Origin of the sequence: Bifidobacterium scardovii JCM 12489 = DSM 13734 (genome assembly GCF_001042635.1) — a bacterium.
GTDB lineage: Bacteria > Actinomycetota > Actinomycetes > Actinomycetales > Bifidobacteriaceae > Bifidobacterium > Bifidobacterium scardovii.
In genome coordinates this window covers 1-57671 of the sequence record NZ_AP012331.1, presented here as the reverse complement: position 1 = coordinate 57671, position 57671 = coordinate 1, and the positions used below count along the sequence as shown (strand labels likewise).

Sequence of the window (57671 nt, the reverse complement as noted above, 5' to 3'; positions counted from 1 at the left end):
CGGCAGAATCGTTGTTTTGCTATTGAGTACTGCTGGCGATCAGACGCTTACGCGCCGATCAGCGTGAGCATCTGAGGGATGCTCTTCTTGCCGAATTCGACCTGCTGGGTGCCGTCGGCGTGCGTGACGACGATGCACGGCACGCTCATCGCGCCGTACTGGTCCTTGAGTTCGGGGAAATGCGAGACGTCGTAGGCTTCGGCGCGCACGGCCGGGCTCAGGGAGGCGATGCGCTGGGAGGCGAGCACGGTCTCCGGGCACATCGTGCAGGTGAGCGAGACGAGGATCATGATGTTCAGCGGGTCCGTGATGGCCTTCGCCCGAGCCGACAGATCGTCGTCCAGCGGCTGACCGGGGCCGGCCGCGTTATACAGGCCGAGCACGAAGGAGTTGAACTCATGGCCGGAGGGCACGCCGTGGAAGGCGAGTCCGGTGAAGACCAGCTTGCCGGCACCGGCCGACCCATCCTCACCGGGCACGCAGATGCGCACGGCCGGGCGCGCGACCGGCAGGACGCCGGCGACATCGAATTCGGCACGGCCGGAATCATCCAGCGAACCATAAGTGGGTAGCTCGGTGCCATCCGACAAAACGACCGCCAGCGGCTCGCCGACCACCAGCGAAGTCGGCGCATCGGAGCCGTCCACGGCCGTGATCAGCCCCGCGGCATCGACCGCGACCGAGTTCAGCTTGCCATTGGACAGGGCGACCATTTCGCCGATGAATCCCTGCAATTCCGCCGAAAGCGGCGTATCGTCCAACTCGAGGGCCAGTGTGACAGGCTGGGTCATGCGGCCGAACACCACGCCAAGCTGCTGCTTGATGGCGGCGGAGAACAGCTCGCCGGGCTTCTTGGCGGCGCCGGCCGCGGCCGCGGCATCGGCGCTGCGCTTGACGGGAGCCGGGGCGGGAGTAGTACCGGCGGCCGAGGCGGCTGAGTTCGCGGCAGCGGCGGCCTCGGACTCCTCGTAGGCGGAGGCGGTCGGGCGCGGCGGCACCAATCCGGTTTTCTCGCTCAGCTGCTTGGCGTAGCGCTCCAGTTCCACGGCGGCGATCGCGCCGTCGGCCGTGGCGGTGACCACCTGGCGCAGGTTCTTCACGCGCAGATCGCCGGCCGCGTACACACCCGGCACCGAGGTTTCGAGATAGCCGTGCGTAACCACGTAGCCGTGGTCATCCAGCTCCACCACCCCACGCACCAGATCGGTGGCGGGCACGTAGCCGGCGAATACGAAGACGCCGAAGGTACCGGCGTCGGCCGGCTTCCACGTTTCGGTTTGACCCGTGGCCAGGTTCAGGATCGAGGCCTCGCGCAGGCCGCCTTGCCCGGCGGTGACGCCCTTGAGCTCGACCCGATAGCGCACGTCGATCTTGGGATTGTTCTTGGCTTCGGCCGCCACGGCGGCGTCGCAGGTGAAGTCCTCCTCGCGCACGAGCAGCGTGACCTTGGAGGCGTACTTGGTCAGGAACACCGATTCCTCGGCCGCGGCGAATCCGCCGCCGATCACCAGCACCTCCTTGCCGGTGAAGAATTCGCCGTCGCAGGTGGCGCAATAGGCCACGCCGCGGCCGGCGTACTCGGCCTCGCCCTCGAAGCCCAGTTTGCGCGGGCTGGCGCCGGTAGCGATGAGAATGCCGAAGGTCTTGAGGTCGCCTCGCGAGGTGTGCACGGTTTTGATGTCGCCTTCGACATCGAGACCGGTCGCTTCGGCGGACAGGAATTCGGCGCCGAAGTCCTTGGCCTGCTGGCGCATGGTCTGCGTGAGCGCGCGCCCCGAGGTGCGACCCACGCCGGGGTAGTTGACGACCTCGTTGGTGATGGTGATCTGCCCGCCGAAATCATCCTTCTCGAGAATCAGCACGCGGTAGCGCGCACGGGCCAGGTACAGGCCCGCGGTGAGCCCCGCCGGACCGCCGCCGATGACGACGACGTCATACAGGTCATTGTTGGTCTGGGTCATAGAAACTCCTTGCATATACAGAGGCTCCCCTCCCTGAGGGGAGCTGTCGCCGAAAGCGACTGAGGGGAGTATCGCGAGTCAATCAATTCGCTGGGCTCCCCTCAGTCTCACTCCGTTCGACAGCTCCCCTCATAGAGGGGAGCCAAGGTACCGTCCGTCAAACGCCAATCACAGCTGGCCGACCAGATCGAGGCTCGGCTCGATGGTCTCCTCGCCCGGGGTCCACTTGGCCGGGCACACCTGATCGCCGTGCTCGTAGACGAACTGGGAGGCCTGCACGCGGCGCAGCAGCTCGTCGGCGTTGCGGCCGACGTTGGAGGAGATGACCTCGTAGGCCACGACCTTGCCTTCGGGGTTCACGATGAAGTCGCCGCGCTCGGCCACGCCATCGGCCTCGTTGTAGGTGTCAAGATCCTTGGCGAGCAGTGCGGTCGGATCGGCCAGCATCGGGTACTGGATCTTAGCGATCTTCTCGTTGGCGTCGTGCCAGGCCTTGTGCACGAAGTGGGTGTCGCAGGAGACGGAGTAGATCTCGCAGCCGATCTTCTTGAAGTCCTCGTACTTGTCGGCAAGGTCCTCGAGCTCAGTCGGGCACACGAAGGTGAAATCGGCGGGGTAGAAGAAGAACACGGACCAGTGGCCGAGCACATCGCTCTTGGTCACCTCGCGGAAGGCGTTGTTCTGGAAGGCCTGCACCTTGAAATCGGTCAATTCGTGCTGCAGAAGAGTCATCATCGTTCCTTTCGGGATTCCTCTGGGTTACTTTCTCATCGTAACGACATCGGCCGCGCCGCGGGCCGGCCCGCGTATGAGACTCGTCACACCGATGCCAAACCCTTGCGCGCGTAGGCGCGGCGTCCATCCACAAGCGCACGTCGCACCGCAGTGAACGCTCTCATTACGCTTAGAGCTGAGTAAGCGATCCATCCCCGTGACTGCTACGCCGATTCACCCCGCTAGTATGGAAGTCAGCAGTCAGCTGACAACGGAGGTTTTCATGGCACAGGCGGACTTCGAGAAGGAATCGACGGCGAACGCGACATGGAGCCGTCTGCTGGCGGGCAATCGCCGTTTCGCCGAAGGCAAGAACGAGCATCCGTGGCAGGACCCGCAGACCCGCGAATCGCTGATCGACCGGCAGAATCCGGACGCCGCGGTGCTGTCGTGCTCCGATTCGCGCGTCCCTCCCGAAATCGTCTTCGACGCCGGTCTGGGCGACCTGTTCACGATTCGCACGGCCGGGCAGGTCATCGACGACGCGGTGCTCGCCTCGCTGGAATATGCCGTCGACTCACTTCACGTCAGCCTGTTGATCGTGATGGGCCATGAGGGATGCGGCGCGATCGATCTGGCGACGCACGAACTCGACTCGATGATCGACGCGGCCACCACCGATCCCGCCAGCTCGCTGGAGGCGGCCGACGCGATGGACGATCTCGACGAACGCATCGCCGAATCCGAGTCGATCATCCTGCGCTCGGTCGGCATGTCGATCTGGCAGGCGCGCGAGGCCGAGGTCGACGACCCGGCGGACATCGAGCGGGTGCATGTCGCACACACCATCGAGGATCTGGTCTCCCGTTCGGAAGTGATCCAGAACGCCCTGGCCCACGACCGCCTGATGATCGTCGGCGCACGCTACCAGCTCAGCAACGGCAAGGTCGAGGTGCTGAGCTTCTGAGCGACCGGCGGCCGGCGCCTCGGCCTGCAGACCGGCGGCCGCTCACCGTGCCGCCAGCACCGGGTAGAACACGATCGCATCCGCATTCGGCGCCACGCCCCAGGAGACCGCACCCCGGCCGGTGCCGACCGGATCCCAATTGTCCAGTACCAGCGCCGAGCCGTCCGTGGTCAGGACCATGGAACGATTCATGAAATACTGGTCGGTATAGGCGTATCGGAATGATCCGCGGGCGATCTCCGCGCCATGGCCGGACCCCGTACGCACCTGCAGCCCCAGATCCGCGACCTGCGGGTTGTAGGAATGCTGCCCGATGAACGCGTTGTTGGAAAAGCTCACGGACATGACGTACGTACCGGCCGGCACGGTTCCCTTGGGAATCGTCATCGTGCCGCGGTTCTGCGAGCGCACGACCGGCACATGATGCTCATCGGCCACGGCGCGAGTCCTGTCGCCATAGCCCTCGGCGCCGTGCTCCGCGGTTTCGAACCGACAGCCCAGCCCGGTGACGAAATGGCCGTTCCCGGCATTCGACGAGGGGCCGGCGGCCTGTACCGCCGCTTCGCCGCCCAGCACCAGGCTCTCGGCTTCGAGACGAATCACCGAAGGGTCCTCTTACCGTCATACCGCAGCGCCGCGTGACCATGGAGGCGGAAATCCACTGCCGGATACGTCACACGGTCCGCCGCGCCGGCGTCACCGGAAACCTGATACAGCAGTATTTTGTCGCACGCATTATCCGCACCGGACGCCTCAATGGTGATGTCGTGCTCTCCGGCGGTCATTCCATCGATCACCAGTTCCGCGCTGCCACGGTATTTCCATTTTGCGGTGTCCTTCAGCGCCAGCTCGGCAGGCACGCGGAGCGTGCCGACGCACTCGCCGTCAAGGATCACCCGGTTGGTGCCGGGTTGGCCGGGGGCCGCCGTAATGAGCTGCAGTCGATACGAACCGCTGGACGGAACGGCCACACGCCAGGTGAGGAACGCGCCGGTCCTGAAATCGACGACATCGGCATTGCCGGAGAACATGAAGTCTCCCCACGATCCGGTGTCGTCGCCGTGCAGCTGGATGTTCGCCCCGCCGCCGATCACCGTGTCCTCGGCCTCGACGGCGAGCAGCGCACGGCCGGTCGTCACCCCGTCGGCTCCGATGGGGTTGTCGGTGCACGGCGTGGACACCAGACGGTACCCCGCATAACGGTCCGCGCTGGGGACGGTGATCTCGACCGTTCCGTCCGTCACTGTCACGGCATGCCTCGCAGCCACCACACGCGGCGAGGCCGCCACGCCATCCGGACCCGTATACACGGTCTCCCATACGGCGATGTCCAGCATGTCGCCGAACAGGCCCCGGTCGATGCCGTGTATGCGTACCGCAACCGGAATGCCCGCTCCAATGCGCGTATCGTCGTTCGCCCCGCCATACACGTCGCCGGTCACGATGCCGCAGTCGACGTCCAGCGACTGGACCGGCTTGCCGCCCGGCGTCGATGCGCCCGCCGGCGATCCCCTTGCTGAAGCTGTAGTCCCGGAACGCCAGCTGGATGCCCCACATCGGGCCGTATGAGAAGATCGCCACGATGACCATCGCGGGTATGATCATCGCGTACAGCTGCCATGTGCGCTTGAGATACGCCCCGAACGGCAGCGTGCTCCTGTGCGCCGCGGACCGTTTGGCACCGGCGGTCTTTGACGGTTTCGCCGCGCCCCGACTCGCGTCATGCGTGACGCCGGAGGGCGCCACAGCGGATTTGTCTGATATTGCTTCACTCATAACATCCAGCCTCTGCCTGGCGTACATTCGATAATTCATGCGGAGGGGACGTGATGCCGCCGCAGGGGTGCAGTGCCCCTTGCGGCGGCATCATGCCCGTCACTTGTAGAAGTCGTCGTACGACTTCTGGTAGATCTTGACGTTGTCGTTGATGCCGGCCTTGTCAAGCGTGTCCACGTAGGACTTCCACTCGGCATCCACGCCGCCCTTGGTGATCCACGACGAGAACTTGGTCATCGCCGTGTTCAGGATGTTGGTGTTGTTCATCGAGAGCGTGTCCTGATCCTCCGGGGTGAATTTCAGCGAACGCGGGATGATGTCCTTCTTCACGTCCATCTGGCTGAGCACCGGCTCCAGCACCTTCTCCTGCTCCTGCACCTCGATGAGGTCGGACGGCAGCTTGATGTCCAGATCAGGGCGAATCCAGTACGGGGAGTCGTCGGCCAGCGTCTCGGTCCACTTCCAGGTGCCCGGGTCCTTGGAGGAGTCGGCCGGAGGCAGCACCTCATAGGACTTGTCGCCGGTCTTCTTGGTGTCGATGCCCAGATCGCCCCACAGCACCTCGATGGAGGTGTCCTGGTCGTAGAACTGGTTGGCGATCTTCAGGCACTGATCCAGATACTTGGTGTTCGCGGAATGGCCAATGCGCTCTGCGAGTAGACGGTACGGTCGTTCGCGTAATCGTAGTACAGCTTCTCCGTCTGGTTGGCGTCGTGCTTGATCTGCCCCATCGACACGTACTGGTCCGCCAGCTTGACGCCGAAGCGGTCCGATGCGGAATATCCCCAGGTGAACCCGACCTTGGCGGTGTCGCCGTCGCCGCGGGTCGTGGCCTGGGACTGCGAGTAGTCGTGGGTGAACGCTTCCTTGTTGATCAGACCGTCGGACCACAGCTTATTCAGGAACTCGACCAGGGTCTTGTACCGGTCGTCGGTCAGGAAGGTGCCGACCTTGCCGTCCTGCACGTAGTATCCGGACCCGCCGTAGCCGTCCGAGGTGGTGTAGGACAGACCCAGGCTGCCGAGCAGGATCACCGGCTGGAAGTCGCCGAAACCGCCGGTCCCGGGGGAAATGAAGTCCATCGGGATCTCATCGGCCTGACCGTTGCCGTTCGGGTCCTGCGTCTTGAAGGCCTTGAGCACGTTGTACAGCTCGTCCCAGTTCGTGGGGACGCTCAGGCCCAGCTTGTCCAGCCACTGTTTGTTGATGTACATGCGGGAGACGGTCTTGGGCCAATATCCCTTCTTGTCGGAGGGCAGCACTTGGATCTTGTCGATATCGTCGGTGAGGTCCTCGAACAGGGAGCCATAGGTGGCCATATCGTTCAGGTACACGCCCTTGAGGATCATGTCGGGGATCTCGCCGGCGGTGAACATGGCCTGCTTCTTCTGATCCCAGTCCGAGCTGACCTCCTGCCACTCGATGGTGCAGTCGCAGGCGGCCTCCAACTCCTTGGGCCACTTCATCTCGGACATCTTCTTGGTCAGGGAGTGCTTGGACACGGCGATTTTGACGATCGGCTTTCCGTTGGCGTCCTTGGCACCGGAATCGCCGTTCTGCCCGCATGCCACCAGCGGCAGCACCATGGAGCACGCGGCGACCGCGACCAGCAACTTCTTAATCGATAACCTCATTGTTATTCCTCACGAAAGGTATAGGCAAATGGTGGTGGAATGCCGGCGCGAACCGATCATCGCGGAACGCGCCGGGTGGGTTGATGAATGATGCCTGACGATTCTCCCTTCTGCATGGATGCCAGATCACGATGCGCTATCGTTCGCAGTCCCCGGGAACCTCCGGGACTCCCGGATCGCTGAGGATCTGCACGGCCGATGCCGGTCCGAGGACGTCCCAGTCGTATACGCTCCAGACCACCTCTTTGTCGGGGGTGACCTCCAACAGCTGCGGGGCGCGGCCTCCATCGCCGCGGGAGCACAGGACCGTGTTCCCGTTGCGCAGGCGCACGCAGCTTTGGCTGTCGGCCAGCCGGTACGGCTCGGGGATCTCGTCGAGCGTGCATTGCCATACGATGTTTCCCTTGCGGTCGACTTCGACGGTGCGTCGTTCCGCTTCGGCGGTGATGAGCGTATTGCCGTTGCGCAGACGGATCGCAGCCCATGGGCCGCCGATCTCATACCGCCATATCAGCCGTTTGGTCGGGGTGACCATGCCGGCCCAGCTCTGGCGGGAGAAGACGATATTGCCGTCGGAGAGCACCCAGATGTCGTCGTATTCCCAGCCTTCGCCGGTGGAGTACGACCAGATGACCTTCCCCTGGTTCAGCAGGAACATGGTGTTGCATCCCTCGCCGATATACAGCATGGGATATCTGGACAGGCCGCCGCCGGGTCTGGTCGCCCGAAGCGCCCGCTCGTCAAGGACCGGCTCGAAGCGCGGTGACGGGATCTCCTCGGGACCGGTGCAGGGAACATCATCCGCGGTAAACAACGGAAGCAACGACTCCAATGTGCCGCTCATTGCACTTCCTCCTCACGATAGAACTTCATCGTCCGATTCCCGGCGTGCGCCGGGAGCCTCGCATTCGACGGAGAGGCATGAGGCGCGAACCGCTGCGCCCTAGTGGGCCTTCTCTCTGTGCGCTGATTGAGATTCAGCACGAGTAGATACATTTTGAAAAACGGCGTGTCGCCCGAGCGTACACTATGCAATATCTTCATGAAATACTACTATTCCAACGTTTTTATACCCACAACACCTTCACCGCAACTAGTGAAACCAGAATGAAGCATCTTGTAATCAACCCCGTTGATTCATTCGAGTAGATCTATGCTACAGTTGGTGTACGATTCATAGACATGGACAAGGAAGTCATCTTCCACACATACCGGGAGAATGCTGACATGGATACTTTCAGGAACAAGCGGGAGCGCGCCACCCGCGCCGACGTCGCCCGGCTGGCGAACGTCTCCACCGCGGTCGTAAGTTACGTGTTCAACAACGGCCCTCGGAACGTGGCGCCCGAGACCGCCGAACGGGTGCGGGACGCGGCGCAGAAACTCAATTACCGCCCGAATTCAATGGCCAAGGCGCTGCGCACCGGATCGTCGAAAACCATCGGCATCATCGTGCCGGACCTGTCCAACCCGTTCTTTTCCGACGTGTACAACGCTTTGGAGAATATCGCGACCAGCCGCGGATACTCCGCCATGTTCGTAGCCTCCCACCAAAATCCGGAAAGGGAGATGGACGGCGTCAGCAAGCTCATCGCGCGTGACGTCGACGCCATCCTCATCGCATCGGCGCAACCGACATCGGCGCTGGCCAGCGTGCCGAGAAAGGAATGCCCGTTCGTCTTTCTCGATCAGACCCAGGCTATCCCCGGGGCAAAATGCGTATCGACGGATTTCCGAGCAGCCGTGCAGACCGCCGTGCAGCACCTTATCGACCATGGACGCACGAACATCGCCATGCTGTCCGGCAAGGCCGACGAGGGGCTCGGCGACAAGCGCATCCAGGGATGGTATCAGGCGTTCGACAACAGCACGCTTCCCATCGGCCCGATCAAGCAGGCCCATTTCACCCGGGCCGGAGGCTACGAGGCCATGATGGCGCTCCTCAACAGCGGCAAGCAGCTGGACGCCATCTTCGTCGATTCCGACCTGGAAGCCATCGGAGCGCTGCGGGCGCTGCACGAACGCCAAGTGCGGGTGCCGGAAGACATAGCGATCGTCTCGTTCGATGGCACTATCGATTCCCAGTACACCTGGCCATCGCTCACCGTCGTGCAGCAAAACGCCCAGACCATCGGCACATGCCTGTTCCACGCGGCGATAGACTCCGAAAACACCCCTGATCTTCAACTCGTCCGGGCCTCGCTGATACCGAGGGAATCGTGCGGGTGCCTCACCAGCACCGTCTACGCCTGATCACGGTAGTCGCAGCCGCTTCATCGGCGTCAATGCGCACTATGACACGAATGCGTACCAATGTGTACCGTTACGTACCCCTAACGCGGATTGACGTGCCACTCCCCTAAAGTGGGGGTTATGTCACTTGGTTTGAACATCCTCCTGATTTTCGTGTTCCTTGTACTCGGATCCATATTCTCCGGCACCGAATTGGCCTTGGTCTCCCTGCGCGGATCGCAGATCGACCAAATGGAGCAGGAGGATGCGCGCGGCGCGCGCGTAGCGAAGATCGCGCGCGATCCGAACACCTTCCTGTCCACCGTACAGATCGGCGTGACCCTGTCCGGCTTCCTGTCCGCGTCGTTCGGCGAATCGTCGATTGCGCCGTATCTCGTGCCGGTGGTGAAGAGCTGGGGTGTCCCGGCGCATATCGCCGCGCCGCTGACCACCATCTCCCTGACGCTGATCATCTCCTACTGCTCGATCGTGATCTCCGAAATGGTGCCCAAGCGCATCGCCATGCAGCGCACCGAACAGATCGCCCGGGCCGTGGTGCCGGCGATCGACATCTTCGCGAAGATCTGCCGTCCGATCATCTGGCTGATCGGCAAGAACACGAACGGCATCGTGCGTCTGCTCGGCTTTGACCCGAATGAGACCGAAAGCGAAGTGTCCGATGATGAGCTGCGCATGCTGGTCACCACGAACCCGTCGTTGAGCAAGGACGAACGCACGATTCTGGACGACGTGTTCGACGCTTCGGAGACGATCGTCGCCGAAGTGATGCGCCCGCGCGCCGACGTGGTGTTCCTAGACGGCTCGCAGACCATCGCCGAGGCCGCCGCCTACGTGCGCGAGATGCCGTACTCCCGTTACCCGGTGACCGGCAAGGATTTCGACGACGTGCTCGGCTTCGTGCACGTGCGCGACCTGCTCGACGTGCGCGACCCCAAGGCGGAGACCGTGGCCGACGTGACCCGCGAAGGCATTTCGCTCCCCGGCACCTCGAAGCTGCTGCCGAGCCTGGAGCTGCTGCGCAAGCGCGGCATCCACCTGGCCGTGGTGATCGACGAGTACGGCGGCACCGACGGCATCGTCACGCTCGAGGACATGACCGAGGAGCTGGTCGGCGACATCCGCGACGAGTACGACCTGCCCGACGAGCCCGGCGGGGCGCGCCAGCAGCGCACCGCGTTCGTCAACGGCGTGGCCACCATCGACGGCGGCATGACCATCGAGGACTTCGACGATCTGACCGGCATCGAGCTGGAGGACGGCCCGTACGAGACGGTCGCCGGGTATTTCCTCGCGAAGACCGGCAAAATGGGCGAGGTCGGCGACGTGCTGCACTCCGACGACGGCTATGACATGGTGGTGACCAAGGTCGACGGCCGGCGCATAGAGACCCTCGAGGTGCGCAAGGCCGAAGCCTGACCGTTGCGGTGCCGGCGTTCGCCGGCCGGCGGCGGCAACGACGGGGAAAGAACGGGGGAACATCGAGCTGAATTCTAAGCCTACGGTGGAATGCGGAAGCCCTGCCGAGCCGTAATATTGGTCATACCAATCCAATGAGGAAGGATGTCACCATGTCACTTGCCTTTATTGTCCCGGGTCTGGATGAAGCCGCCTCCGAGAAGGCCATCGCCATTCTGCAGAACCGCCTGAGCCAGGAGCAGGAAGCCGCTCTGGTGCTCAAGCACGCCCACTGGAACGTGACCGGCACGAATTTCATCGCCGTGCACGAGATGCTCGATCCCGAGGTCGAAGCCGTGCTGGCTCAGGCCGATGAGACCGCCGAACGCATCGCCACGCTGGGCGGCACCCCGGACGGCCGCGCCGACGCGATCACCCGCAACCGCACCTGGAAGCAGTTCGACGTCGAGGGCCGCCAGTCCACCGAGAAGTATCTCGAGGCGCTGATCGAGTACTACGACGCGTTCATCGCCGACGACCGCAAGGCCATCGCCGAGCTGGACGAGCTGGACGTCGTCAGCTCCAACATCATCCAGGACCACGTTCAGGAGCTCGAAAAGTTCCAGTGGTTCATGCGTAGCCACCTTGCGTAGCGTGGCATAAGCCACATATGCGTATGGCTCCCCTCTGTGAGGGGAGCCATACGCGAAGCTGACTGAGGGGAGCCCCCAGCGTTTTCCGCCGGTGGCTCCCCTCAGTCGTCTGCGACGACATCTTCCTTCATAGAAAGGAATCGCAGTTACCGATTATCAGTCATACATGGCTTGCTGCACATCGGCGTCATCAATGTTGCTCGCATCGTACCAGAAGCAGCCAGAGTCGATGGACTTATCGACCTTCTCACCCTTGAGACTCTTCACGGCGACCTCGATGGTCTTATAGCCAATTTGGTATGGATTCTGAGAAACCGAACCGGCGATCACTCCATCACGAATGTACTGCTGCTGCGCCTTACCCGAGTCAACGCCGACAAGCACCACGTCATGACCGGACTTCTTCGCGGATTCCACCGGCGTCGCGGCACCCACAACAGTCGCCTCATTGGTGGTGAAAATACCGTCCAGATCAGGGTTCGCCTGCAGAATGGCGCTGGCAATATCCTGAGCCTTGGCCTGATCGGCGTTGCTGTACTGCACATCGCCAACCATTTCCATGTCGGGCGCATTTTCCTTCATATAGTCGAGGAATCCATCACGACGCTCAGTGGAAGTGGCATCGGTCTGGCTGTGTGCGATAACCGCATACTTGCCCTTGCCTCCGAGCAGTTTGATGAAGTTCTCGGCAGCAACCTTGCCGACCTCCGTGTTGCTGGTCTTCACCGAGGCGGTGATGAGATCCGCGTTCTTATCGAAAGCGGTGTCGAAGGCGAACAACGGAATGTTCGCGCTCTTGGCGCTCTGCAGAGCCGGAGTGAGCGCAGCCTCGTCCAGTGGAGCGACCGCCACCGCATCAGGGGACTTGTTAATCGCGTTCTGCACCATTTCGGCCTGCTTATCGACCTGGCTATCGTTGTCGGGGCCGTTGAACGTGACCGTGGCGCCATACTTCGAGGCGGCGTCATCGGCCCCCTTGTGGACAGACACCCAGAAGCTCTGGCTAAAGCCCTTGGCCACCATGGCGATCTCATATCCGCCGGCACCGGAACCAGATCCGCATGCGGCGAGCGGCATAAGCGACAGTGCGGCAACAGCGATGGCAGCGAATGCCTTATTCTTCTTCATCATTGAAGTTTCCTTTCAAGAAGGGATGTAATGGTTGGTATCAGCAGCGCAATGCCACTGAACCATATGTAGTTATGGATATGCAGTTATGAACTCAAGTCATGAAACAGCCCGTGAAACAGCTGTGCGGAAAGAAGCCGGGTCGGGCCGGCAAGCCGCCAGGAAAGAGAGACGGCTTGCCGAGCCTCCGCCGATCAACGGCCAGTTACTTCACTTTCTTCTGGTTGTGCTGGCGATACAGATCAACCAGCACAGCGGCGATCACCACGATGCCGAGGAAGATCTTCTGCCACGGATCGGGCACGGACAGGATCTGCAGGCCATTGTTGATAGTGGTGATGATCAGTGCGCCAATCACGGTGCCGACAATGGACGCACGGCCACCAGCCAGGGATGCGCCACCGATCACGGCCGCAGCGATGGCATACATCTCATAGCCGGAACCGGTAGCCGGCTGCGCGGCGCTCAGTCGAGAGGTCATCACCACACCGGACAAGCCCGTATACGAACCGGCGAGCACATAGATGGCCCACTTCCAACGGCGGACGTTCACGCCGGACATGCGCGTGGCTTCCTCGTTGGAACCCATGGACAGCGCGTAACGGCCAAGGCGGGTCTTGTTGAGGATGACCCACGAGATGATGGCAAGCACCAGGAAAATCCACACGGCGTTCGGAATGCCGAACAGCTGGGTGCCACGGGCAATCTGGTCGAACCCGACTTCGTCGGTGGTGTACACCGGCTTGGATCCGGACAGCACCAGAGCCGCGCCCTGGGCCACCAGCATCATGGCCAGAGTGGCAATCATCGGCTGCATATTGAAGCCTGCGATGAGCAGACCGTTGATCCAGCCAAGCACCGCACCGGATAGGATGCCGACAGTAACCGCCAGCCAGATCGGCAGGTGGAATGTGACCATGCATAGCGCAGTGATGACACCGGTCATGGCCATACCCAGACCAGGCGTGATATCAATGCCGCCGGTAGCAATGGCGAAGGTGACGCCAAGTGCCTGAATACCGGTGACCGCGGAGGCAAGCAGCAACGCCACGATATTGCCCATACGCATGAAGTGCGGATCAGCGATGGAGAAACCGATCAGCAGCACGATCCATGTACCGAAAATGAGCAGCTGCTGCAGCGAGGAGGATGAGAAGTGGCGGAGCAACGTCGGCTTCTTCACCGGCGAGTTCACGGCCTGTGCGTCGTTGGACATAATGAATCCTTTGGTGTAAGGGGACGGGAGAGGATAATGGAAAAGAAAGGAGGAAGAGGAAGGAAGGCGGGATGGGCGCACCCTGCGCCGCGTAAGCTATTTGCGGAATGTAGTGGCAAGCTCCATAATGCGTTCCTGAGTCGCTTCCTTGTGGCTCAGTTCGCCGGTGATAGTGCCGTTGCACATCACGAGAATTCGGTCGGATACGCGAATCAGCTCTTCCAGCTCAGAAGAGATGACCACCACGCAATGGCCCTCCTGCACGAGCTGATCGAGCAGTGTGTAGATCTCCTGCTTGGCGCCCACATCGATGCCTCGAGTAGGCTCGTCAAAGATCAGCACCTTGCTGTCTCGAGCCAGCCATTTCGCAATGACGACCTTTTGCTGGTTGCCGCCGGAAAGGTTCTTGACCTGCTGCATGGCGCTGGGAGTCTTGATACTTAACGCGTCGATGTAGTTTTTCGCGGTTTTGGCGATGCTGCCATCCTTGATCAGTCCGATTCTGTCGGTGAAGTTTTTCAGCGAGGCAAGAGCGACATTGTCGTTGATGGTTTTGTCAAGGACCAGGCCATACTGCTTACGATCCTCGGACAGGTAGGCGATGCCGGCGTCCACGGCGTCGGACGGACGGCGAATCGTCACCGACTTGCCTTCCACGATGATTTCACCGGAGGACTTCGGATCGGCGCCGATAATGGCGCGGGCCAGCTCGGTCCGTCCGGCACCGGCCAGTCCACCGAATCCGAGGATCTCGCCGGGGTACACGCTGAATGACGCATCCTTGACCATGGCGTTGGTGACGTGCCGCACCTCCAAGGTGGGCGCCGCCTGGGCATCACGCGTTTTTTCGGGCCTGTCATAGGCGGTGATTTTGCGGCCGACCATAAGGCGAACTATTTCGTCACGGCTGGTCTGCTCAGTGGCAAGCTCCTGCACAAAACGACCATCGCGGAACACCGTGATACGGTCGGAAATCTGCATAAGCTCTTCCATACGATGCGAGATGTAGATCACCGCCGTGGTTGGGGAGACGAAGTCGCGAATCAACGCGAACAGGGCATCGACTTCTCGGTCGGTCAGAGCCGCCGTCGGCTCGTCCATCACCAGCAGCTGAGAGTCAAAGGAAATGGCTTTGGCGATTTCCACCATCTGCTGGCTGGCCACAGGCAGATCGCGCACAAGGGTGCGGGCGTCGAATGTGACACCGATACGATGCAACAGTTCCGTGGCCTTCTTCACGGCCTTGTCTTCACTCAGCAGCGCCTTGCCTGCACCCATGGGCTCACGGCCGAGGAAGATGTTCTGTGCCACGGTCAGATCGGGAACAAGGTTAAGCTCCTGATGAATAAGGCTGACGCCTTTGCTTTGTGCATCGGCGGGACCTTTGGGCGTGTAGGGTTCGCCGTTGAGCAGCAGTTCGCCGCCGTCGGGCTGATAAATGCCTCCGATGATCTTCATCAGAGTGGATTTGCCGGCGCCGTTCTCTCCCATCAAGGCGTGAACCTCGCCAGGCCGGATGCCCAGCGAGACGCCACTGAGGGCGAGGACGCCGGGGAAGCGCTTGGTGATGCCCTTCGCTTCCAACAGCAGTCGCTCCTGCGATGCCGATTCTGTCATGGTTACTCCAAAACGTTGTACCTGTAGGGTATGGCGTGGGTATGGGCGCGCAGAGCGATCGAATGCAAGACCAGCTCCACGCGCCTCACTCACACGAGGATTCTCAGTAAGAGGATCAGGAAATCAGTCAGTCAGCTTGGCCTGGCTCGGCGGCAGCACAAGCTTGCCGAGAATACCGAACTTGACGGCGCCGCAGGCGGCCGGAATATTGTCGGCGATGCTGCGCTTGGTGGAGAACGCGATGGTGGCGAACTTGATGGCTTCCTTGTACTGCGGAGGCACACCGATGGCATCCGAGGTCTCCAGAGCGACGCCTTCCGGCAAACGCTCGGCGATCATCTTCATCAGGGTGTCATTGCGCACGCCGCCGCCGCTGGCAATCAGTCGGTTCACGCCCAGCCCCGCCGGCACCACGAACTCGTTGAAGGCGCGGACGATGGCTTCGGCGGTGAACGCGGTGATGGTGGCAAGCTTGTCCTCGTTGCTCAGTTCGGCGTACTTGTCGAGCATCTGCTGCGTGTATTCGGCGCCGAAGTCCAGACGCCAGGCGCAACGCGGGATTTCACGCTTGAAGAACGGATGTTCCAGCATTTCATCGAGCATCGGCTGATAGATGGTACCGCGAGCCGCGGTTTCACCGTTGGCATCGTATTCCTTGCCGTACAGCACGCGCATGGCCTGGTCGATCATCACGTTGCCGGGGCCGCAGTCGAAAGCGCGCATCTTTGAACGGTCAGCGCACGCAAGGTGCAGGTTGGAGATGCCGCCGATGTTCAGCGTGGCGGTGGGGCCGACATTGCGGAACAGCACATAGTCGAAGTACTGCATCAACGGGGCACCCGTACCTTGCAGAGTGTGGTCGACGCTGCGGAACTGGGTGACGACCGGAGCATCGGTAAGTACGGAAACCACGCCGGGTTCACCGATCTGCAGACCGCACGGATAGCCGTACTTGGTCCACATCTCATAGAACGGCTTGTCGGCGGTGTACTTCTGCATCTGCGCGTGCTCCGGCGGCTCCTGATAGATGGTCTGGCCGTCATAACCGATGACGTCGATGTCCGTACCGGTCAGGTTGTGCTTCTTCATGAGTTCGGTGGCCGCTTGCGCGAACACAGCGCCGCACACGTAGTTGAGGCGGGTCAGCTTGAATATGCCAAGGGTGTCGTCAAAGGCGGCAAGCACTTCCTTCTGGATGTCCTCGGGCCAATCGATGGACAGGGCGTCAATGTACTTGGGCGGCAGCACGCTGCCGTCTTCGGCCTGGTTGATTTCGATGAGGACGGCGTCAACGCCATCGAAGGAAGAACCGCTGTTGAGACCGATTGCGTATGGCATGGGAAGCTCCTTTGCTCTGATGTGAATTTTTATTGGGATGAAATTTGGTTGATGTGTACTGACTGGATCATCTCGACGACAATCCATTGACTCGTTTGGCATCCTGTATGCTAAACGTTTATTTTTAAGTTATTAAAAATGGACCCGAAGCAGGGGCCCGAAAACCCATTATTGCTACTGGTTTCTCCCCCTCTCAGCCAAAGGGAGATTGCGGTCGCGGCACGATTCCCGTTCAATCAGCTTCACGGCAATCGTCAGCTGCTGTCCATTCAAAGAATTTCCCTTGATCGCGTCGACCACGAAGCGCCCGGCCTGGCGGCCGATTTCCTCCATATTCTGCGCAATCACGGTCAGCGGTGGATCCAGCATCGGAGCCCAATCAAAGTCGTCAATGGCGATCAGGGAGACATCCTGCCCGATCGCTACATTCCGTTCCTTCATGGCCCGGAAAGCGCCGAGCACCATCATCGTATTGAGCGCAAACACGGCGTCCGGCCATTGCGCTTTGGCATGGTTACCAAGCAGATCGCCAAGCTCGATATATGCCGACTCGGGATCATTACCCTGAGTTTCACGCACCTGAACATCCATGTCCCATTCTTTGGCCGCATCCTTGAATCCGCGTACGCGGGCTTCAAAGGTCTGCCAGGTTTTCGGGAAAGCAAGAATCATGGCATGCTTGTGCCCAAGCCGCCCCAAGTAATCACCGGCCAAGCGGCCCGCCTGATAGTTATCGCTGCCGACGAAAGGATAGACGCCGGCTTTGGCGGGCGGGGAATCCACGAACACCACCGGGATGCGCATGGATTCGATGATCTCCAGCGATTCGGGACGCAGCGCATAGGTGGCGATGATGGCCGCCGGGCGCTGTTCAAGCAGCAGGCGCACGGACTCACCTTCGGATTCCTGCGTATTGGTGCGGTCCTTGATCATGTCCGTGGTGACGGCGAAATAGCCGTACTCGTGCAATGTGTTATCGATTGCCTGAGCAAGCATTGAGTAATACTGGTTGCGGCCGGAGGCAGTGAGAATGCCCACCGTGTGACTGGACTTCATCTTCAGACTGGCAGCCATCTCATTACGCACGTAGCCCAGTTGCGATGCCGCCTCGAGCACGCGGGCCCGGGTGGATTGCGCCACCCCGCTCTCCCCCCGGAGGGCGCGGGACGCGACATACACGGATACGCCGGCGGCTGCACCCACGTCCTTCAATGTCGGTCTCGAAACCACGATATGCTCCTTTGCTAATCGTTTAGTATACGAAAACCATAACACATGCTTATTCTATTTGTCAACTTATTCCCCAAAATACCCTATACGTTTATTATTTAGGAGCAGTAAGACTTATACGGCAGTGGCAGTATTCCTTCCCGCTCAGGAAAAAACGGTTCGGCGAGCCGCTTGCTCAATCGAGAGTCACCTGTCATCCGCAAGCGTCGAATCCCGTGTGACACGCGGCACGCCAAGCCATGCGGGGACCGCCTATTACAAAACACCGCCGTAATCGAGGCACGTCCCCGAGGTCGATGCCGATGCCATAAGACCGAAACACCGCCCTTCCGTCCTACAAGTTGGAAAAGTGTATGAAACAACTTCTATTCAGGTTGGAAAACGTAAGAAAAACATGATTTTATGGTTAGAAAAGTGTAAAATATCAGTCTACCAGTGGTTGGAAAATGTAGTCATATAAGAGATGAGGCCTTCTCGTGATTGGAGTTTGCCATGCTGCGGAGAAAAATCGAAGCAAAGCTCGAATCTTGGGCGTCCGCACCGAAACGCACCGCCGTGCTGGTCACCGGCGCCAGACAGACCGGCAAGACCTATATCATCAGACATTTCGCCCAGCGGCATTACGATCATGTCGCTGAACTGAACTTCATCGAGAATCCAGATCTGGTCACACTGTTCGATCATCCGCGCGACGTGAAGAACTTATTAATGCGCCTGGAGCTGGCGGTAAATACCCCGCTGGTACCAGGCAAGACGCTGATCTTCTTCGATGAAGTCCAGCGGTGCAAGGAGCTGGTCACCGCCATCAAATTTCTTGTGGACGATGGCCGCTTCGATTATGCGCTTTCCGGGTCGCTGCTTGGCGTCGAACTGGAGGACATACGTTCCGTGCCCGTCGGCTATCTGACCGAACTGAACATGCATCCGTTGGATTTTCAAGAGTTTTGCTGGTCGCAGCATATCGGCGACGATGTGTTCGACATGCTTTCCGCGTGTCTCACCGAGCAACAGGCAGTGGACGGCTTCATTCACCAGCAGCTCATGGAGCTGTATGCCAAGTATCTGGTCATCGGCGGCATGCCCGCCGCAGTCGACTCTTTCGCGGCAAACAATAGCGTGGCGGACGTACGCGTCATTCAAGAGAACATCAAGCGCGAATATCGCCGCGATATCAGCCAGTACGCCCGCAGGGAAGACCGACTGCATATCCGCGGTATTTACAATTTGGTGCCCAGTGAGCTCAACAATCCGAACAAGAGATTTACTTTTGCCAAGATCGAGAAGAACATGCGATTCCAATCAGTCGCCGCCGATTTCGACTGGCTGGTCAGCGCGGATGTTGCCATCGCCGCATATAACGTAGACGAGCCGTGCACTCCATTGGAAATGAGCAAGGAGCGCAATCTCTTCAAGCTTTTCTATAACGACGTCGGCTTGTTGACCGGATCGTTCCTCAAAAAAACCGCACTGGACGTGCTCGATGGCAACCCGGATATCAATTACGGATCAATCTATGAGAACGCAGTGGCCCAGGAATTGCACGCCCATGGGTTCAACCTGTATTACTACAACAGCAAAAAACTCGGTGAGCTTGATTTTCTGATTCAGGACCGTAACGATACCGTGCTGCCCATCGAGGTCAAATCCGGGAAATCCTATAAACGTCATCGCGCAATGAACAACGTGCTTGCGCACACCGAATATCACCTCAGCAATGGATTCGTATTTGGCCCGTGCAACGTTTCAGTTGAAGACCGCATAACTTACCTGCCCATATACATGGCCGGCATATTCAGCAATGAATAGGTAATAGATCAGACCGAGATACCGGCATAATTCCGATAACTCGGTGGAACCATTTCGTATGTGTCGGCCCCAAACGGCTCGGGGCCGGCACATGCCGACAGCACGCCCGCGCCGGGCAGCGAGAGCGCCGGCGCGGATCGCCACTATTTCGTCAGGTTCTGGTACTCGGGCAGACCCATGTAGTTGAAGCTCACGTTCTTGACCTGCTTGCCGGCGGCGGCCGTCACGTTGCCGTACCACAGCGGGATCACCGGCAGATCCTTCAGCAGCACCTGTTCGGCCTGATGGTAGTATTCCACGGCACCGTCCAACGTGGTCTGCCTAGCGGCCTGGTCGATCAGGGCGTCGAACTCGCCGCTCTTGTAATCGCCGTTGTTCAGGCCCTTGCCGTCAGCCGCCGACGAGTCGTACGCCTGCACCAGATAACCTTCGGGATGCGGATAATCGGACTGCAGCCCCTGTACGAACGCGGCATCGATCGTGCGGTCATGCACGGCCCCGCTGAAGTCCTTCTGCGTGGGGAACGGATACGACTGCGCATCGATCCCGAGCACGTTCTTGATCGAGTTGACGATCGCGTCCACCCACTGCTTGCTGCCGCTGTCCGTGCTGTACGCCAGACGGAACGTGCCGTCCCACGGATTGATCGCATCGGCCTGCGCCCACAGCTGCTTGGCCTGATCGGCGCTGTACCCGAGCACGCCGTCCTTGTCCAGATCCTTCGCGTACCCGGCGATGACCGGCGCGGTGAAATCGGTGGCGGCGGTGGCCGTGCCGCGCAGCACCTTCTCCACGATGTTGTTTCTGTTGATGGCCATGGAGATGGCCGCGCGGCGCAGACGCCCCTCCTCGCCCGTAAAGTGCTTGAGATTCTGCGGTATGGTGAACGACTTGAATCCCGGACCGGCCTTGCTGAACGGCTGGATGGCCTTCTCGCCGCGATAGGTGACCAACGCCGAACTCGGGATCGAATCCAGCACGTCGAGGTTGCCGGCCACCAGATCCGCGTACGCCGAATCGAGGTTCGTGTACAGCGTGTACGTCACGCCGGCGTTCTTGGCTTTCCTCGGCCCGTCGTATTCGGGATTCGGCACCAGCTTGATCGAATGATCGTGCTGCCAGCTATCGAGCTTGTACGGGCCGTTGCCGATCGGCTGCTCGCCGAACTGGTCGATGTCCTTGTAGGCCTCGTCCGGCAGCGGCAGGAACGCCACGTCGCCGACCTTGTAGGCGAAGGACGAGTCCGGAGCGGCAAGCGTGACCTTGAGCGTCGTGTCGTTCACCGCTTCCAGACCGGAGAGCTGGGCGTCCTTGTCGCCGTGCTCGTCCTGCAGGCCGTCGTATCCCTTGATCGTCGCGAAGATCGCGGCGCCCATCTGGCCGTTAGCCGCGTTGGCCGCGAAGGACCAGGACTTCGCATAGGTCTGCGCGGTGATCTTCTCGCCGTTGGAGAACTTCAACCCGCTGCGCAGCGTGATCGTGTACTGCGATGCATCGTCGTTCGGCGTGATCGACTTCGCATCCGCGTAGACCAGTTCGCCGGTGTCGCTGAACGTCACCAGGCCTTCGAACAGCTGCGTGACGACCTTCCATCCGGCCATATCGTTCGTGTTGGAGGGAATCAGCCCTGCCGCCGGCTCGACGTTGTTGACCGTGACCACCGACTTCGAGGATGAGCCCGATTCACCCGCCGTATCGGCCGTGCCATTGGCGCCGCCGGCGCCACAGCCCGCCAACACCAATCCTGCGGCGAGGATCGCGGCCACGCCGGCGATCGTCTTCTTCATGAGTCCACGAGTGAACATGTCACCCCTTCCGTATTCGTCGTAATTCGTCGTATGCGACAGCTGACCGCCGCGCCGATCCGCTGATCGGATGCGACCATCATACGGGTTGCGCACGGTTACCATGCAGCCTACGCGTAGGGCGTATCCGGCGCGCGGGGCCCGTCATCGACGCTGGTTATACCTGCCGCCAGTGCCCTGATTACCGTGTCTGGCTCCCCTCCCTGAGGGGAGCTGGCCGCGAAGCGGTCTGAGGGGAGTCAAGCAGAAGCGCGAGATACTGTCATCCCGCGGCAAAGCCTCACAGCACCACGCGCCGGTTGAGCTCCCGCCGCAGTTGCCGCCAGTTCGGCAGGTACGCGCTCATACGGCGCTGAAACTCGGCACCGTGGCCGCCGACCCACAGATGGGTCATCTCGTGGACCAGCACATATTCCAGAAACCTCGGTTCCATCAATCCCAATTGCAGATTGAGCCGGATACGGCCGGTTCTGGGCGTGCATGACCCCCAACGCGACGTCATCAGCCGAAGCGTGACATGCGTTGGCGTGCGTCCGATAACCGGCCCCCAGGCGGCCAGCAGCGACGGCAGCGCCGCATCGATCGCCTCTCCGGCCTGCCGCTTGCGCTCCTCGGTCCAGACCGCCGAACGGTCGAAGACCGGAGCCGGGTTCGCCGGACCCTCCAGCGGGCGCCGATCGCCGGATCCGGACTGCCCGTGCCCCCGCGAGTTTTCCTCCGTAGCAGGGGCGCCACCGGCCTGCTGAAGGGAATCGACGCTGCGGTGGAGGGCATCTTCCATGCGCTGGCGTTGCCGCAGTATCCATGACCGGCGTTCCCTGACAAACCCGAGGATGCGTTCTTCGCTCATGCGCAGGGGCGCGGAAATCTCAACATTGCCATACGGGGGCTTGACGCGCAGGTACAGGTTTTTGATGGGCTTGTGCGCGATCGTGACCGTCAGGCCGTCGATGGACAGATCATAGGGACGGGGCAGGGGACGATGGGTCATAGGGGCCATTGTCTCATCACGGCAGCCCGTGGCCCCTGACGGGCGCATTTCCAGCCGAGCAAGCCCGTCTTATCGCAAGGCCCGTCGCGCCATATTCGCATGCACGCCCCCCTATGTGGCACTTCTCGCGACACGCCGAAGCACGAATATGCACATTCAAGTTGACATATGCGAGGATACGGGTACTATAGCTACTTGTGCGCTTTTGAAGCGTATGGATCGGGCCCGTAGCTCAGGTGGTTAGAGCGCATCCCTGATAAGGATGAGGTCGGAGGTTCAAGTCCTCCCGGGCCCACAGGAAAATTCAGCGGCTACTTGGGCCGCTCTTTTTTTCTCAGATAAATGAATTCGGGGCATTGGCGCAGCTGGTAGCGCATCTGCTTTGCAAGCAGAGGGTCGCCGGTTCGAACCCGGCATGCTCCACGGATCACCCTTGAAAACAGCGTTTTCAAGGGTTTTTGCTTATTCGGATGCCTGTGGCGCTCTGTTGCACGTTACACCGGATGTGCCTGAACCGCGGACCCTCACTGCGTACGCCGGTCACTGGTGCGGATTCGCCTCAGCCAGCTGATCGCGGATCTCCTGGAGCAGCAGCACCGTCTGCTGTTCGGGGGACAACTCGGGTTTTTGCGCCTCTTCCGCCCCGGCGTCGTCTGATTCCTTGAGCTTGGTCTTGACGAGCAGCGCCTCGGACATGTCCCGGAACTTGTTGATCGGCACGAGGATCACGAAGTACACGGCCACCGCAATGATCAGGAAGTTGAGCAGAGCCCCGAGAATCGCGCCGAACGACACCGTGGCCCCGTTGAAGGTGAATGCGAGCAGCCCGTCCATATTGGGCTTGCCGAAGATCATCGCGATCAGCGGGTTGATGAGGTTGTCCACGATCGAATTGACCACGGCGGTGACCGCCGCGCCCATGACGACGCCTACCGCCATATCGATCACATTGCCGCGGGAAATGAACTTCTTGAAACCGTCGATCATGCCGTCTCCTTTATCGGGTTTGCGATTATGGCCGACGTATCAAGCGTATCAGCGCACCGCACGATACTTCGACCCCCTACGATGGGGTGCCGTGCTGCATAACTGCGAGTTGTCGGTGCGACGCCAAGTAGTGAAACCGGTTGTCCATAGCCTTAATGGCCATATTGAACGTTCTAAAACAGCGTTGCTTCACACTCGCGCACCGACAACTCGCATGTACCGTACCGATCAGGCCGATAACCGGGCCGACAATCACGCCTTGGTCACATGCCCGCCGAACTGCGCGCGCATCGTGGACACGACACGCAGGGTGTCGTCTCCGCCGCCGCGCGAGGTCTGGCGCGCGTAGAGGGCAGCGGCGGTGGCCGGCGTCGGCACGCCGAGCTCGAGCGCGGCCTCCACCATCCACTTGGCCTCACCGGATTCGTTGGCGACCGGCGGCATGTTGTGCAGCGTCGGATCGGTTGTGAAGGCGTCGGCCAGCAGATCGAGGAGCCAGGACCCCACGACCGAGCCGGACTTCCACGAGGTCATCACCGCAGCCGGATCGGCCACCAGATCGGAGCGCACCATGGTGGCGAATCCCTCGCCGAAGGCCTGCATCATGCCGTATTCGATGCCATTGTGCACCATCTTGGCGAAGTGCCCTCCACCAATCGGGCCGGCCAGCACCAGGCCGTTCTCGCCTTCAGGCTTGAGCGTCTCGTAGATCGGACGCATGCGTTCGAAATCCTCGGCCGAGCCGCCGACCATCAGCGCGTAGCCGCGCTCGATGCCCCATACGCCTCCGGAGACGCCGCAATCCATGAAATGGATGCCGAGCTCGGCGAGCTGCGCCGCATGGCGGGCATCATCCGCGTACTTGGTATTGCCGCCGTCCACGACCATGTCGCCGGGCCCGAGCAGTTCGCCGAGGCGGTCAATCGTATCGTCGGTCGGTTTCCCGGCGGGAACCATGACCCACACGATGCGAGGCGCGTCGAGCGCGGCGACCAGGGCCTCCAGCGAGTCGACGTCGCGCCCGGATTCCGGGGACATGTCGTAGCCGACCACCTGATGGCCTCCGGCAATGAGCCGCTTGGCCATGTTGCCGCCCATGCGGCCCAATCCGATCATTCCGATATGCATTGTCGTTCCTTTCCTATGGCATCTATGGCATTTGGCTAGACGAATGGCACCGTGCTGGGTCACAACACCAAGGAGAGCAGCATCACGCAGCCGAGTCCGACCACGGAGACCATGGTTTCCATCAGCGACCACGTCTTGATGGTCTGGGAGACGCTCATGCCGAAGTATTCCTTGACCAGCCAGAAGCCGGCGTCGTTGAGGTGGGAGAAGAACACCGATCCCGCGCCGATGGCGAGCACGAGCAGCGCCAGATGGGTGGGGCTCATGCCGGCGGCCAGCGGCACCATGATGCCGGACGCGGTCACGGTGGCGACGGTGGCGGAACCGGTGGCCAGTCGGATGAGCACGGCCACGAGCCAGCCGGCGAACAGCGGGTTCATCGCGGATTCGGTGATGCCGTTGGCGATCACATCGCCGATGCCGGAGTCGACCAGCGTCTGCTTGAAGCCGCCGCCGGCGCCCACGATCAGCAGGATGCCGGCCACCGAGCCGAAGGACTTGCCGACCTCGCCGTTGATGAATTCACGGGTGCGGTGCTGCATGAAGCCGAGCAGGATCATCGCGACGACGGCGGTGATGAACAACGCGGTCAGCGGGGTGCCGATGAACACGATCACGCGGCCCCACAGGGTTTTCGCCTGACCGGTCAGATCGACCACGGAGGCGGCGAGCATGAGCACGACCGGCAGCAGGATCACGGTCAGGGCCTGCGCGAAGGAGGGGCGCTGCGAGGCGTCCTTCTTGGCGTCCTTTTCGGCTTCCTGCTCGGGAGCCTGGATCGGGACCCACTTGGCCATGAGGCGCCCCATCAGCGGGCCGGAGATGATGACGGTCGGGATGGCGACCAGCAGGCCAAGGCCAAGCGTGACGCCGAGGTTCGCGTTGAGCGCCGAAATCGCGACGAGCGGCCCGGGGTGCGGCGGCACGAAGGCGTGCAGCGTGGACAGGCCGGCAAGGGCGGGGATGCCGAGCAGCACGACCGGCATCTTGGCGCGGCGGGCGGCGAAGAGCACCACGGGGATCAGGATGACGACGCCGACCTCGAAGAACATGGGGATGCCGACGACAAAGGCGATGAGCGCCATCGCCCACGGCAGCATCTGCAGCGGCGTCTTCGACATGATCGTATCGACGATCACGTCGGCGCCGCCCGAGGCGAACAGCAGCGTGCCGACGATCGAACCGAGCGCGATGAGCAGACCGACATTGGACACGGTCGATCCGACGCCGGAGGTGAAGCTATCCCACGATTCGTCGAACGGGACGCCCGCGCAGACGGCCATGACGAACGAGCCGATCATCAGGGAGAGGAAGGGATGGATCTTGACGACGGCGATCAGCAGCACAATGGCCGCGATGCCGATGATTGCCGCGATGATGAGGTTCATGGTATTCGAAATTCCTTAATGGACGCGATGGGACCCGTATGATCCGCACAGAACGAAAATGAAAGAGCAGGGGGAAAGGAAAAAAGAACAACGGAAAGGGGCTCAGGCCCGGGATTCCTGATACTGCCGGACCGCAGCGATGGCCTTGTCGACGACGACGTCGACCGGATCGTCCACGGAAATCTCCACGCCGTTCTCATCGGGACCGAGCGGCTCCAGCGTGGCGAACTGGCTGGCCAGCAGCGACGGCGGCATGAAGTGGGTGCGCGCCTTCATCCGCTCCAGGATCTCCTCCTGGGAGCCGACCAGATGCACGAAGAACACGTCCACGTTCTCGCGCAGCAGGTCACGGTAGGAATGCTTGAGCGCCGAGCTGGACACGACGGTGTCCTGGCCGAGCGCCTCACGGGCCACCATCCAGGTGTTGATCACGCGCAGCCACGGCCAACGGTCCTCGTCGGTCAGCGGAATGCCGGCGCTCATCTTGTCGATATTGGCCTGAGGGTGAAAATCGTCGCCTTCCGCCATCACGAAGCCCATCTTGTCCCGAATCGCTTCGGATACCGTGGACTTGCCGCATCCGGCAACACCCATCACCACAATGTGCGTGCTCATCCGCAATTCTCCTTTCAACCACGATGTTGATCTTTAATATGATGATAAATCATAATAATAATATCTGTCAAGTTAAAAATACTACTTTTAGAAAAAATAGTTGACCATTTCCTGAATTAAGATGATTCAAGACGCGTCAAGCGGCGCAGCGACCATGAAGCGAGGGCACCATGAGCGATCCAATGACCGACGGCACGGCCACCACGGCCTCCGATCCCATGCACGCGGCCGCCTCGGACGAACTCGCCATCGACATCATCGAAGGCCGCTGGCCCGCCGGCCAGGCGATCACGCTGGAGACCATCCAGGACCGCTTCTCCGTGTCCCGCACGGTGGCGCGAGAGGTCGCCAAGTACCTGGAATCGATGCAGGCCGTCACCATCCGCCGCCGGGTCGGCCTGGTGGCCCGGCCGATCGGCGAATGGGCCGCGCTCAATACGCAGGTGATTCGCTGGAAGCTCATGTCCTCGCACCGCAAGGAGCAGCTGCGCTCCCTGACCGAGCTGCGCCTGGCGATCGAGCCGGCGGCCGCGGCCGCCGCGGCACGGTACGCCTCGATGGAGACCAAGGCCATGTTCCCCGTGCTGGCCGCGGAGCTGCGCAAAACCGGCGAGAGCGGCGATCTTGACTCCTTCCACGACCTCGACATCCGCTTCCATTCCATGCTGCTGCGCAGCAGCGGCAACGAGCTGTTCTCGTCGCTGTCCGACATCATCGCCACCGTGCTCAAGGGCCGCGTGGAACTGGGCATGTACCCGCAGAAGCCCAAGCCGGCCGCGCTCGACGCGCATGACGCCGTCGCCGAAGGAATCTGGCAAGGCAATCCGGACAAGGCGCGCGAGGCCATGCGCATCATCGTCGGAGAGGTCGCCGACTCCCTCGATCTGACCTGATTTTCCCCGTTCTCGGCAAGCCGCGACGCCGTAACGGCGCACGCAAGGCCGCCGTTACGCCCACCGCGAGACCCCCGCCCGAATCTTGGTCAACCTCTTGTAGCGGCATACCCGTCACGCATAAAATGAAGCCGTCTTATTGATAACCCGAAACCCAAAGGGGAGTCCTCCATGTTCACCAACGAGTACATCAAGCGCGTCTACGCTCAGGTCGAGCAGCGCGACGGCGACCAGCCCGAGTTCCTGCAGGCCGTCAAGGAAGTCTTCGAGAGCCTTGAGCCGGTTGTCGCCAAGCACCCGGAATACGAGAAGGCTGGCGTGCTCGAGCGCATCGTCGAACCGGAGCGCGTGGTCAAGTTCCGCGTCGCCTGGACCGACGACGAGGGCAAGGTGCAGGTGAACCGCGGCTACCGCGTGCAGTTCAACTCCGCGATCGGCCCGTACAAGGGCGGTCTGCGCTTCCACCCGACCGTGAACGAGGGCGTCGTCAAGTTCCTCGGCTTCGAGCAGATCCTCAAGAACAGCCTGACTACGCTGCCGATGGGCGGCGGCAAGGGCGGCTCCGACTTCAACCCGAAGGGCAAGTCCGACGCCGAGGTCATGCGCTTCTGCCAGGCCTTCATGACCGAGCTGTGCCGCCACATCGGCCAGTTCACCGATGTTCCCGCCGGCGACATCAACGTCGGCGGCCGTGAGATCGGCTACCTGTTCGGCCAGTACAAGCGCATCCGCGACGAGTACTCCGGCGTGCTGACCGGCAAGGGCCTGGAGTTCGGCGGCTCGCTCGCCCGCACCGAGGCCACCGGCTACGGCGTCTGCTACTACACCCAGGAAGCCCTGCGCGTGCTGAAGAACGACTCCTTCGAGGGCAAGACCGTCGTGGTCTCCGGTTCCGGCAACGTGGCGACCTACGCCGTGCAGAAGGCCGAGGAACTGGGCGCCAAGGTCGTCACCGTCTCCGATTCCAACGGCTACGTCTACGATCCGAACGGCATCGACGTCGAGGTCGTCAAGCAGATCAAGGAAGTCGAGCGCGGCCGCATCAAGGAGTACGCCGAGCGCGTGCCGTCCGCCGAGTACCACGAGGGCTGCTCCGGCGTGTGGACCGTGCCGTGCGACATCGCGCTGCCGTGCGCCACCCAGAACGAGGTCAACGAGGAGTCCGCCAAGGCGCTCGTGGCCAACGGCTGCAAGGCGGTCGTCGAAGGCGCGAACATGCCGTCCACCCCTGAGGCCATCGCCGTCTACCAGAAGAACGGCCTGCTCTACGGCCCGGCCAAGGCCGCCAACGCGGGTGGCGTGGCCGTCTCCGGCCTGGAGATGAGCCAGAACAGCTACCGCCTGAGCTGGTCCTTCGAGGAGGTCGACGCCAAGCTCAAGAACATCATGGAGACCATCGTCGCCAACTCGCTGGCCGCCGCCAAGGAATACGGCCACGAGGGTGACCTGATGCTCGGCGCCAACGCCGCCGGCTTCGTCAAGGTTGCCAACGCGATGGTCGCTCAGGGCGTGCTCTGATCCGGCTGATTGACCGAACGAATACGGCCTCTTGGATTGCCTGCGGGCATTCCAAGAGGCCGTATTCGTTTCGCCCTGCTGAGGGCCTGGTTTGGTCATGCGCCCGCTGGCGGGAGCTGGCTCGCGAAGCGAGACTGAGGGTGGTTGACACGATACCGCCTGGCACCACCTTCAGTCGGCTTCACCGATAGCTCCCGCCAACGGGCGCATGACCGTCACAGCGCGTTGAGCGCTGAAGTGACGCGCGGGGGAGGAATGATCCGCCGCCACGCCATCAACGCCGCCCATCGCGTGACGATGCCGAAATACTGGCGGCGGGCGTCGGGATACGACAGGCTCAGGTCGTGCAGCCCACCGCGGATGGTGGCCAGCGTCACCATATCGCCGAGATTGATCGCCGCCTGGCGTATCGCGACGATGTCCAATACCGAATCGGCGCGCCGCATGCCCTCATCCCATGTGGTCTGCAGCATGGTCTTGTCGGAGGTGCATACCAGCACCGGAATGCGTATGTCGAGATGCCTCGCGATTTCGCCTTGCCCGTTGTAGATCGCCTGCATCCAACCGGCACGCGGCACGAACGCCGCCGAATCGCAGATCGGATGATCGAGGTAGTCCCATTCGCCGCCGGTGGCGTGGCTGATGCAACGGCCGTAGAATCCCGGATCGCGTATCGGCAGCACGGTTTTGCCCCCACCCAACCGAAACGCCTGCACCAGAGGCGTCGACAGCAGCCGCAGCATGCGGTTCCCCTGCAATTCCAGCCACGGCGAGTTGAGCGCCAGCCCTTCGATATGGTGCGGCTGCTCGCTGTTGACCCAGAGCGCCGAGCTCAGCCCGCCCTGCGAGTGGGCGACCAGCAGGATACGCACGCGCTCGCCCTGCTCGTCGACGATCAGATCGCGCAATGCGTTGCACTCTGCTGCGTATTCATGCAGATTCTCGATATATCCCGGCGTCTGGCCGTCGCGCAGCGAACGGCCGAATTTGCGCAGATCGACCGCGTAGAACGGGATGCCAAGCGACTCCCAGTACTCCGATTCATGCCGCCGATAGAAATAGTCGTTCCAGCCGTGCACGTACATGACGGCCAGCCGGTGGCCAAGGGCGCCGAACCGCCACCGCTGCATGCGCGCGGCGAACGGAAGCGTCTTCGGATCCTTGCGCACGAAGGTGGCGACGACCTCGCCCTCGTCGTCGTGGCCGAGATGGACCGTGGCCTGCTGGTACCCCTCCAGCACATGGTCAGGAACCCATTCGTCCACCTGCGGGCGTGCGGCGTACACCGTATGCAGCGAATCGCCCGCCTGACGGTCGCCCGCCTGACGGGATGACAACGAATCCCGCGACGGCGATGCGGGCGGCACCGGCGCACCCTGCTGCGGTGCGACCGCCGCTGATCGGCCATCCGGCGCTCCGGATCGCGTTTGGCGCCCTGACTGCTGCGTTTCGCTCATATTCACCCCCGAGGTCACCCTTAAATGTACAGCGGGGTGCTGGGGATTCGCCATGATTGAACGCGGGGCAAATGCTACATATCGCAGTAGAACGGCGGATTGTCACGCACGGTGCCTGACCAGCCGCGGCTGCGGCGCGGATCCCCGCCGGATCCAGAGCAGCGCCAGGCCGGCCATCAGCACGCCTCCGGCGCTCCATCGCACGGCCTGCCACACATCGGCAGCCGGCTTGCCGGCGTCGACGGCAACCCGCGTGCCGGATACCAGCAGCCGGTGCGTGTTCACGCCGTATGGCGTGCACGTCATCAACGTCACCCGATCCTCTCCCGGCGTGATGCCCAGCTGCGAGGTGTCGTCCGGCTCGATCACCGCGATACGATCGACCCGATATTCCATGGTCCTGCCCAGCACCATGATCGAGAAGGTGTCGCCCCGCTTGACCTCATCGAGACGGGTAAACATCGCGGCTTTGACGAGCCCCCTGTGGCCGGTCAGCACCGCATGGGTGGAGGCCCCGCCGATCGGCAGCGAGCTGCCCTGCAGATGCCTGATGCCCGACTCGAGCGCCGTGGCGGAAGTGCCGTGATAGATCGGCAGATTCGCGGAGATCGAAGGGATGCTGATCGCGCCCATCACCCCGTTGCCGGTGTTCAGCAGCGAATCGTAGTCCTTGTCGGTGCCTGCCGACGAGGTGCCGGACGACGAGCCGGCAGCAGACGAGCCGGCAGCAGACGAGCCGGCAGTCGATGAGTTGTCAGTCTGGATGACTCCCGACGAATCGCCGGGCAGCGCCGTCTCCGACGCCCCCACCAGATCCGATACGTCGGGCTCGGCCGACGCCTGCCCGGCAAGACGCCGGTTATATGCCCGGGCCGCGGCAAAGGCGGCGTCGATGCGCTCCTCGGACCATCCCGCCACCGGCGTGGCAGCGTGCGACGCCACCGTTTCCAGGTCCTGTGCGGTCCGGTACTGCGCGACGATGGGGAATCCGATGGCCGCAACGGCGATCAGCGACAGAATCGCCATGCCGATCCGCCTGGCCAGCGCACGGGATCGCCGACGACGATACTGCGCGTGCAGGCCCGGAATATCCAGGATGTCCTCGAACGACACGATGGCCGCACCTCCTTCGATCGCCCATTATGCCGCGCCGCGCCCCGGTCATCTCCGACAGAGGATGCGCGGGAAGCGGGCCGAGGGGAGCAGCGGATTCAGCTCCGCATGCTCCCCTCGTTCGTGTTACGGCATGAGCGTTCCCCCTCTGTGCAGGGAACACTCATGCCGGTCAGCCGTTACTGCAGATTCTCTTCCTTGCGGGACTTGATGCCCAGCACGGCGAGACCAGTCAGCGCCAGCACGCCGACGACGCTCAGCGCGGCCGCGCCGACGGAACCGGTGAGCGGCAGCTGCGTGATCGCCTTGACGTTCTTCACCGTCACGCCGCTGGCATCCGCATTCGCGGTGACCAGGCCGAAGCTGTCAGCCGTGGATTCCACACTGACCGTGCCGTCCGCGGCAATGGTCACATTGAACTTCGGCAGGAACTGGGTGGAGTAACCGGCGGCGGGCGTCACCTCTTCAACCGTGTAGGTACCGGCACCGAGGCCGTTGAGCTGCACGACGCCGTTCTTGCCGTCCATGGCGGCGCTGGTGAACGTGGTTCCCTTGCTCTTGGCGACGACGCTCCAGCCGTCAGAGCCATTGGTCGACCCGTACTGGAAGTAGCAGAGCTTGGCGCCAAAGCTGCCGACAATTGTGCAGTCGGAGTCATTGGCATAGCGCAGCATGAACTGCGCGCCGTTCAGGCCGTTGGCATCGGCATCGACGCCGACCTTCTGGAAGGCGACGTCCGCCGTGCGCAGCGTGTCCGTGTTGCCTTCGACCCAGGTCGCGTTGTCCAATCCAACCGACGCGGTGACCGAGAATGCGTGGTTCTCCACGTCGGGAGTCACCGTGGCGTTGTACTGCACGCCGAGCGAGGTGACATCCTGCAGGCCGGTGACCTTGAGGACCGTGACCGTGCCGTTGGCCGCGTCGCCGGTTTGCGAGACGACGGTATACGCCGGACGCGGATCGCTGCCGCTGGGGCGTCCGTTACCATCCACATCGCTGAACACCACGAATGACGTGGGAGCCTTGAGACCCTTGGAGGTCACGATCTTGACATACAGATCCGTCACCGATCCATCCAGCTTTTCAAGCGTGGTGTAGGTCACGGTATTGCCGACGGCGACCGTACCCCTGGTATCCGAATTCGACGTGGTCGTCGGCGCTTCGAGCGCGACCTGGTGCTTGGAGTTGAACACGCCGGTGGCGTCGATGCCGGCCTGCGTCGGGTCGCTGGAGGTCACGGGCAGGGTGGTGTACGTGGTGCCGTTGATCAGCAGCGGCGTGGCGACGATGGCCGAGGTGCCGGCTTCGGCGGCCGCGCCGTCGACGGTATCGGTCACCAGATACCAGCCCTGTGTCACATCGATCTGCACGGACGATCCGTTGCCTTCGACCGAAGCGGTAGATGAGATATTCTTATCGTTCTGCACCGCCTTGGTGAAGGCATCGGCGAACGCGCGCAGCTTGGCCTGGTCGAAACCGGCGACCGCCGCGGCCGCGTTCCAGTTATCCGTGTCGGCGTACTGCTCGGGCAGGGTGCCGCCATTGGCTTCCGTGACCGCGTCGCGCACGGTCTGGCGATATCCTCCAAGCTGCACCGCGCCATAGGGCCCATCAGCGACCTTGATCTCGACGTCGGACAGATTGCCGTCCGCGTCCAACTGCGGGTTCAGCGTGGCGAACCGGTAGGCCGTGTACGTGTGCCCGGCCTGCGAGTTGTTCACGGTGATGCCGCCGCTCGTCACCTCGGCGGCTGGCGCTGGATCGGCTTCGACAGCCTGCGCCGAACCGGCGCCGATCGCCAGACCGCCAATCATCGTCGCCGCGGCGGCGAGACCGGCAAGTGCTTGTCGTATCTTCATTGATTCGATCCTTTTCTTGTGTGGATACTGCATCCAATGGTTTTTGTTATGATCCGTGCGCCGCCATGCACACAACCGAACAACGCATCGCGTCGCGGACGCTGGTGATATGCGAAAGGCCGGGATCTTCCGCAGCGGAAGATCCCGGCCGAGGAGGAGAACTCAGATGAAGTTCTAGCTACGCGCGGTGTCGGCCGCGCTGTCGGCGTCCCATCCGGGAACCCGATGCCCGGGCTCTCGGGTGGGATCACGTACCGACCGGTTTATGGAATTACTCGACGGTGAAGCCTTGGCCCTTGGCGTAGTCGATCAGGGACTTCTGGAAGTCCTCCATCGACTTGGAGAGCTTCTCTTCCTTGCGGTAGGCCTTGCCGGCGTAGTCGCCGAAGGTGTTCTGCACCTGGCTCCAGAAGGGCAGGAACTCGAAGTCGCCGACATTCTGCTCGGCCGCCTGGGCGAGCACTTCGGTGTACTTCTGGCCGCCGAAGTACTTGTTGAGGTCGTCGGTGCCGTTCAGGTAGTAGTCGGACTTGAAGGAGGTGGTGTCCGCCGGGAACGCGCCGGAGGCGACGCGGTTCTTGATGCCTTCCTTGTCGTGGGTCACGTACTCCATGAACTTGAAGGCAGCGTCGGCGTTCTTGGTGCCCTTGATCAGGGTCAGCGAGGAACCGCCGTTGAAGGAGTTCAGGTCGTCGCCCTCGTTCCACTGCGGCACGGTGGCCACGCGGAAGTTGCCGGAGGCCTGGGCGGCGCCGGAGAGCAGGTTGCCCGGCATCCATGCGCCGGTGACCAGCGAGGCGATGGTGCCGTCGCCGAGACCCTTGTTCCATTCATCGGACCAGCTGGTGACCTTGGTGTTGATCAGGTCCTCGTCGATCATGCGCTGCCAGTACTCGACGGCCTTCTTGGTGCCCTCGTCGCCGGTCAGGTCGATGGAGACCTTCTCGCCGTCCACCTTGAACGGGGTGCCGCCGGCCTGGGCGATCAGGGACATGAACACCGTGGACTGGTTGTTGTCGCCGGCGTCGGAGGTGATGTAGTAGTCGCCGCCGAGGGCGCGGATCTTCTTGGCGTCCTGGTAGTACTCCTCCCAGGTCTTCGGCGCCTCGGTGATGCCGGCCTTGTCGAAGGTGGCCTTGTTGTAGAACAGGGCGTTCGGGCCGGAATCGACCGGCAGGCCGTAGACCTTGCCGTTCACCTGCACGCCCTTCCAGATGCCTTCGGGGTAGTCGGACTCGAAGCCGCTGGTCTTGTCGGTCAGGTCCTCGATGGCGCCGGACAGGGCGAACTGCGCGATGGAGTGGTATTCCATCAGCGAGATGTCCGGGGCGCCGGAGCCGGCGGAAATGGCGTTGTTCAGCGAGACCTGGGTCTGCGCGGAGGTGCCGACGTTGGTCACCTTGACGGTGATGTTCGGGTTGGCCTTCATGAAGGCCTCCGCGGCGTCGTTGATGGTAGTGTCCCAGCTCCACACGGTCACGGTGGACTTGCCGTCCTTGGACCCGGAGTTGTCGCTGGTGGACGCGTTATCGGACCCGCAGGCCGCGACAGAGACCATCATGGCTGCAGCGCCAAGCAATGCCACCGACTTCTTGATAGGGAAGCGCATGTCTTACCTTTCTCTTCCTTGAGTTCTTGGCCACGCAACACTCCGTGTGACCGGTTACATTCGTATACTATACACTGTTGTGTGACCGGTTACAAATCGTGTGTCGCGTCAATGGGGAGCAAAACATGACGGAACCGAATACGATGGTGTTCATGACGACGGAACATAAGAAGGTGACCATCCGGGACGTGGCCCGGCTGGCCAACGTATCCTACGGCACGGTGTCGCGCTTTCTCAACGGCAGCGAACACGTCTCCAAGGACGCCTCCGAACGCATCGCCGCAGCCATCAAGGAGTCCAAGTACACGCCGAACAAGGCGGCCCGTTCCCTCGCCCAGCAGCGCACATCCACCGTCGCTCTGATCATCCAGGTCGAAGCCAGCGAGACGGTCGTGCAATACAGCGTGTCCGAGGCCATGTCGGGCGCGAACACGACGCTCGGCGACGCCGGGTACCAGATGGTCACGCTCATCGCCAACAGCGAGGACTCCACCAAGCGCATCGAACAGCTGGTCAACAGCGACTTCGCCGACGGCTACCTGCTGTTCTCCCTAAGCGAGGACGACTCCCTCGCCAACGCGTTCCTGTCCACCAATCGGCCCGTGGTGCGCTCCGAAGTCAGCGACCGCGGCGACCTGACGTATCCGGCGGTCGACTTCACCAACGCCGACGGACAACGCGACATCACACGCTATATGCTCGACAAGGGCCGATCCCATATCGTCTACGTCTGCGGCCCCGGCTATTCGCCGGCGTCCATCAAGCGACTGGCCGGCTTCAAGGAGGCGCTCGGCGACCGATTCGACGACCGGCAGGTGTATTTCGCCGACGATTGGGAGATCACCAGCGGCGAACTGGCGGTATTCGAATACCAGTCGATGCTCAGCGGCATCGACGGGTTCGTCTGCGCCAACGACAATCTCGCCATCGGCGTGATCAACCAGCTCAATCGCTTCGGATATCGCGTCCCCGACGACATCGCCGTCACCGGCTTCGACGACTCGCCCATGGCCATACTGTCCAATCCCAAGCTCACCACGGTGCGCCAGGACTCGATGCTGCACGGCAGGGCGATGGCCGAGCTGCTGCTGACCATGCTCAGGGGGGAGCCGGTACGGCAGTATTACGTGCGTCTGCTGCCGACCACCATCGTCGAGCGCCAATCCGCATGACCCCGCGACCGCAAGGCCGCCCTCAATTGCGGGATGAGCCGGCCGCGAAGCGGACCATCTGCATCTGGCTCCCCTCTACGAGGGGAGCTAGCCGCGAAGCGGACTGAGGGGAACAACACCGGAGCAACACTCGAAAGCAATCCGGTTTTCTCCCTCGTCCGGCTCTGCCCATCCCCCTCATCGAGGGAAACCAGACAGAGCAAAACGAGTGAACAACGCAGGACACGGGGATCACGGCACGCAGATAGTTTTGTGAGCGATCACATATTGCATTACACTGGCTATATCACAGCGTGTGACCGGTCACAAAACGAGAAACGACTCGTACGAGACGGCACAGTCCGCAGGGGAAAAAAGACCACACGGCACAAGCCCCCCATCGCACGGCATGCCGAATCCCGCACCGCGCGCCGCGTCACCGCGAGCATTCCGGCCCAATCGCACGCCAAACGGGCGCGCTTGGGCCGGGCATGCCCATCTCCAAATGGAAAGGATCATCAATGACCGATAGATTCGGCTCTTTTCTGCCGCATGACACCGAGGGCAACGTAGCCCAACTGCACGGCATCGGCGTACAGCGATTCGACGGCACCTGGTACGCCTACGGCGAGAACAAGACAAACGGCAACCTGTTCCAGGGCGTGTACTGCTACACCACCGACGACTTCGTCGACTGGACCGATCACGGCATCGTACTGGACGTGCAGGAGGACGGCTCCGCACTGGCCGCGGACCGCATCGGCGAACGCCCGAAGGTGCTCCGCTGCCCGGAAACCGGCAAGTACGTGATGTACATCCACGCGGAAACGCCCGACTACCAGTACGCGCACATCAGCGTGGCCGTGGCCGACAACCCGCTCGGGCCGTTCACGTTCCAGACCACGATGACATGGCGCGGGTATCTGAGCCGCGACATCGGCGTGTTCCAGGACGAGGACGGCAGCGGCTACATCATGAGCGAGGACCGCGACCACGGCACGCATATCTACCGCCTGTCGAACGACTACCTGACCATCGTCGAGGATGTGGCCTGCGAACGGGCCACCGATTACGAATACGGACTGGAATCACCCACCATCGTCAAGAAAGACGGCCTGTACTACTGGTTCGGATCGCGCCTGACCGGATGGTTCACCAACGACAATATGTACACCACCGCCACCGACCTGCACGGCCCTTGGAGCGAGTGGCGCGCCTTCGCGCCGATCGGCATCCAGACCTACGATTCCCAGGTGGACATCGTGATTCCGCTTGACGACGACCAGTACCACAGCAGCAGGTTCCTGTTCATCGGCGACCAGTGGTACAAGAACGATCTCGGCAACTCGCCGCTGGTCCAATTGCCGATCTCCATCGCCGACGGCACCGCCTCCATGCACTGGGACGATTCCTATGAGGGCTTCACGCATCGCGAGATCCCCGATGACCACGAGCCGATCACCGACCCTCACGCCTACATCTCGTGACCGAGTCATGTGAATTCGCGTATATATTATATATGACGAATCCCCGCAACGGTGAGTTGCGGGGATTCTTCGTTCGGCAAGGGCTGGCTGCTTTCTGTCGTAAGCGCGCTCCACCGCGGCCGGGTCTCTTCTGCGGTGGAGCGGTTTGACGTAGAGAGTGTTCGAGAAGCAGGTTGTTACCCAAACACTCTCTACGCTGAAGGGGCTTCCCGCGTAGAGAGTGTCCGAGAACCAACCTGTTACCCAAACGTTCTCTACGCCAGACAGCCTTCCCGCGTTGAAACCGTCCGAGAAGCAGGCTGTTACCCAGACGCTTTCTACGCCGGGAACGTCCCGGTGGTTATTCCTTGACGGCGCCGGCTGCCAGGCCGGACTGCCAGTACTTCTGCAAACACAGGAACGCGATCACCAACGGGATGATCGTGATCAGCGAACCCGTGATCACCAGGTTCTGGATCGCCTGCCCACCAGCCGTGGACGCCTGGTCCTTCCACTGGTTCAGACCGATCGTCAACGGATACCAATCCGCATCCTTGAGCATGATCAGGGGCAGGAAGTAGTTGTTCCACGTCGCCACGATCGTGAACAATGCGGTCGTCACGATACCGGGGGCCAACAGGGGCAGGCTGATCGTCCAGAACGTGCGGAACTCACTCGCCCCATCCACGCGCGCCGCCTCCAGCAACTCCGTGGGCACGGCCTGCTCCGAGAAGATCCACATCAGATACAAGCCAAACGGACTAATCAACGACGGGATGATCATGGCCCACGGCGTGTTCGTCAAATTCAGCTTCGCGAACAGCAAAAACTGCGGGATCGCCAACGCGATGCCCGGCACCGAAATCGCGCCGATGATCACCGCGAACACCGCCTTGCGGCCCGGGAAACGGAACTTCGCCAACGCGTAGCCGCCCATGATCGCCAGCAGGGTCGCCCCGCCCGCGCCCACCACCACGTACAACAGCGTGTTGAACAGCCAACGCGCGAAGATCCCGTCCTGATAACCGAACACCGTCGCGATGTTGTCGAACAAGGCGAACGTGCGACCGAACCCCAACCCGAACGTCGACGTGAAATCCGCCTGCGTCTTCGTCGCGTTGATCACCAGATACACGAACGGGAACAAGCAGTACACCGCGAACAGGGCGCACACCACCGTCATCACGGTCGAACGCCGCGGATTGTTCACGTTCGCGAACCCGCTTTTCGCCGCCCGCCTGCGCTCCGCGGCCTCATCGACGGCCACGCGCCTCTGACGCTCACGCTCCGCCCTCTTCGCAGCACGCTCACGATCACGCAACGACACGGACCGCGCATCCACACCACTCATCACACACACTCCCTCACGAACACGCCGGACACCACCGACACCGACACCGACACCGACACGACGGGAACCACGCGCCCGCCCGCACGACGCACACGCACCGTCACTTCATCTGCTCCCTCATGCCGCGCAACTGGACCGCGTACGCGATGCCCATCGTGATCACCGCCATCACGATCGCCAACGCCGCCGCATAATTGCTCTGGTTGCCCGTGAACGACAGGTTGTACGCGTACATGTTCGGCGTGTAATACGTCGTGATCGCATTACCCGGCACCATGTTCTGCAAAATGCTCGGCTCATTGAACAACTGGAACGAACCAATAATGCTGAAGATCACCGTGATCGCCAAACTGCCCTTCAACTCCGGCAACTTGATCGACTTGACGATCCCCCACTCCGACGCGCCATCAATCGACGCCGCCTCATACAACGAATGCGGAATCGTCGACAGGGAACTGTAGAAGATCAGCATGTTATAGCCCGTGAACTCCCACGTGTTGATGTTCCCGATCGCCGCCAACAACACCGACGGGTCCAACACGTCGATATGCGTGCCCAACACGTCGTTCAACGAACCCACCAAACCGTACTTCGCGCCATACACGAAACCCCAGATCATCGTCGAGACCACCGCGGGCACCGCATACGGCAAAAACGTGCTGATACGGAAGAACTTCGTGCCGTGCAACTTCATCGAATCCAAACACAGGGCCATCGCCGCCGCCAGGAACAACATGATCGGCACCTGCACCACCGTGAACAAGGCCACACGACCAACACTGCTCCAGAACTGCGCGTCACCAAACAAACGAACGTAATTCGCCACACCAACGAACACGTTCCCACCAATCATCTTCTTCTGAAAAAACGAGATATACACCGCATACACAATCGGCACGATGAACACAAAAACAAACACCACCGCAAACGGCCACATAAACTTCCAACCACGCCAATCAGCCTTACGCCGATTCACACGCGCCGTTGACGTATGCGTTGGCGAAGCCGCCACCTGAGCTGACGTCATTGCCCGACTCCTCTCCTTCGAAAGAGTTCAACTATCACTGACTCATCAACCGGGCATCCTCTCAACAACAGGCTGTGACCGGTTACACAACACACTATACACCACCGTGTGACCGGTTACAAAAACCGTGTGTCATACTATGAATCACACGTCGTTTTCAACGGACACCATGCATTCCCTCACGAACCATTCCAACAACCAGCAGAGTGCATGCAGATCCCAGATCCCGCCCCTCAAGGCACCATTTCCTAGGCACATTATTCATTTCCTAGACATGTCCCTTTCGAGACCATAGCCGACGACCCCGGTGTTTCCAGCCCCGCAAAGGGAGCGATCTCCCGAAGACCCGTCTAAGAAACGAATAATGTGCCTAGGAAATGCAGACAAGGCGTATTTCATCGTCGTCAGCGCGTTCCATCCCCGGACTCATACGTCGCACAAATCCTGCGCCATCGTCGCATAAGAAAATCCCCACAGCCAACCCATGGCTGTGGGGATGTAGTCGTAAAGCCCGAGAAGGAATCAGCTTATTCCTTGACGGCGCCGGCTGCGAGGCCGGACTGCCAGTACTTCTGCAAACACAGGAACGCGATCACCAACGGGATGATCGTGATCAGCGAACCCGTGATCACCAGGTTCTGGATCGCCTGCCCACCGGCCGTGGACGCCTGGTCCTTCCACTGGTTCAGACCGATCGTCAACGGATACCAATTGGAATCCTTCAGCATGATCAGGGGCAGGAAGTAGTTGTTCCACGTCGCCACGATCGTGAACAATGCGGTCGTCACGATACCCGGTGCCAACAGCGGCAAGGAAATCTGCCAGAACGTGCGGAACTCCGAAGCACCGTCGACTCGCGCCGCCTCAAGCAGCTCCTGCGGCACGGCCTGCTCGCTGAAGATCCACATCAGGTACAGGCCAAAGGGGGAGATCAGCGAAGGAATGATCATGGCCGCCGGGGTGTTCGTCAGGTTCAGCTTGGCGAACAGCAGGAACTGCGGGACCGCCAGGGCGATGCCAGGCACCGAGATCGATCCGATCAGCACCGCGAACACGGCCTTGCGGCCGGGAAAGCGGAACTTGGCCAGCGCGTAGCCGCCCATGATCGCCAGCAGTGTGGCGCCGCCGGCGCCGATCACCACGTAGAAGATCGTGTTGATGAACCAACGGCCGAAAATGCCATTCTGATAGGTGAACACCGTGACGATGTTGTCCCACAGGGCGAAGGTCTTGCCGAAGCCCATGCCGAAGGTCGAGGTGAAGTCGGCCTGCGTCTTCGTGGCGTTGATCAGCAGGTATGCGAACGGGAACAGGCAGTAGACCGCGAAGACCACGCACAGCACGGTCATCAGGGTCGAGCGGCGCGGGTTGTTCACGTTCGCGAAGCCGGACTTTGCCGCGCGTTTGCGTTCGGCCTTCTCATCGGCGGCGATGCGCTTCTGGCGCTCTTTCTCGGCCCGCTTGGCGGCCTTCTCCTGAGCCTTCAGGTCGGATTCGGCCAGACGGGCAGTGGTTGTCGAAGTCATTGTTGTGGCACTCATGTTACTTCATCTGCTCCTTCAAGCTCCTCAGCTGCACGGCATAGGCGATGGCCATCGTGATCACGGCCATGACGATCGCCAAGGCCGCGGCGTAGTTCGACTGGTTGCCGGAGAACGACAGGTTGTACGCGTACATGTTCGGCGTGTAGTACGTCGTGATCGCGTTGCCCGGCACCATGTTCTGCAGAATCGAAGGCTCGTTGAACAACTGGAACGAACCGATGATCGAGAAGATCACCGTGATCGCCAAGCTGCCCTTGAGTTCCGGCAGCTTGATCGACTTGACGATCTGCCACTCCGACGCGCCGTCAATGCTCGCGGCCTCGTACAGGGAATGCGGGATCGTCGACAGGGAGGAATAGAAGATCAGCATGTTATAGCCGGTGAACTCCCACACGCTGATGTTGCCGATCGCCGCCAGCAATACGGAAGGCTTGAACACGTCGATATTCGTGCCGAAGAAATCGTTGAACGACCCGACCAGGCCGTACTTCGCGCCATATACGAAGCCCCACACCAAAGTGGACACCACGGCAGGCACCGCGTAGGGCAGGAAGGTGGAGATGCGGAAGAACTTCGTGCCGTGCAGCTTCATGGAATCCAAGGCCAGAGCCATAGCCGCGGAAAGGAACAGCATAACCGGCACCTGCACCACAGTAAACAGGGCCACGCGACCGACCGACGACCAGAACTGGCCGTCCTGCATCAGCCGTACATAGTTCTCCAGACCGATGAACTTGGTGCCACCGACCATCTGCTTTTTGAAGAACGAGATGTAGATGGCATAGAAGATCGGGATGATGAACACGAAGATGAACACCACCGTGAATGGCCACATGAACTTCCATCCACGCCAATCGGCTTTGTGTTTGTTCTCGACGACCACGGAGCTCCCCGCTGGCGTGGTCAAGGCATCGGCATGTGCTGAGGCCATATTGATTCCTTTCTCAAGAAGCACTGACGACTACGCATCGGACGGTCACACCGGCGCGACACGCGCCCCACGGCTCCCAATCAGCTTTTCGTCGTACTTGGTTACTAACGCGTCAGAACGGCGCGGTACCGCATATACGGTCAGCGAGCGATAGACCTGCGGTACCAGGTATCACTCGGCACTACCTGCCGTATCGTTCCGTCGGCATTGAACACCAGCGGAGCGAACGCCACTTCGCGGCGATACCCGGTGCCGTACTCGCTGTCGAACAGGTGATAGGAGAGGATCCACTCGTCGGTGCTGGGAATATGGATCACGCCGTGGTGCCCGGTACCCAACAGCCCCAACGACGGGTTCTGTTCCACCAATACCCCGTGTTCGGTCCAAGGACCGTGCAGGGTGGGAGCGGTGGCGTATTTCACGCAGTATTCCGGATCGCGGGCGTCATTCTCGGACCAGCCGGCATAATACATGCCCTGACGCTTGAAGATCCATATCGCTTCGCGGAAGTCCCCAGGCACCCAATGGAAGGCACGGGAGGCATCGATGGTCACATGATCGTCGTTCAGCGGAGCGGCGTACGCGATGCGATTGCCCCACAGCAGCCAATCGGTGCCATCGTCATCACGGAACACCGCGGGATCAATCGGATATCCGGGAAAATCATCAGCGGCGACAATCGGAGACGACGTGGAACGGAACGGCCCGTACGGCGAATCGGATACCGCGGCGCCGACCTGCCCTTCACAGACGAAATAGAAGTAGAACCGCCCCTGATACTCGCATGCGCATGGCGCCCAAGCATGTTCGCTGCCCCACGGCACGTCATCCAAGCTCAGAATCCGGCCGCCGTCGGTCCATTCGACCAGATCGGTGGAGGTATACACGCGGAACGAGCGCGACCCCCAATCGTCGAAGCCATCTTCGGTGGCATACAGGAAGTACCGATCCGCATACCGCGGGTCATCGAACACCACCGGCGAGGGATCCGCAAGGAACCGATGCAACGGCGTATGCTTCGGCTTGATGTCAAGGGACGGCATCACATCAACAGCAGTCATCTGCAACCTACCTGACTTGGCAACGGAACAAACGGTGGCCGGGAGCCAACCCCCGGCCACCGTCATATGAATGGCTCACTCCTTGACGGTGAAGCCCTGGTCCTTGGCAAACTTGACCAAGCTGTCCTGCCAGGCGGATACGCCCTTCTCCAGCGTGGTGCCACCGGCGTACGCCTTGCCGGCGGTATCCGGGAAGGTGGTGCGGGCCTGAACCTCGAACGGCAGGAACTCCCAGCCGGTGAGCACGTTCTTGGAAGCCGTCATCAGTTCCTCGTTGATCTTCTGGCCACCGAAGTAGTCGCTGGTCTTGTTGAGGAATTCATCGCTCTGCAGGATGCGGTTGATGGACGGGAACACACCGAGTTCATAGGCGCGATCCGTACCTTCCTTGGAGTGGTTGAGGTAGTCGACCAGCTTATAGGAAGCGGCTTCCTTGGCCTTGTCGCCGGTATCCATCAGAGACAGGCAGGTACCGCCGTTTTCGGAGTTGGCGTGGTCGCCTTCATTCCACTGCGGCATTTGGGTCACACGGTAGTTTCCGGAGGCTGCGGGGGAACCGTTCTCAAGGTTGACCGGCATCCAGGCACCGGTGAGCAGGGACGCGATGGAGCCATCGCCCAGAGCCTTGTTCCACTCGTCGGACCAGGAGACGGTCTTGGTGTCGATGAGGTCCTCGGCGATCAGCTTCTGCCAGAACTTGGTGAACTTCTTGGCGCCCTCGTCACCGGTCAGATTGATCGATACGGTCTTGCCATCCTTGGAGGTCTTGAACGGGTGGCCGCCCGCCTGCCACACCATGGAATCGTAGAAGCCGCCGCTGGTAGCGTCGCCACTGTCGGAGGTGATGTAGCTTCCGGTGGCGCGGATTTTCTTGGCGGCCTCGTAGAACTGATCCCAGGTCTTGACCTGGGTGGCGTCCACGCCGGCCTTGTCGAAGACGGCCTTGTTGTAGAACCAAGCCATCGGGCCGGAATCGACCGGCAGACCATACACGCCGTCATTGAGAGCCACAGAAGCCCACGGACCCGGAGCATAATCACTCTTGTACTTATCGGCGCCGTACTGCTTAAGGTCGAGGACCTTGCCGGTGGAGACGAACTGTGGAAGGGCGAAGTATTCCAGCATGGCGACGTCCGGCATGCCGGAGTTGGCGGAGATGGCGTTGTTCAGCGAAACATACTGCTTGCTGGCGCTACCGATGTTCTGGAATTTTACGGTGATGTTCGGGTACTTCTTCATGAAGTCCTTGGCCTGCTTTTCGGCGGAAGTGCCCCAGCCCCACCAAGTGATGGTGACCGGCGCGTTCTCGTCCACGGCGTCGGACGAGCCGGAACCACACGCAGCCAACGAAACGGACGTCACCGCAGCCAGCGCGGCGGCGAGGACCTTCGTGAACTTCCTCATAATGTCTCCTTCGACTGTACACTCGGGACGAACCTCCATGCCCGCTCCGCGTATCAGCATTCTGCTTGATATTAAATTTTATCGATAATCTTATCGATACACTGCATGATATTATCGATACACTACTTTGTCAAATGGCAGACCGACCGTCTCACAGGAGAAGCGCATGACCATATCGATCATCGACTGATCGTGCCACATGTTTGCCGTAATTGACATGCCCGAAGCGTAGTAAGTTGTTACTTACGATGGATCGGCGAAGAATCGCCGCACGACCGACTTGTATGCTTGATACCAGTTGAAGGAGTGAACATGGTCACCATGAAAGACGTCGGTCGCGAAGCCGGAGTATCGGCCATGACGGTTTCCAACGTGCTGCGCGGCAACGACAATGTCGCTCCCGAAACGGCGATGCGCGTTCGAGCCGCGGCGGACAAGCTGCATTACCGGCTCAACACCACCAGCCTGTCCGCCCGCAGTTTGCGCGCGTCCACCAGCCGCACACGTACCGAGCGCGGCACCATCGGATTGGCGATTTTCGAGCTCGATCGCCCCTATCCCTCCCAGCTGGCGTCGCTCATCTCGCAAGTGGCCGAGGACCGCGGGTACCAGACGGTGGTGCAGCAGACGAGAATCGACGAAAACAACGAACGTTCCATCATCGAACGGGTCACCAATCAGTTCTGCGATGGCCTGATCTTCAGTTCGAGCAGGTTGTCCGCCAATGAGATCGAGCAGCTGTCCAATCACCGGCCGACCGTGCTGTTGGACGATGATCGCCCCCAGCAGGATATCGACACGATCCTCACGCCGTGCATCGCCGGAGCCCGAAAAGCCATCGAATACTTGTACGGGCTAGGGCGCCGGCGCATCGGCATCATGGGCGGCAGCGTCATCGCCGATGGCATGCCGGAGGCCCGAGGACGCAATACCAGAGACCGTCGCTTCGAAGGCTGCCGCCAGGCATTCGATCGGTTGGGCATGGACTGGGACTCCGCATGCATCATTCCCACATCATGGAATGACACCGATGCCAGACAAGCCGTTCATTATCACGAGACCCTGATTCGGCAATGCGACGCGTTATTCTGCATGACCGATACCGTGGCTTTCGGTACGTTGCGTGGGTTGAAGGATCTGGATATCAGCGTCCCCGACGATATGGCGGTCATCGGATTCGACGGCATCGCGATGGGAGCGATGACGGTCCCCTCGCTGACCACCATCGCGGTCGACGTCGACTTCATCGCCAAACAGGCCGTGGACCTGCTCATCAAGCGCATCAACTACGAACCCGATCTGCCGCACCAGCGCATCGTCGCCGGCTACCATATCGAGCACCGCGAGTCCGCGTGAACCGCATAAAAAAGTGGTTCCCCTCATAGAAGGGAACCACTTTTTTTATGGCATGTTCAATGGCATGGGATCAGTCGTCGCCCAGCGTGACGTGCACGCCGCCGACCAGCGCGGTCACCACGTTGTACAGCAGGGTGATGATCGTGACCAGCAGCGTGATCAGGACGACCTCGACGATCGAGAAGATCGTGACGGCGCTCAGCACGGTACCCAGGCTGAAGATCTGGTTCAGGTTGATGCCGCCAGCGTCCAGACCGGTGGAGGAGACGATCTGCGTGATCTGCTGGAACACGCCGACCACGTCGAGCAGCAGCCAGATCAGCGCGACCGCGACGATCTGGATGATCGCCCCGGCGATCGTCAGCAGGAACGACACCTTCGCCGCGGACCACGCGCTGATATGCGTCACCGACAGGTTCATGCGGCGGGCACGGGGCGTGCCACGGCGGGCCGGGCGCTCGGGCTTGACCGATGCGGGCATGCCCTCGCCGGCGGCGGGGGAGTCGAAGCTCGCGGAGGCCGTGCCGGACGCGGAACGAGCGGTGCGGCCGACATGCGCGGCATGAACGACGGGCTCGGGCTCGCCCTGAGGCTCTTCACGAGGCTCATCGGGTTCGATGCCGGCCGGCTGGATCACCTCGGCCTCGTTATCCTCTTCAAGATTCTCGTTCATCGTTGCTCCTTGGGTCTTGCTAGTGCCTTGCTTACCAGTGCCTTATGCGAGCGTAGCAGTTTTCGCAGACGGGTATCGGGCGCAGGCCGCGGGTTGTTCCGGGTTGTTTACATTCTCCCCGTATACCGCCCGCGATGGGCCTGTTCCGTGCCGTCGCCGATGCCGTTCGCCGGCACCGGCGACGGACTATTCGCCGTCCGATTCGCCGGTCTCAGCCGGTTCATCATCGGCCTCGCCGGACGGCGCGGTGCCGGCCTCGGCCGTCTCGGCCGCATCCGTCACCGCTTCGGCGCCCTGGCCGCCGGGCTGAGCGGTCTCGCCGGAGACCTCATCCGCGGCCTCGTCCTCGGGATCGTCCTTCTCCTCGTTGCGGGCGATGGAGATGATCTCGTCGCCCTTGTCGGGCTTGGCGAGCGTGACGCCCTGCGTGGTGCGGCCGGTGCGCTTGACCTCGGCCACATCGGAGCGGATGACCTTGCCGGACTTCATGATGGCCAGGATCTGGTCATCCTCGGCGACGATCACCGCGCCGACCAGCGATCCGCGGCCTTCGGCCAGCTGCAGGGCCTTGACGCCGAAGCCGTTGCGCCCCTGCAGGCGGTACTCGCTGATCGCGGTCCGCTTGGCGAAGCCTTCGTTGGTGACCACCAGCAGATCCTTGTCGGTGTCGCCCCAGACCACGTCCATCGCGAGCAGCTCGTCGCCGTCGCGGAACTTCATGCCCTGCACGCCGGCGGTCTGGCGGCCCATCGGGCGCAGCTGATCGTCGTCGGCCGCGAACTTCAGGCTCATGCCGAGCTTGGAGACGAGGATGATGTCGTCCTCGGCGTTGCACAGCGCGGCGCCGATCAGCTCGTCGGCGACCTCGCCGTTCTCGTCGGTCATGAGGCGCACGGCGATCAGGCCGCCCTGGCGCGGCGAATCGTACTCGGCCAGCGCGGTCTTCTTGACCTTGCCGGAGCGGGTGGCGAGCACCAGATACTTGGTGACCTCGTAGTTCGGGATCGACAGCACGGTCTGGATCGTCTCGCCGGGCTGCAGCTGCAGCAGGTTCGCCACATGCTGGCCCTTCGAGTCACGCGAGCCCTCGGGCAGCTCATACGCCTTGATGCGGTACACGCGGCCCTTGTTCGTGAAGAACAGCAGCCAGTTGTGCGTGGAGGTGAGGAAGAAGTGGTCCACCACGTCGTCCTCGCGCAGCTTGGCGCCCTTGATGCCCTTGCCGCCGCGGTGCTGGGCGCGGTACTCGTCGGCCTTGGTGCGCTTGATGAAGCCGGAGTGCGTGACCGTGACGACCACGTTCTCCTCGGCGATCAGGTCCTCGACGTTCATCTCGCCTGAGAACGGCAGGATCTTGGTGCGGCGCTCGTCGCCGTACTTGGCGACGATCTCGTCCAGCTCGTCGCCGACGATCTTGCGCTGGCGCTCGGGCTTGGCGAGGATGTCGTTGTAGTCGGCGATCCTGCGCATGAGCTCGTTGTGCTCGTCGAGGATCTTCTGGCGCTCCAACGCGGCCAGTCGGCGCAGCTGCATCGCGAGGATCGCGTCGGCCTGCACCTGGTCCACGTCGAGCAGATCCATCAGTCCGGTGCGCGCCGCATCGGCGTCGGGGGAGCGGCGGATCAGCGCCACGACCTCGTCGATCATGTCAAGGGCCTTCAGATAGCCCTGCAGAATGTGGTCGCGCTCCTCGGCCTCGCGCTTGAGGTAGCGGGTGCGGCGCTCGATGACGTCGAGCTGGTGGCTCACCCAATGGCGGATGAACGCGTCGAGTGACAACGTGCGCGGCACGCCGTCGACCAGCGCGAGCATGTTCGCGCCGAAGGTCTGCTGCAGCTGGGAGTGCTTGTACAGGTTGTTGAGCACGACCTTCGGCACGGCGTCGCGCTTGAGCACCAGCACCAGGCGCTGACCGGTGCGGCCCGAGGTCTCGTCGCGCATGTCGGCGATGCCCTGGATCTTGCCGTCGCGCACGCCCTCGCGGATGGACACGACCAGGCGGTCCGGGTTGACCTGGTACGGCAGCTCGGTGACGACCAGGCACATGCGGCCCTTGATTTCCTCGGTGTTGACGACCGCACGCATGGTGATCAGGCCGCGGCCGGTGCGGTACGCCTGCTCGATGCCCTTGTGGCCGAGGATCGTCGCGCCGGTGGGGAAGTCCGGTCCCTTGATGCGCGCGATGAGCGCCTCGAGCAGCTCCTCGCGGCTCGCGTCGGGGTGGTCGAGCGCCCAGTGCACGCCGTCCGCCACCTCGCGCATGTTGTGCGGCGGGATGTTCGTGGCCATGCCGACGGCGATGCCGGACGAGCCGTTGACCAGCAGGTTCGGGAAACGCGAGGGCAGCACGGTCGGCTCCTGCGTCTTGCCGTCGTAGTTGGGTACGAAATCGACGGTGTCCTTGTCGATGTCGCGCACCATTTCCATGGCGAGCGGCGCCATGCGGCATTCGGTGTAACGCATGGCCGCGGCCGGGTCGTCGCCGGGGGAGCCGAAGTTGCCCTGACCGTCGACCAGCAGGTTGCGCATCGACCACGACTGCGCCATGCGCACCAAGGTGTCGTAGATCGCGGAATCGCCGTGCGGGTGGTACTTGCCCATGACGTCGCCGACGACGCGGGAGCACTTGTTGTAGCCGCGGTCGGGGCGGTAGCCGCCGTCGTACATCGCGTAGATCACGCGGCGGTGCACGGGCTTCATGCCGTCGCGCACATCCGGCAGGGCTCGTTCGACGATGACGGACAGCGCGTACGCCAGATAGGATTCGCGCATCTCCTGCTGCAGATCCATATGCTTGATGCGTTCGCCGGTCATCAGGCCATAGTCGGTGTTGTCGGCCTCCTGGGGGCTCAGCGGCTCGAGCGAGCCGTCGGGCACGCGCTGCTCGTCGCCGGGGGTGCCATCGGCGTTGTTCGCGCCGTTGAATTCGTCGCTGTTGTTGTCATCTGCCACGGTGTCGTTCCTTTGGTTTGTACAGGTAGGGGAGCCGTCGGAGAAGCCGCCCGGGGACGATTCCCCGTGTTATGCGGTACGGCCTCGCGCCCGACGGCGCTTCCGGGCGGTGTGCGGGAAGTCGGGTCAGCCGGACTTCCCGCCGTGTTCCGCCGCCCACGCTCGCTTGTGTTAGATCGCTTGCGTTGGCTCGCTTGTGTTATCGGGGCTCAGGCGTCGATGAAGCGGGCGTCATGCGCGTTGCGCTGGATGAACAGGCGGCGGGGCTCGACCTCATCGCCCATGAGCATCGAGAAGGTCTCGTCGGCCTGGGCCGCATCCTCGATGTGGATCTTCTTCAGGATGCGCTGCTCGGGGTCCATGGTCGTCTCCCACAGCTCCTGGTAGCTCATCTCGCCCAGACCCTTGTACCGCTGGATGCCCTCGCCCTTGGGCAGCTGACGGCCCTTGGCGCGCCCCTCGGCGAGCACGCGGTCGCGTTCGGCGTCGGTGTATACGAAGTCGTGCGGGCCCTTGGTCCACTTGAGGCGGTACAGCGGCGGCATGGCCACGTACACGTACCCGGCGGTGATCATCGGCCGCATATAGCGGAAGAACAGCGTCAGGTTCAGCGTGGCGATGTGCGCGCCGTCGACATCGGCATCGGCCATGATGATGACCTTGTGGTAGCGCACCTTCGAGATGTCGAAGTCCTCGCCGTAGCCGCCGCCGACCGCGGTGATCAGCGACTCGATGGTGTCGGACTTCATCATGCGGTCGATCGACGCGCGCTCGGTGTTGAGGATCTTGCCTCGCAGCGGCAGGATCGCCTGCGTGATCGGGTTGCGGCCCTGGATCGCGGAGCCGCCTGCCGAATCGCCCTCGACGATGAACAGCTCGCACTCTTCTGGGTTGTTGGACTGGCAGTCCTTGAGCTTGTCGGGCATGCCGGCCGATTCGAAGATCGACTTGCGGCGCGTGTTCTCGCGGGCCTTCTTGGCCGCGATACGCGCGCGGGACGCCTCGATGGCCTTCTGGATGATGCTCTTCGCCTCGTTCGGGTGGGCGTCGAACCAGTCGCCGAGCTTGTCGGTCATCACGCGCTGCACGAAGGTCTTCGCCTCGGAGTTGCCGAGCTTGGTCTTGGTCTGGCCCTCGAACTGCGGGGTGGTGAGCTTGACGGACACGACGGCGGTCAGGCCCTCGCGCACGTCGTCGCCGGAGAGGTTGTCGTCCTTCTCCTTGAGGATGTTCTTCTCGCGCGCGTAGCGGTTGACCAAGCTGGTCAGCGCGGCGCGGAAGCCCTCCTCGTGGGTGCCGCCCTCGGTGGTGGAGATCGTGTTCGCGAAGGTGTGCACGGCCTCGGAATAGGCGGTGGTCCACTGCATCGCGATTTCGGCGGAGATGCCGAGCTTCAGGTCCTCGGCCTCGAAGTCGATGACATCCTCTTCGACCGGCGTCGCCTTGCGGTTCTTCACCATGTAGTCGACGTAGTCCTTGATGCCGTTCATGTACTGGTAAGTCACCGACTGGTGCTTCGGCTCGCCCTCGGCGTCGGCGCCCTCCTCGCCGGCCACCTCGTCGCCGGCCTGGTCGGGTTCTCGCAGGTCGGTCAGGCTGATCTTCAGGCCCTTGTTCAGGAACGCCATCTGCTGGAAGCGGGCGCGCAGCGTCTCGAAATCGTAGACCGTAGTCTCGAAGATCGCCCCGTCCGGCCAGAAGGTGACCGACGTGCCGGTCGATTCGCCCTCGGCCATCGGATCGCCCTGCTTGAGGCGGGCGGTCGGATGCTGGTCGACGTACGTTTGCGTCCAGTGGTAGCCCTGGCGGCGCACCTCGATGTCGACGCGCGTGCTCAGCGCGTTGACCACGGAGATGCCGACGCCGTGCAGGCCGCCGGACACCGCGTATCCGCCGCCGCCGAACTTGCCGCCGGCGTGCAGCTTGGTCATGACGGTCTCGACGCCGGAGACGCCCTCGCCGGGCACCTCGTCGACCGGGATGCCGCGGCCGTCGTCGACGACGCGGATGCCGTTGTCGGGCAGGATCGTCACTTCGATATGGCTGGCGTACCCGGCCAGCGCCTCGTCGACCGAGTTGTCGACGATCTCATAGACCAGATGATGCAGACCGCGCGGGCCGGTCGAACCGATATACATACCCGGGCGGATACGCACGGCCTCAAGGCCTTCGAGAACTTTCAGATCACTGGCGTCATAGTGCTCGGGGGACATGCTGTCGTCGAGTTGCGCATCGACCAGCTCGTCCTTCTCTTCCGAATCCTCAAGCGAATCCACTTCGTCTGCCACCAAGCTTCCTTCCTGCGTTGGCCCTCATGCAAGGGGTTCCCGCTCGGTCGATATGCTCTAGAAAGCGAATAACGGGACCTTCTAGCCATTTACCTATACTGCAGGTAAGTCTACTCGTCTACGCCGACACGTTGCCTAGCGGCGAAAATACATCGAAGCAAACCATCAGCGCCGGTACCGGCCGCGGCGGAACCCGGACTGGGGGCCTGTGACGCGGATCTCGCCGATGTCGAGCCCCTTGAGCCGATCGCGGATCGTGGAGGTGAGCTGGGGGAGCATATAGGTCAGCTGCGTGGCCCAGACCGCGGATTCGGCGCGGATCGTCAGCACGCCGTCGGCGAAGCCGGCCACCGTCGAGTGCATGGCGATGCCCGGGCCGACGACCTGATCCCAGTGGTTGCGCAACTGGGCGAGCTTCAGCTGCGGGGTCCAATGCCCGCCCGAGGCGATGCCGTTGAGCACGCTGCCGAATGCGGCCGGGTCGCGGCCCGGCTTGCCGAAGCTCTCCCACGCCTTCTCGCGGTTCTCCTCGCGCGTCCTGCGGTCGCGCATCACATAGCCGCCGTGTTTGGCCAGGCGGTCGAACACCTCGGCCGGCAGCTTGCGCTCGTCAAGATGCAGCGTGCGGGCAATCGGCGGGTTCATGAGCCGGCCCGATCGCCATCGGTCGCCGGGGCGTCTGAGGCAGGCTCAGGCGCTTTGGACGCCTTGGACGCCTCATGGGACGCATCCCCGTCCGGCGAGGCCGGCGCCAGACCGAACGCGGCGAGATCGGGGTGCAGGTACTCGTCCTGCGCGCGTTTGAGCGCGGCGACGTCGATGATGTTCGCCCCGGAGGCAAGGCCAGAACCGCCGCCGGTTCCACCCGCGGCCGGGATATCGCTGGCGGCCGCGACGGTGATGATCACCTGGTCCTGCCCGCCCGCGAACTCGAGGATCTGCCCGCGCCGCGATTCGTCCAGCTGTGCGAACACATCGTCGAGGATCACGATCGGCTTGGCGCCGCGGGCATGGGCCACCACGTCGAACAGCGCCATCTTCAGGGCCAGGGCCATCGTCCACATCTCGCCGTTCGACGCGAACTCGCGCGCCGGCACGCCGTCCAGCAGCAGGCTCAGGTCGTCGCGGTGGGGACCGATCAGATTCGCGCCACGCGCGACCTCGCCCGGGTAGATGCGCTGGAAATGCTCGCTGATATGAGCCATCGGCTCGTCGAACATCAGCACCTCGTCGAACGACGGCTCGTAGCTCAAGGACGCCTCCTGCCGACCGCCGGCCAGGCTCCGGTAGATCTCGGCGAACGGTTCGGCCAGCAGGCCGACGATGCGCTGTCGGTCACGGGTCAGTGCCACCCCGGCCTCGATGAACTGGCCGGTCCAGATCTCCAGCCCGCCAAGTATCGAGTCCTGCCGGCTCGCGTATCCGTCACGCTCGCCGAGCTGCTTGAGCAGTGCGGCGCGCTGGCGGGCGATTTTCGAGATGGTCTGCAGGCGGTCGGCGTATCCGCCGATCAGCATCGCGCCGGCCTGATTGAGCAGCGTGCGGCGGGTCGCCGGATCGCCCGATACCAGGCGCTGGTCCTCGGGGGTGAACGAGATGCTGGGGATGCGCCCGACCACATCGCGCATGTACAGCGACGAGCCGCCGTTGATGCGGGCCCGGTTCGCGCCGCGGGCGGTGACGGTCACCTCATAGGTGGTGTCCGGCTCCGCCGCGCCCGTTTCGCCCAGCCCGGCCCCGGAGGATCCGTCATGACGCGCGTCCGATGCCGGAGTTCCGGGGGCTGGCGCGGAGATGCTGACGTTGGCCCGGATCGTGGCGGACGCGCATCCGCGTTCGATCAGCGGCAGCGAGCTGGAGGTGCGGTGGCTCGTTCCCGTGGACAGCACCTCGATCGCCTCGACGATATTGGTCTTGCCCAGGCCGTTAGCCCCGTGCAGGATGTTCACGCCATCGGTGAAGTCGACCACGCAGTGCCCCCATGAACGGTAGTGGTCGAGGGCGAGACGTGAAACGTACACCGCATCCCTCCGATGTTTCCTTATGTTTTCTCATACGTTTCGCATTTTGCGAAAACTCGGAGAAAACCTTGCGAAAGCTGTGTGGTTGGCGGGGTCTCTCACCGTAGCGCCGAGACTCCGCCTCGATGCCGAAGCTCAGCTGTTGAAGCGCATCGGCACCAGCAGGTACCGGTAATCCATGGATTCGTCGGAATCCGCTTCCTGCTGGCCATTGAACTCGACGGGCTTGACGGCGGTGGTCATCTTCATGCGCACGAACGGTTCGGTGATCGCGGACAGTCCCTCGATCAGGTACGACGGGTTGAACGCGACCGTGATGTCGTCGCCGTCCATGTCGATGTCGATGATCTCCTGGGCCTGGGCCTCGTCGGCCGCGCCGGCGGACAGCGTCAGTTCCTGCCCGGTGAACACCATGCGGATGGGAGCGTTGCGCTCGGCGACCAGCGCGACGCGCTTGATCGCGCCGATCAGCTGCTGCTTGTCGATCACGGCCTGAATCGGATACTCGTCGGCGAACAGGCGGTCGACCGCCGGGAACTCGCCATCGATCAACTGCGACGTCGACACGCGGCCGGCGTTTTCGAAACCGAGCAGGGACGCATTGTCGGGATCGAAATCGATCACGACGTTCTGGTGTTCGTCCAGGGAACGGGCGATGTCCCGCAGCAGGGAACCGCGGACCAGAGTGGTCGTGTCGATGTTGATGTCCTGCGGGGTCCAGGAGAAGCTGGCCCGGGACAGGCGGAAGCGATCGGTGGAGGTCATGACGACCTTATCGCCTTCGAAGTGCGTGCGAACTCCGGTGAGGACCGGGCGGTTCTCCTCGCGGGACACCGCGACGCACGCCTGGGACACCGCCTGGACGAAAGTCGGGGCGTCGACCTGGCCGAGTTTCGCCGGGACCACGGGCAGATCGGGGTATTCGGCATCCGGCATCAGCTGCAGGGTGAAGGTCGACTTGCCCGAAGTGATCGTCATCGTCGAACCGTCGGTGGACAGGTAGGTCTTCTCGGCCGGCAGCGCCTTGGTGATGTCGGCGAGCAGCTTGCCGACGACCAGTACGGTTCCGGCTTCGTCGATGCCTGCCTCGATATGGTGGCGGGCGGAGATTTCGTAGTTGAATGCGGAGAATTGCAGCGTGCCGTCAATGGCTTCGAGCCGAATGCCGGCAAGGATCGGGTTGGCCGGCCGTGCGTCGATCACTCGTGTGGTCCACGCGACGGCGTCGGCAAGTGCTGCGGAATCGATTTCGACTTTCATGGCTCCTACTTTCACGTTGTTCCTGCATGTCATTCTAACCGGGGTGGTCCAAGTTGGGGAATCCGATTTGTCAAGCCCGTTATGATGGTGGCGATGAGATAAAGTAAGTGGGTAGGTAGTCGTAGTAATAAGGGCTGTGGAAACTGTGGATAAGTGTAATAAGAGCAGTGAGCAGAACGGCTAAGCGACAAAGGAAGACTGTGGATAACCCGTGGGTAAAATGTGCATAACTAGGGGACTTATCCACAATTGCGACGAAGCGCCCGTGTTGTCCACATTTTTTGTGGATTAGTCCACGATTTGTCCACACGAAAAACGGTGGTTATCCACGAGTTATCCGCAGGATTTACCCACATTTGTGAATAAGTATGTGGATAACTTTTATCAGAAGTCTTGACGAATCCGGGCGTGTTGCGGTGTGTCATATGGCCGTGTCGGGATATCTCGGCTGTCAGGATCGCGTACAGAGACGAAAAACGGGCATTTCTGCACCGTGCTGCAAAAATGCCCGAAAACGGTCTGTCAGCGCCCTTCTGCTGGACGGGGAGTGCGGTCGCGCGCCGCAGGGCGGCGGTTCGAAAGACTCACTGGTCGGAGGTGTGCTGCTTCAGCCGAAGCGTCAGCTCCATCACGTACTTGTAGATCTCTTCCTTCTGCTGCATTTTCTGGTTGATCTGCTCAACCGCGTGCATCACCGTCGTGTGGTCGCGTCCGCCGAACACCTCGCCGATGTCGACCAGACTCATGCCGGTGTTTTCCCGGGACAAGTACATGGCGATCTGACGCGCGATCGAGACGTTCTTGGTACGCCCGCGGCCGACCAGGTCGTCGAAGGTCAGATGGAAGTACTTGGCCACCTGGCCGATGATATCGGTCGGCTTGATCTCCACGTCCGCGGTGAAGAAATCCTGCAGCGTCTGCTCGGCCAGAGCGCGGGTCACAGGCTGGTTGCTCAGCGAAGCCACCGCCGTCACGCGCGTCAGCGCCCCCTCCAGTTCGCGGATGTTCTCGGTGAACCGCTCGGCGATGAGATCCAGCGCGTCATTGGGGATGGGCGTGTGGTTCATCGAAGCCATCATGCGCAGGATCGCGATGCGGGTCTCCAGATCCGGCGGCTTGACGTCGACCGGCAGGCCGGATTCGAATCGGGAAATAAGACGTGCCTCGAATCCCTTGAGGTTCTTCGGCGGCACGTCGGATGCGATCACGATGCGCTTGTTGGCCTGATGTAGCGCGTTGAAGGTATGGAAGAACTGCTCGAGGGTCGCTTCCTTGCCGCCGAGGAACTGGATGTCGTCGATGAGCAGCACATCGACCTCGCGGTACCGGCGGTTGAATTCGGCGATCTGCCCCTGGCTCTGGCTCGGCGTCTGCAGCGCCTCGATGAATTCGTTGGTGAATTCCTCGGACGTGACATAGCGGACCTTGAGCGTCGGGTCTTTGACCAGCGCATAGTTGCCGATGGCGTTGAGCAGATGGGTTTTGCCCAGGCCCGATCCGCCATAGATACACAACGGATTGAAGTCGCGCCCCGATCCTTCGGCCACGGCGAGGGCGACGGTGCGGGCGAAACGATTGGAGTCGCCGGGCACGAAGGTGTCGAACGTCGCGTTCTTGTTGAGATGGGTTTCGGGGTCGCGCGACACCTGCGTCCTGCTGCCGGCGAATGCGACGTCGGACAGGTCGGGCTGCGATGCCGGCGGCACCGGCTTGATATCCGGCACGGCGGCATCCGCCGGGGGCTGGCGGAATGAGGCGCTTCGGCTCAGGGTATCGCCCGGGGGAGCGGTTCGCGTGTCCGCGTCGGCGGTGTGGAACGGCCGCACGGACGGCGCTTCCGCCGGGGGAGGCGCCGTCTGCCTCGGTTCGATCTTGAACGCGGGAAACATGTGGGTGCCCGACGCGATGTTCAAAGCATTGAGCAGCGGTCCGTTCAGTTCATTCTGCAGTGATTGCTGCGTCGCCAGATTCTCGACGCATAGCACGATCGTTGTGCCGAACACCGCTTCGGGGACCACGCCTTCGAGCCAACCCTTGTCACGAGCGGTGAGCTTCGAATCATGTTTGAGCAAAGCCAGCGCATCGGCCCAGATGCGGGCCGCTTGCGCGGTAGGGTCCAGCTGCGTGACAGCCAT

Annotated in this window: 45 protein-coding genes and 2 tRNA genes; 12 read left to right on the top strand and 35 right to left on the bottom strand. The window is 61.9% G+C overall.

Annotated features, from left to right (window positions below):
• Positions 1-47: 47 nt before the first annotated feature.
• Positions 48-1961, bottom strand: a complete 1914-nt coding sequence (locus BBSC_RS00235; protein ID WP_033517683.1) for an FAD-dependent oxidoreductase — start codon at positions 1959-1961, stop codon at positions 48-50.
• Between the two features lie 168 nt (positions 1962-2129).
• On the bottom strand, positions 2130-2693 hold the full coding sequence (ahpC, locus tag BBSC_RS00230; RefSeq protein ID WP_033517684.1) for an alkyl hydroperoxide reductase subunit C: 564 nt from the start codon (positions 2691-2693) through the stop codon (positions 2130-2132).
• 265 nt (positions 2694-2958) lie between these two features.
• Here ahpC and BBSC_RS00225 point away from each other — a divergent pair, with 265 nt between their 5' ends.
• A complete protein-coding gene (locus BBSC_RS00225) occupies positions 2959-3642 on the top strand; it encodes a carbonic anhydrase (protein ID WP_033517686.1) in 684 nt (227 codons plus the stop codon).
• Between the two features lie 42 nt (positions 3643-3684).
• Here BBSC_RS00225 and BBSC_RS14095 read toward each other — a convergent pair whose 3' ends face one another.
• The 5 genes from BBSC_RS14095 to BBSC_RS12655 all read right to left on the bottom strand — a co-directional run bounded on the left by BBSC_RS14095 (position 3685) and on the right by BBSC_RS12655 (position 7896).
• Positions 3685-4245, bottom strand: coding sequence for a hypothetical protein (locus BBSC_RS14095; protein ID WP_231649101.1), 561 nt, complete (start codon positions 4243-4245; stop codon positions 3685-3687).
• Entirely contained in the window at positions 4242-5084 is an 843-nt protein-coding gene (locus BBSC_RS00215) for a hypothetical protein (protein ID WP_033517689.1), read from the bottom strand. Before BBSC_RS00215 ends, BBSC_RS14095 begins: the two co-directional genes overlap by 4 nt.
• A 433-nt stretch (positions 5085-5517) precedes the next feature.
• Positions 5518-5979: a hypothetical protein gene (locus tag BBSC_RS13075; RefSeq protein WP_049185219.1), complete on the bottom strand. Its 462-nt coding sequence runs from the start codon at positions 5977-5979 to the stop codon at positions 5518-5520.
• Between the two features lie 41 nt (positions 5980-6020).
• Positions 6021-7052: an extracellular solute-binding protein gene (locus BBSC_RS12975; RefSeq protein WP_081892988.1), complete on the bottom strand. Its 1032-nt coding sequence runs from the start codon at positions 7050-7052 to the stop codon at positions 6021-6023.
• A gap of 136 nt (positions 7053-7188) precedes the next feature.
• Positions 7189-7896 (bottom strand): hypothetical protein, encoded by a 708-nt coding sequence (locus BBSC_RS12655; protein WP_051923219.1) that lies wholly within the window; start codon positions 7894-7896, stop codon positions 7189-7191.
• A 383-nt stretch (positions 7897-8279) separates the two neighbouring features.
• On the opposite strand from BBSC_RS12655, the gene BBSC_RS00195 reads away from it, so the two are divergent.
• The 3 genes from BBSC_RS00195 (at position 8280) to BBSC_RS00185 (ending at position 11353) form a co-directional block, all read left to right on the top strand.
• On the top strand, positions 8280-9305 hold the full coding sequence (locus BBSC_RS00195; RefSeq protein ID WP_033517692.1) for a LacI family DNA-binding transcriptional regulator: 1026 nt from the start codon (positions 8280-8282) through the stop codon (positions 9303-9305).
• A 120-nt stretch (positions 9306-9425) separates the two neighbouring features.
• Positions 9426-10721, top strand: a complete 1296-nt coding sequence (locus BBSC_RS00190) for a hemolysin family protein (RefSeq protein WP_033517695.1) — start codon at positions 9426-9428, stop codon at positions 10719-10721.
• 152 nt (positions 10722-10873) lie between these two features.
• A complete protein-coding gene (locus tag BBSC_RS00185) occupies positions 10874-11353 on the top strand; it encodes a Dps family protein (RefSeq protein WP_033517696.1) in 480 nt (159 codons plus the stop codon).
• A 156-nt stretch (positions 11354-11509) separates the two neighbouring features.
• Here BBSC_RS00185 and BBSC_RS00180 read toward each other — a convergent pair whose 3' ends face one another.
• The 5 genes from BBSC_RS00180 to BBSC_RS00160 form a co-directional block, all read right to left on the bottom strand.
• Positions 11510-12484: an ABC transporter substrate-binding protein gene (locus tag BBSC_RS00180; protein WP_231649104.1), complete on the bottom strand. Its 975-nt coding sequence runs from the start codon at positions 12482-12484 to the stop codon at positions 11510-11512.
• A 202-nt stretch (positions 12485-12686) separates the two neighbouring features.
• Positions 12687-13697 (bottom strand): ABC transporter permease, encoded by a 1011-nt coding sequence (locus tag BBSC_RS00175; protein ID WP_033517697.1) that lies wholly within the window; start codon positions 13695-13697, stop codon positions 12687-12689.
• A gap of 96 nt (positions 13698-13793) precedes the next feature.
• Positions 13794-15314 carry a sugar ABC transporter ATP-binding protein gene (locus tag BBSC_RS00170; protein ID WP_033517699.1) on the bottom strand — a complete coding sequence of 507 codons (1521 nt, stop codon included), beginning with the start codon at positions 15312-15314 and terminating at the stop codon, positions 13794-13796.
• A gap of 123 nt (positions 15315-15437) precedes the next feature.
• The gene (locus BBSC_RS00165) at positions 15438-16652 is read right to left on the bottom strand and encodes an anhydro-N-acetylmuramic acid kinase (protein ID WP_033517701.1); all 1215 of its coding nucleotides are present in this window, start codon (positions 16650-16652) and stop codon (positions 15438-15440) included.
• A gap of 174 nt (positions 16653-16826) precedes the next feature.
• Positions 16827-17882 (bottom strand): LacI family DNA-binding transcriptional regulator, encoded by a 1056-nt coding sequence (locus BBSC_RS00160; RefSeq protein WP_033517703.1) that lies wholly within the window; start codon positions 17880-17882, stop codon positions 16827-16829.
• A gap of 492 nt (positions 17883-18374) precedes the next feature.
• Here BBSC_RS00160 and BBSC_RS00155 point away from each other — a divergent pair, with 492 nt between their 5' ends.
• Entirely contained in the window at positions 18375-19688 is a 1314-nt protein-coding gene (locus BBSC_RS00155; RefSeq protein ID WP_033517705.1) for an ATP-binding protein, read from the top strand.
• A gap of 143 nt (positions 19689-19831) precedes the next feature.
• On the opposite strand, the gene BBSC_RS00150 is transcribed toward BBSC_RS00155, so the two are convergent.
• Positions 19832-21493: a peptide ABC transporter substrate-binding protein gene (locus tag BBSC_RS00150; protein WP_046726134.1), complete on the bottom strand. Its 1662-nt coding sequence runs from the start codon at positions 21491-21493 to the stop codon at positions 19832-19834.
• A gap of 280 nt (positions 21494-21773) precedes the next feature.
• Positions 21774-22493: a YgjP family zinc-dependent metalloprotease gene (locus tag BBSC_RS00145; protein WP_046726135.1), complete on the bottom strand. Its 720-nt coding sequence runs from the start codon at positions 22491-22493 to the stop codon at positions 21774-21776.
• 212 nt (positions 22494-22705) lie between these two features.
• Between BBSC_RS00145 and BBSC_RS00140 the strand changes: the two genes are divergently transcribed.
• Positions 22706-22779 (top strand) — tRNA-Ile (locus BBSC_RS00140).
• Between the two features lie 55 nt (positions 22780-22834).
• Positions 22835-22907 (top strand) — tRNA-Ala (locus tag BBSC_RS00135).
• Between the two features lie 117 nt (positions 22908-23024).
• Here BBSC_RS00135 and mscL read toward each other — a convergent pair.
• The 4 genes from mscL to BBSC_RS00115 all read right to left on the bottom strand — a co-directional run bounded on the left by mscL (position 23025) and on the right by BBSC_RS00115 (position 26602).
• Positions 23025-23471: a large conductance mechanosensitive channel protein MscL gene (gene mscL / locus BBSC_RS00130; RefSeq protein WP_033517709.1), complete on the bottom strand. Its 447-nt coding sequence runs from the start codon at positions 23469-23471 to the stop codon at positions 23025-23027.
• Positions 23472-23723: 252 nt separating this feature from the next.
• Positions 23724-24644 carry a phosphogluconate dehydrogenase (NAD(+)-dependent, decarboxylating) gene (gene gnd / locus BBSC_RS00125; RefSeq protein WP_269429194.1) on the bottom strand — a complete coding sequence of 307 codons (921 nt, stop codon included), beginning with the start codon at positions 24642-24644 and terminating at the stop codon, positions 23724-23726.
• Positions 24645-24658: 14 nt separating this feature from the next.
• Positions 24659-25987 (bottom strand): GntP family permease, encoded by a 1329-nt coding sequence (locus BBSC_RS00120; RefSeq protein WP_033517713.1) that lies wholly within the window; start codon positions 25985-25987, stop codon positions 24659-24661.
• Between the two features lie 102 nt (positions 25988-26089).
• Positions 26090-26602: a gluconokinase gene (locus tag BBSC_RS00115; RefSeq protein WP_033517715.1), complete on the bottom strand. Its 513-nt coding sequence runs from the start codon at positions 26600-26602 to the stop codon at positions 26090-26092.
• Between the two features lie 170 nt (positions 26603-26772).
• On the opposite strand from BBSC_RS00115, the gene BBSC_RS00110 reads away from it, so the two are divergent.
• Positions 26773-27495, top strand: a complete 723-nt coding sequence (locus BBSC_RS00110; RefSeq protein ID WP_374042860.1) for a FadR/GntR family transcriptional regulator — start codon at positions 26773-26775, stop codon at positions 27493-27495.
• Between the two features lie 171 nt (positions 27496-27666).
• On the top strand, positions 27667-29013 hold the full coding sequence (gene gdhA / locus BBSC_RS00105; RefSeq protein WP_033517718.1) for an NADP-specific glutamate dehydrogenase: 1347 nt from the start codon (positions 27667-27669) through the stop codon (positions 29011-29013).
• 215 nt (positions 29014-29228) lie between these two features.
• On the opposite strand, the gene BBSC_RS00100 is transcribed toward gdhA, so the two are convergent.
• The 4 genes from BBSC_RS00100 to BBSC_RS00085 form a co-directional block, all read right to left on the bottom strand.
• Positions 29229-30380 (bottom strand): alpha/beta hydrolase, encoded by a 1152-nt coding sequence (locus BBSC_RS00100; protein ID WP_231649112.1) that lies wholly within the window; start codon positions 30378-30380, stop codon positions 29229-29231.
• Positions 30381-30572: 192 nt separating this feature from the next.
• A complete protein-coding gene (locus tag BBSC_RS00095) occupies positions 30573-31583 on the bottom strand; it encodes a class C sortase (protein WP_231649120.1) in 1011 nt (336 codons plus the stop codon).
• 179 nt (positions 31584-31762) lie between these two features.
• Positions 31763-33442: a SpaA isopeptide-forming pilin-related protein gene (locus BBSC_RS00090; protein WP_033517722.1), complete on the bottom strand. Its 1680-nt coding sequence runs from the start codon at positions 33440-33442 to the stop codon at positions 31763-31765.
• A gap of 271 nt (positions 33443-33713) precedes the next feature.
• Positions 33714-35051, bottom strand: coding sequence for an ABC transporter substrate-binding protein (locus tag BBSC_RS00085; protein ID WP_033517724.1), 1338 nt, complete (start codon positions 35049-35051; stop codon positions 33714-33716).
• A gap of 125 nt (positions 35052-35176) precedes the next feature.
• Here BBSC_RS00085 and BBSC_RS00080 point away from each other — a divergent pair, with 125 nt between their 5' ends.
• Both BBSC_RS00080 and BBSC_RS00075 read left to right on the top strand, forming a co-directional pair.
• Positions 35177-36223, top strand: coding sequence for a LacI family DNA-binding transcriptional regulator (locus BBSC_RS00080; protein WP_231649122.1), 1047 nt, complete (start codon positions 35177-35179; stop codon positions 36221-36223).
• Between the two features lie 500 nt (positions 36224-36723).
• Positions 36724-37689 (top strand): family 43 glycosylhydrolase, encoded by a 966-nt coding sequence (locus BBSC_RS00075; RefSeq protein ID WP_046726137.1) that lies wholly within the window; start codon positions 36724-36726, stop codon positions 37687-37689.
• A 340-nt stretch (positions 37690-38029) separates the two neighbouring features.
• Here the strand turns inward: BBSC_RS00075 and BBSC_RS00070 are convergent, their stop codons facing one another.
• From BBSC_RS00070 to BBSC_RS00045, 6 genes are all read right to left on the bottom strand, one after another.
• Positions 38030-39019 (bottom strand): carbohydrate ABC transporter permease, encoded by a 990-nt coding sequence (locus BBSC_RS00070; protein WP_046726279.1) that lies wholly within the window; start codon positions 39017-39019, stop codon positions 38030-38032.
• A gap of 100 nt (positions 39020-39119) precedes the next feature.
• On the bottom strand, positions 39120-40046 hold the full coding sequence (locus tag BBSC_RS00065) for a carbohydrate ABC transporter permease (RefSeq protein WP_033518399.1): 927 nt from the start codon (positions 40044-40046) through the stop codon (positions 39120-39122).
• Between the two features lie 527 nt (positions 40047-40573).
• Positions 40574-41587: an ABC transporter permease subunit gene (locus BBSC_RS00060; RefSeq protein ID WP_033518397.1), complete on the bottom strand. Its 1014-nt coding sequence runs from the start codon at positions 41585-41587 to the stop codon at positions 40574-40576.
• Position 41588: 1 nt separating this feature from the next.
• A complete protein-coding gene (locus BBSC_RS00055; protein ID WP_046726200.1) occupies positions 41589-42521 on the bottom strand; it encodes a carbohydrate ABC transporter permease in 933 nt (310 codons plus the stop codon).
• A gap of 140 nt (positions 42522-42661) precedes the next feature.
• Positions 42662-43582: a family 43 glycosylhydrolase gene (locus tag BBSC_RS00050; RefSeq protein ID WP_231649242.1), complete on the bottom strand. Its 921-nt coding sequence runs from the start codon at positions 43580-43582 to the stop codon at positions 42662-42664.
• Positions 43583-43657: 75 nt separating this feature from the next.
• Positions 43658-44986 (bottom strand): ABC transporter substrate-binding protein, encoded by a 1329-nt coding sequence (locus BBSC_RS00045; RefSeq protein ID WP_033518396.1) that lies wholly within the window; start codon positions 44984-44986, stop codon positions 43658-43660.
• Positions 44987-45298: 312 nt separating this feature from the next.
• Between BBSC_RS00045 and BBSC_RS00040 the strand changes: the two genes are divergently transcribed.
• Positions 45299-46342: a LacI family DNA-binding transcriptional regulator gene (locus tag BBSC_RS00040; RefSeq protein WP_033518394.1), complete on the top strand. Its 1044-nt coding sequence runs from the start codon at positions 45299-45301 to the stop codon at positions 46340-46342.
• 70 nt (positions 46343-46412) lie between these two features.
• Here BBSC_RS00040 and BBSC_RS00035 read toward each other — a convergent pair whose 3' ends face one another.
• The 7 genes from BBSC_RS00035 to dnaA form a co-directional block, all read right to left on the bottom strand.
• Positions 46413-47015, bottom strand: a complete 603-nt coding sequence (locus BBSC_RS00035; RefSeq protein ID WP_033518392.1) for a DUF3566 domain-containing protein — start codon at positions 47013-47015, stop codon at positions 46413-46415.
• Between the two features lie 186 nt (positions 47016-47201).
• The gene (gyrA, locus tag BBSC_RS00030; RefSeq protein WP_033518390.1) at positions 47202-49967 is read right to left on the bottom strand and encodes a DNA gyrase subunit A; all 2766 of its coding nucleotides are present in this window, start codon (positions 49965-49967) and stop codon (positions 47202-47204) included.
• A 209-nt stretch (positions 49968-50176) separates the two neighbouring features.
• On the bottom strand, positions 50177-52180 hold the full coding sequence (gyrB, locus tag BBSC_RS00025) for a DNA topoisomerase (ATP-hydrolyzing) subunit B (RefSeq protein WP_374042816.1): 2004 nt from the start codon (positions 52178-52180) through the stop codon (positions 50177-50179).
• A 240-nt stretch (positions 52181-52420) separates the two neighbouring features.
• The gene (locus BBSC_RS00020) at positions 52421-52900 is read right to left on the bottom strand and encodes a DUF721 domain-containing protein (RefSeq protein ID WP_033518387.1); all 480 of its coding nucleotides are present in this window, start codon (positions 52898-52900) and stop codon (positions 52421-52423) included.
• On the bottom strand, positions 52897-54276 hold the full coding sequence (gene recF, locus BBSC_RS00015; RefSeq protein WP_046726198.1) for a DNA replication/repair protein RecF: 1380 nt from the start codon (positions 54274-54276) through the stop codon (positions 52897-52899). The genes BBSC_RS00020 and recF overlap by 4 nt, the downstream gene beginning before the upstream one ends.
• A gap of 135 nt (positions 54277-54411) precedes the next feature.
• Positions 54412-55536 carry a DNA polymerase III subunit beta gene (dnaN, locus tag BBSC_RS00010; RefSeq protein WP_033518386.1) on the bottom strand — a complete coding sequence of 375 codons (1125 nt, stop codon included), beginning with the start codon at positions 55534-55536 and terminating at the stop codon, positions 54412-54414.
• A 584-nt stretch (positions 55537-56120) separates the two neighbouring features.
• Complete coding sequence (dnaA, locus tag BBSC_RS00005) at positions 56121-57671, bottom strand: chromosomal replication initiator protein DnaA (protein WP_033518384.1); 1551 nt, start codon at positions 57669-57671, stop codon at positions 56121-56123.

Excerpts from the sequence above, each read along its gene's own strand:
- BBSC_RS00045 (WP_033518396.1), bottom strand. The coding sequence starts at position 44,986 with ATGAGGAAGTTCACGAAGGTCCTCGCCGCCGCGCTGGCTGCGGTGACG.
- BBSC_RS00115 (WP_033517715.1), bottom strand. The coding sequence starts at position 26,602 with ATGAGCACGCACATTGTGGTGATGGGTGTTGCCGGATGCGGCAAGTCC.
- BBSC_RS00190 (WP_033517695.1), top strand. The coding sequence starts at position 9,426 with ATGTCACTTGGTTTGAACATCCTCCTGATTTTCGTGTTCCTTGTACTC.
- BBSC_RS00180 (WP_231649104.1), bottom strand. The coding sequence starts at position 12,484 with ATGATGAAGAAGAATAAGGCATTCGCTGCCATCGCTGTTGCCGCACTG.
- BBSC_RS00090 (WP_033517722.1), bottom strand. The coding sequence starts at position 33,442 with ATGAAGATACGACAAGCACTTGCCGGTCTCGCCGCCGCGGCGACGATG.
- BBSC_RS00035 (WP_033518392.1), bottom strand. The coding sequence starts at position 47,015 with ATGAACGAGAATCTTGAAGAGGATAACGAGGCCGAGGTGATCCAGCCG.
- BBSC_RS00080 (WP_231649122.1), top strand. The coding sequence starts at position 35,177 with ATGACGGAACCGAATACGATGGTGTTCATGACGACGGAACATAAGAAG.
- BBSC_RS00235 (WP_033517683.1), bottom strand. The coding sequence starts at position 1,961 with ATGACCCAGACCAACAATGACCTGTATGACGTCGTCGTCATCGGCGGC.
- BBSC_RS00050 (WP_231649242.1), bottom strand. The coding sequence starts at position 43,582 with ATGACTGCTGTTGATGTGATGCCGTCCCTTGACATCAAGCCGAAGCAT.
- BBSC_RS00170 (WP_033517699.1), bottom strand. The coding sequence starts at position 15,314 with ATGACAGAATCGGCATCGCAGGAGCGACTGCTGTTGGAAGCGAAGGGC.
- dnaA (WP_033518384.1), bottom strand. The coding sequence starts at position 57,671 with ATGGCTGTCACGCAGCTGGACCCTACCGCGCAAGCGGCCCGCATCTGG.
- BBSC_RS00175 (WP_033517697.1), bottom strand. The coding sequence starts at position 13,697 with ATGTCCAACGACGCACAGGCCGTGAACTCGCCGGTGAAGAAGCCGACG.
- BBSC_RS00185 (WP_033517696.1), top strand. The coding sequence starts at position 10,874 with ATGTCACTTGCCTTTATTGTCCCGGGTCTGGATGAAGCCGCCTCCGAG.
- BBSC_RS12655 (WP_051923219.1), bottom strand. The coding sequence starts at position 7,896 with ATGAGCGGCACATTGGAGTCGTTGCTTCCGTTGTTTACCGCGGATGAT.
- BBSC_RS00145 (WP_046726135.1), bottom strand. The coding sequence starts at position 22,493 with ATGGCCCCTATGACCCATCGTCCCCTGCCCCGTCCCTATGATCTGTCC.
- BBSC_RS00155 (WP_033517705.1), top strand. The coding sequence starts at position 18,375 with ATGCTGCGGAGAAAAATCGAAGCAAAGCTCGAATCTTGGGCGTCCGCA.
- BBSC_RS00120 (WP_033517713.1), bottom strand. The coding sequence starts at position 25,987 with ATGAACCTCATCATCGCGGCAATCATCGGCATCGCGGCCATTGTGCTG.
- BBSC_RS00085 (WP_033517724.1), bottom strand. The coding sequence starts at position 35,051 with ATGCGCTTCCCTATCAAGAAGTCGGTGGCATTGCTTGGCGCTGCAGCC.
- ahpC (WP_033517684.1), bottom strand. The coding sequence starts at position 2,693 with ATGACTCTTCTGCAGCACGAATTGACCGATTTCAAGGTGCAGGCCTTC.
- BBSC_RS00055 (WP_046726200.1), bottom strand. The coding sequence starts at position 42,521 with ATGGCCTCAGCACATGCCGATGCCTTGACCACGCCAGCGGGGAGCTCC.
- BBSC_RS00150 (WP_046726134.1), bottom strand. The coding sequence starts at position 21,493 with ATGTTCACTCGTGGACTCATGAAGAAGACGATCGCCGGCGTGGCCGCG.
- BBSC_RS00020 (WP_033518387.1), bottom strand. The coding sequence starts at position 52,900 with ATGAACCCGCCGATTGCCCGCACGCTGCATCTTGACGAGCGCAAGCTG.
- BBSC_RS12975 (WP_081892988.1), bottom strand. The coding sequence starts at position 7,052 with ATGAGGTTATCGATTAAGAAGTTGCTGGTCGCGGTCGCCGCGTGCTCC.
- BBSC_RS00225 (WP_033517686.1), top strand. The coding sequence starts at position 2,959 with ATGGCACAGGCGGACTTCGAGAAGGAATCGACGGCGAACGCGACATGG.
- BBSC_RS00165 (WP_033517701.1), bottom strand. The coding sequence starts at position 16,652 with ATGCCATACGCAATCGGTCTCAACAGCGGTTCTTCCTTCGATGGCGTT.
- BBSC_RS00075 (WP_046726137.1), top strand. The coding sequence starts at position 36,724 with ATGACCGATAGATTCGGCTCTTTTCTGCCGCATGACACCGAGGGCAAC.
- mscL (WP_033517709.1), bottom strand. The coding sequence starts at position 23,471 with ATGATCGACGGTTTCAAGAAGTTCATTTCCCGCGGCAATGTGATCGAT.
- BBSC_RS00040 (WP_033518394.1), top strand. The coding sequence starts at position 45,299 with ATGGTCACCATGAAAGACGTCGGTCGCGAAGCCGGAGTATCGGCCATG.
- dnaN (WP_033518386.1), bottom strand. The coding sequence starts at position 55,536 with ATGAAAGTCGAAATCGATTCCGCAGCACTTGCCGACGCCGTCGCGTGG.
- gdhA (WP_033517718.1), top strand. The coding sequence starts at position 27,667 with ATGTTCACCAACGAGTACATCAAGCGCGTCTACGCTCAGGTCGAGCAG.
- BBSC_RS00070 (WP_046726279.1), bottom strand. The coding sequence starts at position 39,019 with ATGAGTGGTGTGGATGCGCGGTCCGTGTCGTTGCGTGATCGTGAGCGT.
- BBSC_RS00195 (WP_033517692.1), top strand. The coding sequence starts at position 8,280 with ATGGATACTTTCAGGAACAAGCGGGAGCGCGCCACCCGCGCCGACGTC.
- BBSC_RS00110 (WP_374042860.1), top strand. The coding sequence starts at position 26,773 with ATGAGCGATCCAATGACCGACGGCACGGCCACCACGGCCTCCGATCCC.
- BBSC_RS00065 (WP_033518399.1), bottom strand. The coding sequence starts at position 40,046 with ATGACGTCAGCTCAGGTGGCGGCTTCGCCAACGCATACGTCAACGGCG.
- BBSC_RS00060 (WP_033518397.1), bottom strand. The coding sequence starts at position 41,587 with ATGAGTGCCACAACAATGACTTCGACAACCACTGCCCGTCTGGCCGAA.
- gyrB (WP_374042816.1), bottom strand. The coding sequence starts at position 52,180 with ATGTCCCCCGAGCACTATGACGCCAGTGATCTGAAAGTTCTCGAAGGC.